Below are 57,671 nucleotides of genomic sequence, written 5' to 3'. Positions count from 1 at the left end.
AAGGTTGTTTTGCGGATTCATTCCATTCCAATTCTTCAATGGTGGTTGCTTCCCAAGTATCTGAATCAACAGGTGGAAAGTACATTGCTACTTCCTCTTCTTCCGTTTCCATGACATCATCGGATTCTTCGATTTGATCTTCATCGATTTGATTTTCTGTATTGGAATCTTTAGAACAGCTCGTAAATACACTAAAGAATAGTATGGCTAAAAAAACGATTTGGGCTTTCATGGTGTAGGGTTTTGGTATTGGACTTGATTGGCTAACAATGGTTTAACGTAAAAATTCAATAATTCGTGTAGAAGTCCTTTTGTTCATTGAGCTTGTTGTATTTTTGCAAACCAGAAAATTGTTATGCGCACGAAATCCATTAAAAAGAATAAAATCAACGTAGTTACCCTAGGTTGCTCTAAAAATGTATATGATTCAGAGGTACTCATGGGGCAGCTTCGCGCTAATGATAAGGAGGTCGTTCACGAAGAAGAAGGCAATGTAGTGGTTATAAATACCTGCGGATTTATCGCAAATGCAAAAGAGGAAAGTGTAAATACCATTTTGGAATACGTTCAAAAAAAGGAGGCCGGAGATGTCGACAAAGTTTTCGTAACCGGATGTTTAAGCGAGCGCTATAAACCAGATTTACAAAAGGAAATTCCTAATGTAGACGAGTATTTCGGTACTAGTGAGCTCCCCAATTTGTTAAAAGCACTAGGTGCGGATTACAAGCACGAGTTGATTGGTGAGCGATTGACAACAACTCCTAAGAACTATGCCTTTTTAAAAATAGCAGAAGGTTGTGACCGGCCTTGTTCTTTTTGTGCAATTCCGATTATGAGAGGAAAGCACCGCAGTAAGAAAATTGAGGATTTGGTTACAGAGTCCGAGAAATTAGCTGCTAAGGGAGTCAAAGAATTGATTCTAATCGCGCAAGATTTGACCTATTACGGATTAGACCTATACAAAAAGCGAAACCTTGCTGAACTTCTAGAAGCCTTAGTAAAAGTTGAAGGAATCGAATGGATTCGTTTGCACTATGCATTCCCAACGGGTTTCCCCTTAGACGTTTTGGACGTTATGAAACGCGAGTCTAAAATCTGTAATTACTTGGATATTCCGTTGCAGCACATCTCCGATTCCATCTTGAAAAGTATGCGTCGTGGAACTACTCAGGCTAAGACGACAAAACTCCTACAAGATTTTCGAGCTGCTGTTCCTGAAATGACGATTCGTACGACTTTAATTGTTGGATATCCCGGGGAAACAGAAGAAGACTTCCAAACCTTAAAGAAATGGGTTGAAGACATGCGTTTTGAACGTTTGGGCTGCTTTACGTATAGTCACGAAGAGAATACCCATGCCTATACTTTAGAGGATGATGTGCCCGAAGAAGTAAAACAAGACCGTGCCAATCAAATTATGGAGATTCAATCTCAAATATCATGGGAATTGAACCAACAAAAAATAGGACAAACTTTCCGCTGTATTATTGACCGAAAAGAGGGCAATTACTTTATTGGCAGAACAGAATTTGATTCTCCCGATGTGGATAATGAAGTCTTGGTTGATGCTACAAAGCATTATCTGAAACAAGGGGAGTTTGTAAATTTAAAGGTTACTGAAGCTGCGGACTTCGATTTATACGCTGAGCCTGCATAATATTCGGACCATAGTTTGAGGACGTTTATAAGCTCGTAAAGTATTAAGACATATGCTTTTGATAATTACTCATATGTAAAAGGATCGTGCTATATTAATTCTTAATTTTAGTGTTTAGACCAACCCTTCAAACTTAACACTATGATTTTTCTTATCGGATTACTGATTTCCATTGCTCTTATTGTAGTTGGTATTGTACGTTTTAAAATTCATCCTTTTTTCGTGCTGCTTTTTGCAGCCATGCTTTATGGATTCATTACTGGAATGAATGTTACTCAAATCATCTCAGCCGTCAACGACGGTTTTGGGAGTATTATGGGCAAAATCGGACTAATTATTTTCTTTGGTGTGGTCATCGGAACGATTTTGGAAAAATCAGGTGGCGCAATGGTCATCGCCACAAGACTAATCAAACTTATCGGGGAGAAGTCGATTCATTTGGCAATGATGTTGACTGGCTACCTCTTGTCTATTCCCGTTTTTGCTGATAGCGCGTTTATCATAATGAATTCTTTGAACAAGGCACTTTCTGACAAGGCCAAAGTTGCCTATGCCGGAACGACCGCGGCATTAGCTCTAGGATTAACCGCCACTCACGTCATGGTACCCCCGACTCCGGGCCCCATAGCTGCCGCCGGAATTTTAGGGGCTGAATTGGGTAATGTTATCATTTGGGGACTAATCATCAGTTCACTATCCCTTATACCCAGCTATTTTTTTGCCACAAAGATTGCGGCTAAGGTCAAAGTGCCAATCATTATGGAGACTTCAGGCGATTCGTTACACAAACCAAAACTTTCTTTGTCGCTGTTGGCGATATTGGTTCCGATAGTTTTGATTGTGGTAAAATCGGTTTTCGATTATCCGGAATTGAATTTATCAACCTCTTCGGTTTATCCAGTTATTCAGTTCTTTGGGAGTCCGGTAATTGCTCTTTTAGTCGGTGTATTATTAACCTTGTTTTTACCGAAGAAATTGGATGAAAACGTATTCTCTGCAACAGGATGGTTTGGCGATGCAGTCCGCATTGCCGCACCTATTATTCTAATTACGGGTGCTGGCGGAATTTTCGGGGCTATGCTCCAAAATTCAGGAATGGCTGATTTTATCAAAGACTATTTTTCAGGAATGTCCATCGGACTTTTCCTTCCTTTTCTTTTAGCAGCTTGCTTAAAAACAGCGCAAGGGTCATCAACAGTGGCTTTGATTACTACAGCTTCAATCGTGGCACCAATGATGCCTGCCCTAGGTTTAGAAGATGCATTTATGAAAACGATGACCGTATTGGCTATTGGTGCTGGTTCAACAGTAGTCTCTCATGCCAACGATAGTTTCTTTTGGGTGCTGACCCAACTCACAGGCATGGATGTCAAGCAAGGAAATCAAGTACAAACCATGGGAACATTGGTACTTGGGCTGTCGGCGATGTTGTTGATTTTTTTTACTACGCAGGTTTTGAGTTAACGTTTTTTTTAAAAGCCTTTGCCATGTAATAGCGCCTTTGCTGGTAAATAATTACTTCAAAATTAATTTATATGTTTTAGCTTCATTCGCTGTAAAGACTTTCACAAAATAAAGTCCCGAACTTTCATTTAACATGATTTTTTGTGATGTGGTATTAAAGCTCTGTTTCTCGTAAATAATTTTCCCTTTAGCATCAAAAATACGGATGCTTACATTTTCCGTTGTTTTTAAATCTATATTTAATAATCCTTCAGTAGGGTTCGGGTAAATCTCTATTAACCTATCTTCCTCACTTTCTATATCTTCAACTTCATCGATGTTTACATCTTCTTCTTCACTTTCTATGGTTTCACTTTCCTCCTCTACTTCCTCTTCCTCCTCAATTTCCTCTTCATTCACAACTTCTTCTTCCTCTTCGATTTCTTCTTCTTCTTCTTCTTCTTCTTCCTCCTCGATTTCTTCTTCTTCTTCTTCGACATCTGACAGATTCCCTACTGTTATAGTAATTTTCTCAGATGTAGCTAGATATTCTTCTGTTGCATAGGTATATGCCATTATTTCTGCCTCACCTTCATTTAAAATTTGAATGTTACCCGTCTTATCAACGCTTATGTTATTTCCTGAAACTAGTTTATAAACAATTTCTGAATCTGAGTTTGTGGTTGCAGTAAGTTGAAAATTAGTAATACCCGTCTCAATATTAGTATCTTCAAAATTATTGACAAGAGCAGTGTTACGTGTGTCATTTAACTCATCCTGAGTTTCCAGAAATTTAATTGTACTGTGGATTATGTCCCATTGAAAATCATAAATAAAATTCTTTTGTCTTCCTGTTCGCATAAGATTGAATAGGTCATTCGATGCTTCTATACCAAGTGCATTGTTAGATGAGTAGTGGGATAATCCGAAATTATGCCCCAATTCGTGTGCTAAAGTCCCTCCAAGACTTTTATTAGTTCTGAACAAGTGGAAGGCCACCCATCCATATCTTGGTGGTGTAGCTTCTTGTCCAAAACCGAAAGATGAACCTCCACCATTCGATCCTCCAAAATAGCTATCCGTTTTATTATGACGTAATATAAAAAGATTAGAAAAATAAGAATTGGAATTTATTACTTGATCCGCAGCAGACAAGTATTCCTCTCTATTTAAAGTATAACTCCCTCCATCCCCATTTAAATCCCATTCGTACTCAATAATTCCCTGATCTGTAAAGTTAAGAGATACATTGGCCAAGTTATACATGTCGCTTACACGCTCTGTAATTGGAGTAAATGCCGTTTGAAAATCATGAGTCGACTCTCCGGGATATTTAATGTATTGGTAAGAAATAGGTACTATTCTTTTAGTTGTAATAGTTGTATTTAGATGACTAATGGTATCATTTTCATGAACGATATATACTAATGCTTTACCATCATCTAGACCCATCAATTCAATTTTATCATTTACTCCACTTTCTTGCTCTATAATTTCCACGCGTAGTGTTGAATCATTTGAAGAGCGGTATTCTAAATTTCCAGCAAGGGAAGAGTTGATACGTACATTTTCAGGTTCGAATTTGTTCAATAATTTGGTTGAAAAAAAATTGGAATATGTATCCAAATAGTACTTAGAATTCTCATCGCTTGCTACCGTAATGGAAGTGTTCGTATTTGTAGTTACACTTCCGTAAAGTTTCATCCATATATCACGATTACCTAGATTGGACGAACCTATGTCAGACTGAGTAGTTTTGAAACCAAACCAAGGACTGTCATAGTCGACCGGAGCTTCTATTTCTAAAACATAGTCCATACCCGCATCCAATTCTAGGTTGCCTGTAATGGTATATATTTTGGTTCCCTCTGGGGGATAGGCAAAACCTATTTCAACATCAATAAATTCAAAAGTGTAAGGTTGGGTATAAATAAGTGGTCCTATATTACCAATGGTACCTTCGTAAAAATTAATACGAAGTTGCCCAAAGTTTACCCCAGGACTTTTATTATCAGTATTTAGAAGCAGGTATTGAATCGCCGCTGAAGTAGCATTTACATCATCCATATTCATTCGAAATGATTGCTGTATTTTATTTGAAGATTGAAAATTATAGAGCTCCCCAAGTTCATTGGGCATATTAACAATATATTGAGAGTTGTAGGTGGTTTGGCCGCAGACCAAATTTGAAAGCAAAACAAATTTTAAAAGTATACTGGTTTTAAAAAATGTTTTTATTCTATAATTTTTAATTCTAAATCTTTTATTGAAAATCATTTCGCTTTTTTGGTTGAATTTTGGCTAATTGAATTGCATAAAGCACTAGTTTTTAACGAAGAAATGAGCACTATAGTATTGATAGTGAGTAAACAAGGAAAGGAAACGGACAAATTAAGTAGGGAAGGGTAGAACTTGCAAAAGTGGAATTTTGCCAAGGAGAGAGCTACAATTAACAAGCATGGATGTCAAGCAAGGAAATCAATTACAAAACATTGGGGCATTGGTGCTTGGGGTATCGGCTATGACATTAATTTTCTGTGCCATAGGGCTGGCAATTCGGGTAATCAGACTATTTAGAAATCAAAAATGGAGCTAATCAAAGCCCAAAGTGCCCTAAATGTGATTTCTATAAAAACGTCGACCAAAAAGCTAGATTTCCACCTGTTAGTTCTTCGTTTAAATTTTTTACCCGATTCTGATGCGAATTTTTCTCCTCTCTTTTTTCCTTTTTTCGCAGAGAAATTTATACTCGATTCCCTAGAATTTTGTTTTCTAGCGTTTCTCTTATAGGCCTCTTTTTTGATTTTTTCGTTATCGAGAAGCCGGTTGTATTGTTTTCTCTTTATAGGATTTCGTAAAACCTGATAGGCTTCATTTAGGTCAACGAATTGTTGCTGTGCATTTGGTGCCTTATTAATATCAGGATGGAGCGTCAGTGCTAATTTTCGAAAAACCCTTTTGATAGTTGCGGAGCTGTCCGATCTTTCAACAGTAAGTATTTTGTAGTAGTCCTTCAATTCCTTATAATTTGCCAGCTATTTTTCTACCAAGCCATGCCATAGGAAGGTAAGCCAGAACTATGTCCGCTATAGCAAACCAAGTAGGACCTGGTAACATATAGTTGACTGCAATTCCACCTAAAAGGAATAAACCACCAATAGCCCAAGCAAATTTCATTTTGTGGTTGGCTGCTATTCTATAAGCAAGAGCCGCACCAACTAGTGTTCCTAATGCATGGGCTAAAAAAGGAAAAATAAAGTATTTGAAATCCAATGTGGGCATGGCTTCGGCAAGTGCGTTCAAATCATTCGTGTCAACACCTGGTATGGGCATTACACTGCTCCCAATTCGTACAAGACCCATATTGATAAGGCTACCGCCAAACCAACCCAAAATGACGGCTAAGACATTTCTAAGTATTGGATTCATAGTTTTAGTTTTAATTTGTTATGGCTTTATTAAAGGCTTCTATACCTCCCACTAACGGCAAGGTAAGATTCGTTGCATCTAAGTCGATCCTAAGTTCGGTGCCAGGTTCGGGCCAAAGCGTGAACTCCTTATCACTTGAAAATATCATAAGTCCGATTTGTTGTCCTTTAGCGATGATTTGATCATCAGGCATTAAATCAAAATAAACTTCATAGAACTTTCCAGGAACCAAGGGTTCACTTTCGGTAAGCGATTTATGATTTTGAGGATCTGCCCAACCACGCGTGATAATGTTATCTGTAATCTTTGTTTTTCTTCCTTCATTCCATGGTAATGAAACTAACCAAACCGAAAGATTTGCCGCTGGTTTACTGCTGGAAAGCGTAACGGTAACTTTTGGTGTGCCAGATATATGAACTGCCTCCGATAATTTGGGTGTTACATATAGCAATCTATGATTCGTAATTTCTGCTTGAACCAATGAGCCGCCGGTAAAAGAATAATTGTCAACCAATTTTTCAGTGCCCTGACCTTTGGATTTCTCAGTGCTTAAACTTCCTTTCTCAGGAGCGCCCGGTTTTAGATAAAGCACCACGTCTGATGCTTCCGGATTGGGATAATCCGCATAGGCAGTAGGCTTTTCTCGTTCGTCATTTTCGCGTACAATCCATGCGCTCGAATCATTTTCCACTCCATTTTCAACTCCGTGCAAATACCTTGTAAACCATCTGTTCATTATTTTCATAGGCGGAGGTCCACCATGCCCATTTTGGTGATAATAAATTTGACTAGGCAATCCCTTATCTTTCGCGGCCTTATAAATTCGATAGCTATGTTCTGGCATTACGTTCCAGTCGTTAAATCCGTGAGACATCAATAAAGCTGCCTTCATCGGTTTCATATCATTTAAATAATCCCGTCCAGCCCAGAAATCATTATAATCGCCTGTTATTCTGTCCATGCCTTTTTTCATTTCTGTATCCCGCACTGTTGCATTGTTATAAGCGCGTTTTGATTCATCACCACTATGAATAAAATCGTAAAGCACAGTAATATCCTCTCCCAAATATCCGCCGGGAGATCTCACTAAGCCATTCGATCGGTAATAGTGATAATAGGAAGTGTTTGGAGCAATGGGAATAATGGCTTCAAGCCCATCAACCCCTGTTGTCGCTGCAGCTAAGGGAATCGTTCCATTATAAGAGGTCCCGGTCATACCTACTTTGCCCGTAGACCAAAATGCTTCCACCTTTTCGGTTCCCTCTAGGGAACTGTAACCCGGTACGCGACCGCATAACCAATCGATAACTGCCTTAGGAGCCAATGATTCATTATCTCCACCAACGGTTGGTGCGCCTTGTGAAAGTCCGGTTCCGGGTGATGAGGAGTGTACTACTATGTATCCTCTGGGTACCCAAGTTTTAATATGGGAATTTGAAATGATAGGCCTCTGGCCGGTTCGAACAACATCTGGGTGGGCATGTTCCTCTGGAAGCGTTCCTAATTCATGCTTCACATTCCAAAAAGCACCTTCAACATCAGGTGCCACGCCTGCAAAATACGGACTAGAAACATACACAATAGGTAATTTAAGTCCTTCAGATTCTGTTTGATGTGGTCTGGTAACGGAAACATGCATTCTATCTAGCTTGCCATCACCATCCGTGTCAAATTCTGCTTCAACCCATAAATCATGTCGAATCCATTTTTCGGGGTCTTCAAATCCAGGGATAATTTGTGCTTCTCCATTTTCAAAAATGGGAATGGACTTTTCTACGTTTTGCCCGTTTACAGAGATTGCCACAGTTAGTAGCATGGATAAAAAGAGAGCTGGCTTGAAAAAATATTTCACAGTGTCTTTTGTTTAGGTCTTGATTTTTTAGCTAGGTTTTTCCTAAATACTTTGTCCGAAAGTCAATAAGTTACTATCGGGATCAAGTACGGAAAACTCCTTTTGTCCCCAAGGTTTGGTTTCCAATGGTCCGTTGGGGTGAATGGCCGTTTTAGCGTCTACCAAGGATTGGTAAAAACTATCAATATTATCAGTTCTAATGTAAACCTGCCCATAATTCTCTTTGGGGTCAAGTTCTTTGAATTCAAAGAAGTGAATTTGAATTTGGTCTTTTTCCAACATCAAATAACCCTCATAGTCAGCACTTCCAAACTGTTTGAACCCCAATTTATTGATATAATATTCCCTGGTAACATTTTTGTCACGCATTGGTAATTTTGGATTGATGGCTGTTAGCATAATTATCCTCTAATTTAGATTTAAAATTCTTCTTATCAAATATTTAGAAGTTTCGATACTGCGATTCGTCCGAAGCTCCTAAATCTCGCGACACAAGCAAGCAATTTTGGCTATAATTGCGCACAGTATTTTTAGTATACCCAGCTTTTTAAATCCGCAACTTCAGTCCATTTTTCGTCCTTTTTTTTATATAAAATAACCGCTCCGGTGCTCCCGCCATTAACAAGTCCAATTAGCGCATAGTTACCAGATTTAGAATAAACAGGTCTCGATAGATAAAGAGGAAAACTTGGCCACATCACCTTCATTCTATTGTATTTGCGAATTTCCTTTATAATGGCTTTTTTTTCTTCCTTAGTTGTCCATTTGATTTTTTCAAGTCCGATTTTTGGCTTCACAAATTTATCAGGTTCAACTAGGATTTTATTAGGTATTTCCTTTTCCGTCCATTTAGTCAAATCGGGTTCAGAATCCATTGCCTTAGTAATCAATTCTTTTAGTTCGGTTGTATCATTTTTAGAAAAATCCGTTTCCAGGAACCCTAAGTAGCCATAAAACTCCCTAGCTTTAAATTTGTAGTTGTCTAAGTAGATTTTAACAGGTTCTTTAGCCACCAGATTTGACCTGTTTTTTGTAGCTGCTTGAAGTAAAGACTGGGAGTAAATTACAGCCGAAAACAAAAAGAATAATAGTAGTAAAAATGCTCTTTTCATAATTTGTACAACACTTAAGATAAAATGAGTTTTAATGCATTTTCAGATAGGGTTGGCATTTTTTTAATTTTTTATCAGCACTTTCGAGATATCCTTCCTTTCATACCAATGTTGAAACACGGTAATTGTTTCAATTGGTGATTCATTAGAGTAATAACTCAAAGTACTGGTTACAAATATTTTATCAGATGATAAACTGTCAATAGTTGAATTCTGAAGGCGGGTAGATAACTGATTTTCACCCTTTAATCGAATCAAATATTGTTTATTAAACCAATTGTTAAATCCAGTATCTTCCCTATGTTCATAGAATTTCATTTGTTGACCTTTTACATTGATTTGAATTGTATCAATTGCTTGTCCTTGAAATGATTCATTCCCAAAGTCTACGTGACAAAATTTTCCAACTAATGTGCTATCAAGATTATTCGGCTCATAGTATTTAATGTTTGAACCGTCCTGAGCTATTGCGCAAGACAAAATTAAGGTTCCGATTAGGGTTGATAGAATTTTTCTCTTCATTCAATACCAATTAATGCTAACAGTTGGGCTAAGGTTCGTTGCTGTAATTCGTCCGAAGGACAATCCAGCCGGACCTAAAGATAGCCTTTTGTGCGTGATTTCCGTTTAGGAAATCCGCAAGCAATGAATTTTAGGATTTGATGTAAAACGTTTTTTACTTAACGTTATATGTGTAGGGTTCAAAAATTTTGCCGTCAGGACTTTTTGGTAATAGTCCAAATCTCTGTAAACTTTCTATAAAATGAGTTTTGCATAACACATCTTTTAAGATTGCTTTTTTATCGCATTCTTCTCTTTTACAATCATTTTCGGAATCGACTAATTTATTTTTTTCAAAATACGATTCCATGGAAGCTGAAAAAATAACCAAGTCAGCAGGGGAGATAAAGGGTTCTAGGTTCCAATCTTCAATTTCTATTTCAGGAATTTTGAATAAATAATCCTTTCCTCCCCAATTCCAAGCGCTACTTAATTGCCACAATTGCTGACAAATTTCGCACACATATAAATGATGTCCCTTATCAGATTTGCTTTTAATTATAAGATGTTTTTTTATTTTTCTACTATCCTTAATTCGGATAGAAATTTCATCGCGAGTTAGTTTTAATGCTGAATATTTTTTACAAGTACACGATTTACTCATTTTCTATTAAGGACTATTTAAATGTTTTATAACAATTTGATAGCATCATTGATGCTATCAAATTTATTGGAGCCAAGATAATCAAACCTTTTGTTTGAATACATTTTACTAAATAAGCTGCATGTATTTTTTAAATCAGTATTATTTAATTCACCATAAAAAGAGCATTGGCGAAGAGTAGCTTTCCGTTTTCCCAAAAACCTCTGAATAAAGGGTTGTCGACCATATAGATGACACTTCCCCTGCCATGATTTTCAACACCGTAAACCAAGGTCTTGGCAATTTTTGCCTGGGCCTTGCTGCCGGCAAAACCTGAAACGGGCTTGTTTTGGCCTTCTTCTAAATACACCACATTACCATTGGTCAAATACTCGTAGGAATCATCACCAAGCTTTAGGGTGAAGTAACTACTGTCATAACCATAGGCAAGGGGGTGGGTATTGTCTACTTTTGTTTTGAAAATTGCGCCTGTAATGGCACTTTTGATACGCTCACGTTCTGAACCATCGAACGGGCGGACCGATTTAGTACTGTCTTTTTCTTGTTCTTTATAATCCACTGAAAAACCATCCTTGCCCGCAAGGGCTTTTATGGAACCATTCATGGCGATTAGTTTACCACCATTGCTGACCCATTCTTTTAGGTCCCTTAGTTTGTCTTTGGTCAGAAAGCCTTTGTAGCCCCATCCACCGGGTAAAATCAAAACGTCATATTCCGAGAAATCAACCCGATTCATATAATCGGCGTCGATTACAGCTACGGGATAATGCAATTGCTGTTCGAAAAAGTGCCAGATTTCCCCAAAACGGAGTGTTGATGCCGGTCCGCCTGAGAGTATGGCAACCTTGACATCATCGATTACCTGCACAAAACCTGAACCGAAATCTTTTCCACTATCTACAAAACCAGTCTGTGTTGCGGTTAAGATTTTTCCATGTTTTTTGGTAACCGCACTGAGTGTTTTTACAAAATCGGTGTTATTCTTATTATCTGATTTGGTAATGATGAGACTCCCTCGTTCGTGGCTTTTACCATTTATAGAAAAGGGCTTGTGTGAAAAGCGCACCCGAATTTTTTCTTGTAACAATTCCGCTAGAAAACGGGCATCGTTCATGCTGTTCCAATCGGTTATGTAGGCATAGGTATCCTCATCTATGGTCGCTCCAGGTGCTTTAGCCGACAAACTTGATGTCGTATTTACTTTTGCTTCCGAGGCGACTGCATCCAATCCATATGCATACGGTAAGGACCATGCGGTAATATCGTAGGTGACAGAGTCACTCAGTTTGGCACGGGGTTCAAACAAAACCTTTACCAAGGTACCTTTTGGCTGATCGGTATGCACGACCAGACTCTTTTCACTCATGCGTATACTTTTTGTTCTTCCTGTCGTATAGGAAAAACCTTTTGCGCTTCCCGATTTTCCCCAATTGTATTCGATATTGTGTTGTTGCAACAAGGCAGTTAATGCGTCTATTTTATCTTCATCGCCGTTCAATGCATAACTTTTGTATTTAAAAGTTTTATTGGTGTAAAACTTCTTAAACTCATCATTCAGTTTTTTTGCATTTTTCGAAGCGACTTCAACAGTGGAAAGTCCGGTTGTATGATGGTGGGCGATTCTATCTTTTAAAGTAAGCGTGTCACCAATGCCGGTTTTTATGCCAAGGCCAGCACGTCCGCTTCCGCCTTGCTCGTAGGTCATACCAATACCTCCGTTCATGGTTGGATAGGTATCTCCGTAGCTAGGATACAACAAATCAAAACGTTCTTTGGTAAAATAGAACCATCCATTTGCGTCGAAGTACTTCGCGTGGTTTTTCCCGATAGTTACTTGAAAATCTCTTTGAAAATCGGTGATAACTTCATGAAAAGGTTCCGCTGCAGGTGCAAAATAATACGGATTGTCAACACCCTGCTCATGAAAATCTACATGAACATGGGGCAACCACTTATTGAAAAATTTTAAACGCTGCTGACTTTCTATTTGAGTCAACCAGGCCCAATCACGATTCAAATCAAACATATAGTGATTAGCTCGGCCATTTAACCATCCTTCATGATGCTCTTTACTATTCGGGTCGACATTGTAAGGTGAATTTTTATTTTCATTGTACCAGTTTACATACCGGTCACGACCATCTGGATTGATACAGGGGTCTATCAATACGACAGTGTTTTCTAAATAGTCTGATTTGCTGGTCAGCAATTCATAAATGGTCTGCATTGAAGCTTCTGTACTTACACTTTCATTGCCATGTACATTGTAACTTAACCAAACAATAGCTTTTGATGTGTCGCCACCTCCATTCATATCTTTTAAATGTTCTTCACGTATGCTTTCTATATTCTGAATATTTTCCGCAGAACTAACATATGCAAGTAAAAGAGGCCGACGCTCATTGGTTTTGCCATATTCTTGTAATTGTACACGATCACTGGCAACTGATGCCAAATACTGGTAGTAATCGACAACCTCATGGTGACGTGTGAATTGGGTTCCAAGTTGGTATCCTAAGAACTCAGAAGGAGATTTCAGCTCTTGAGCGAAGGTGAGAACTGAACATAGGGCAATGCCTAGCAGTAGTAATTTTTTCATGAACAATAGTTTGATAGTGAGAAGAGAGAAAGATAAGGAATATTGGTTGCAACGGCATTCAAAAATCTTTGATTTGCATGCTTTTTAGGATGACTTACCATTGGTAATTAACGTATTTTTAGGAACTCTAAAATCAAGGAGTTTTATATTTACACGGAATTTTTAGTTTTCATATGGATATTGACTGTTTACCCTTTAAGAATACCGGTTATTTTTCAGAACTGATTTGTGATTATTTAGATCAAAAAGAAGAATTGCAATCGTTCTACAACCGTTTTCCGACACTGGAAAATTTCAAGGGTCAAATCGAGGAAAAAGGGAATAATTTTCCGGATGAGAATCGCGAGATTTTATACAATTCACTTCAAAATCAATATGCGAATACCAAGACTTCCAAGAAGACGCAAGAGCATATAAAACAACTCAAAGAGCCTATAACTTTTACCATTGTTACAGGACATCAATTGAATTTGTTTACTGGTCCGCTATACTTTTTGTACAAGATAGTTTCTACGATTAACCTAACTACGCAGCTCAAGAAAAAATACCCCAAATTTAATTTTGTGCCCATCTACTGGATGGCCACCGAAGATCATGATTTTGATGAAATCAATTACTTCAATTTCAAGGGAAAGAAATTACAATGGAATCGAGAAGCTTCGGGAGCGGTTGGCCAGCTAAAAACTGATGGACTTCAAGATGTTTTTGATGCTTTTTCAAATGCAATGGGAAGCACTAAAAATGCCGAAACCTTAAAGCGTTTATTCAAGAGCGCTTATCTCGAACACGAAACCCTAACGGAAGCTACCCGTTTCTTAGCAAACGAACTTTTTGGGGAAACCGGTTTAGTCATAGTGGATGGCGATGATAGGCACCTAAAGCGCTTAATGATTCCATATGCCAAGCAAGATATTTTTGAACAGATTTCTTTTCAAAAAGTATCGGAATCTGTTGAAAATTTAGCTTCTGTTTCTGATGCCTATGGAATTCAAGTGAATCCCCGTGAAATCAATTACTTCTATCTCATTGATGGTATACGTGAACGGATTATTGCCAGCGGAGACACTTTTACCTTGGCAGATTCTGAAAAATCATGGACGAAGAATGAATTGCTAAAAGAAATCGATGATTTCCCAGAGCGATTTTCTCCCAATGTCATTGCAAGGCCATTGTATCAAGAAGTTATTCTACCCAACCTCTGTTATATCGGTGGAGGGGGGGAGCTGGCCTATTGGCTCGAACTGAAAACCATGTTCGAAACGATGAAGGTTCCTTTTCCGGTTTTGTTACTTCGGAATTCTGTCTTGGCGATTACCAAAAAACAGCATGGCAAATTAGATAAAATGAATATTCCGGTTGCCGACTTATTTCTAAAGCAACACAGTTTTATCAACAAGAAAATACGGAATATTTCAAATATTGATATTGACTTTTCTCCGCAAAAACAAGTACTGGAAGAGCATTTTAAAGCCCTCTACGAAGTTGCGGAACGAACGGATGCTTCCTTCTTAGGCGCGGTAAAAGCTCAAGAAATTAAACAGAAAAAAGGACTCGATAATTTGGAGAAACGGCTTTTAAAAGCGCAAAAACGCAAATTGAAGGACCATGTCGTACGGATGACCGAAATTCAAAACGAACTTTTCCCTGGGCAATCGCTACAAGAACGTAATCTCAATTTTTCAGAATTGTACTTGGAGCTCGGAGAGGATTTGATTCCGTCATTGATAAAGGCTTTGAAACCCCTAGAACTGGAGTTTACAATTATTAAAACAGCTTAATAGTTCCCCAATAAGATATTGTTTCATTTAAATAATACTACGATGAAAAAAGTATTGGGGATAATTTGTGTTTTGACATTTTTAATCCTTGGTTGTGTTCAGAAGTCTACTGAACAATCAAAGGATTTTCGTTCTGGTTGGGAGTTGGTGTTTCGCAGTGGTAAAAAGGGAGAAACATTGTTCGGAAGTAAAGCAAAATTAATAGAAGCCGTTCGTTCGGGGTATTCCGTTAGGGTAGGTTGGGGAGGAAGAAGACAATCGGATACCACAAAATCAGTGGAGCATGTTGCGGACGCACAATTCTTGACCATTGCGAATAGCAACGAGGTATTCGCTCAAATTCAACCTATTATTGGTCAAAACCCAGGTTTGGAAAAAGATACTTTGGACATGGTTTTTAGGGAAAACCTGCAATGGACATTGATGGTTGGAACAAACGGCTTTTCCGATAGGCTTACAACAGAAAGACTTCAAGATACGATACAAGGGCATCGTTCACGACCAACCGAGGTAAGTTGGTTTGTAGAGTACCCCGTGAAATCTAAAACTAAAGGCCCGATTCCACTTTGGGCCAAATAGCAAACTTTAAGATTTTTCAAAAAAAATCAAAATTCAAGTAGGGTTTTTTATTCCACAGCTGTTATATAACCAAATTGCTATGATTATTTACTTGAGTTAGTTAAATAATCAATCAGTTTAATGTGTTTAGGTTGGTTTTTGATTTTGATGAAAAGCTCGGGGTGGTTCCCGAGCTTTTACTTTTTAGAAGTCTAGCTCGACAACTTTTTCGGTTAGCTGATACCCTGCAAAAACGCCGACTGCCCCTTCCTCTTGAATATTATTTGGTGCGATAGCGTATTCCACAAAGGGATTCCCATCTGCATCAACATTGGTAGAAGCCGTTTTTAGATTTTGAAATAGGGCTTCTTCAACATGTGCAACCTGTAGCGTAACCCGGTTTTCTATAACATTTACATCATTACCTACGTTAAAGAAAGCGCTTCCGTCTAAAGTGCCTCCATCTTCTAAATTATCAGATAGAAACTCGTCAGACTCAAAGAATAAATCAAATACAAAAGAAACTGGTTCCTCGTTTTCAATTTGATAGGTGGTGGAAACAAATCCACCTATAACGTAAAAACTCCTTCCTTCTTCGGCGTCTTGAAAAGCAAGATTGATGTCAACCTCTTGTCCACCAAAACTGTTTTCTCTTAGATTGATACGTTCATTTAGTTCAGCAACTTTCGTGGGAATTGTGCAAGAAGCGGTATAGGTATCTCCATCCGCTACAACGTTCAAAAAATAGCTTTGATTTGCTACAATGGCCAAGGTACTGGCATCCACGAAGTAGGTTCTTTCTTCTTCAGAATACGATAAATTCGTACTATTACCGGCTTCATCCGAAATGGTAACCTGCGCATCTTTGATTAAGAATTTATCTTGGTTCGCTTCTTGGTCTCGAACGCTCAAAGGGGTTCCAAAAACGGGAAGTGCCCTTGATACATGAACACGAAGAAGGGTATCCTGTGGAGAAATATAACCCGTAATAAATACTTTCGCCTCTATATCTAACAATCCATTTGCATCAACCACTTTTTGGCAGGATGTGAATATAACTAGTGTCGCAGCAAAAAATAGGATATACTTTTTCATGGCTTAAAATTTAAAAGTGTAATTAAAGGAAGGAATCAACATCAGCACAGAGGTTCGGGTGAGTTCATTCTCAACCGTGGCATTGGGGTCGTCAAAATTATAAAATGAATCCCCGGTCGTATAGATAAACGGATTTTGCCTAGCGTAACTGTTATATAAAGAAAACCCCCAAGTACGTTCGCGTCCTTTTTTTAGCTTCTTATGCAGCTGTATGCCTAAGTCCAAACGATGACTTGATTCGCCTCTAAAATTATTTCGTTGTGTGGAAAACTGTTGGGTTTGACCACCGAAGAAATTGCTCGAATTTTGAATTGGGAACCCATCGGGAGTATCTAAACGCTGCAAATTTGGCAAAGTGTAATTATTACCAGTTGCAAAAACCCAAGTAGCGGAAAGCGTGATACGGTCGCGCGGTTTATAAATACCTACCAAAGAAATATCATGTCGACGATCATAGCGGTCAAAGAATTTCTTCCCTAAATTCAATTCATCAAATTGCCGTTCAGACCATGAAAGGGTATAGCCTAACCATCCCGTGAGTTTTCCTGTTTGTTTTCTTAACAGGATTTCCCCTCCATAGGCCCAACCTTTACCAGCGGTAATATTATCTTCCCAGTTGGTTGTTTTTCCACTTTCCAAATCCTCAATAGCTAGAAAAGAAGCTCCCTCTTTATAGGCTATAACATCATCCATGGTTTTGTAATATCCTTCTACGGTAATCGAATAATCCTTGTCAAAAAAATCTTTGGCCACTCCAACGGCAAATTGCTGAGAAGTTTGTGGTTTAACCCTATCTGTGGAAGAAACCCAAAGGTCAGTGGGGAGTCCGATGCCAGAACTAGACAACAAATGAATGTATTGGTTCATTCGCGTATAGGAAGCCTTAAATGCCAAATCGGGTTTATAGTTATAGGCCAGTGCCAGACGTGGTTCGGGGTTTACATATTGTTTATCCCCTTGTTTGAAATAACTTAATCTGAAACCAGGAGATATGCGTAATTTATCAGTAAGCTTCCAATCATCTTCTGCATAAACGGCGCCCTCAAAGGAATTGAGTTCTTGGGTAGCATCCACGTTTCCAGCGAAATCGTCTTTGATTAAAATCCGTTGGGGCTTAAAATTATGATTGGTAGCCAAGGCTCCAAACTTAATACTGTGTTTGCTATTCGGGAAATAGTCAAAATCGGTTTTTAGCGTAAAATCATTTATTCCTGAACTGGTTCTAAAGAAGGATTCTTCTACCTCGCCATCTTGAAAGGTCTCTTTAAAATCACCGGTCACCTTAAACTCGTAATTGCTAAAAATAAGTGAGGTATTCGAGAAGAGTTTATTGTTGTATTGGTGGTTCCAGCGCAGGGTGGAGGTGATATTACCCCAACCAAGTCGGACTTTATCTTCATAATTTTGCTCATTGGTTTCACCATAGAATTTATCCCTTCCGTAGTAATTGCTCCAATAGATTTTGTCTTTGGGACTGAAAATATGATGGATTTTAAAATTGAGGTCAGCGAAATAATAGCCACCATTGCCTTCTCCTTCAGTTTCTGCTTTGATAAAAGGACGTGCCAAAACATCGGCATAGGTGCGGCGCCCACTTACAATAAAAGAAGTCTTTCCTTTGTTGATTGGACCTTCCAGTAATACCGAAGAAGAAATTAGACCGATATTGAATTTTCCGGATAGCTTTTCTTTGTTTCCGTCTTTCATGTCTATTTTAATAACAGAGGATAATCTCCCACCAAAACGAGCGGGAAAACCTCCTTTGAAAGCCTCAACTGATTTAATGGCATCCCCATTGAAAACAGAAAAGAACCCGAAGAGATGATTGGAATTATAGACCACAGCATCATCAAGAACGATGAGGTTTTGGTCGGGAGTTCCCCCGCGAACAAAGAAACCCGAACTGCCTTCAGACCCTGCCTGAATACCAGGAAGTAATTGCAAAGTCTTTAAAACATCTTTTTCACCCAAAAGAGCAGGTACATCTTGAATGACCGATGGATTAATCTTCACCGTACTCATTTGGGTGACCTTGCTTTCCTTGACTTTTTCGTCTGCGGTAACAACTACTTCTTCTAATGATTCCGCGGAAGTAGTTAGTTCAATAGCCCAGACGGTATCTTTGTTGAGTTCTATTTTTTTAATCTCAGTACCATATCCGATGTACGAAATATAAACCTCGTGGTTTCCTTCTGGAAGGGTTAACGAAAAGAAGCCATAGTCGTTTGAAGTTGTTCCTAGTTTTAGTTTAGGAACATAGATGGAAACGCCTAAAAGGTTTTCACCACTGCCGGTTTCTGTGATATATCCACTAACGGTATACTCAGCGGATTGATAGAGCGGCTTTGAAATGGAAGGGGAGTCGGAGTTGTCTTTTGCATATCCTTGAAAAAGCAGGATTAGAAAAAAAGTTGTGAGATAGTAGTTTTTTGTCAAACTGGTTCGGGTTTTTGATTCGTAAAAATTGCTATTTACTATCAACTAAAACTTTTGAATTTGAGGTTGATAGTATCGCAAATGGTTTGGTCTTTTACGCGCAGTTTTCCAGTTGTACTCAATTCGTCGGTTGGTTGGATTATGATTGCAAGAAAGAATTATTTCAAGTGCGGTGTTGTTAACAAAACGATAAAAGTGAGTCCCCATCTACCCTAAAAACGGACATTTTATTTTCTTATTGTAGCAGTGATGCAATAGCTCCCAGATAGTTGGATACTTGATGGTCTGCTGTTTTTTCTTTCCTAAGTTCCAAGGTTTGACCACATATATTTTCATAACAAATTGCGACTTTCCATTTTAACAAAGTTTAACGTATTTGAGTGCAAGCAAGTGGGTTAAACTACGTCTAAAGATTCAAATAGGACATAAAGTTTTATTGGTTTGTTAGTTTGGTTTAATGATTTCCGGCTGGTTACCGGAAAGAAATAACAAAGCTCGGAGCGACTGTTCCGAGCTTTTGTTTTTTACCAATTAATACTATCAAATACTGTTGTATTCTATCTTCTAGCTTTTTCAATTAGTCTCTTTAAGGCATCATCCGGATTGCAACCGTTTATTTCAGGTCGGGCAACGGCAATCAGTTCATTTTTTTTGAATATGTCGAACCCATCTACCTCTATTTCTTCACCATTGACAATTATAAAGAAGCTATATTCTTTACTGTCATGGTTATAAATGAAACCGGCTTCGCTCAGTCCATCGGTAAGCTCCGCCACGCATTGTGTAACCTCACCTTTTAACTTTTCCAATTCTTCGACTGTTGGCAATTGATTCACAATAAGCTGTGCATCAATTCGAATCCCGTCTGCTTCAGGAATATGTTTGACATTGTCTGCTGCTTCTAAAAGCATAGCTTTCTGACTTGCTGTTAGAATCCTTTCATTGACAGTTACGCTTTTGGTATCAGTTCGAGTAAACCGTGAACATTTAAAAACTGTCCCTCCATGTATAATTGTTACCGAAAAGGTTTTATTAATTTTGTCCATACTTGCCAGATCGCGTAAAGCTGCTTCTAATTCTGCTCTAGTTTGCGCATTGTCATTTTCATCTGCCACTGCATTTTTTAATCGGGTCAGTGCATCTCTATGTCCTCTCGTAATAGATGTTATTTGACCAGAGAGGTTATGACTACAGAGCACACGATCATTGTCGTTTAAGAATTTGTTTATTATAGCATTACCGCTATCGATTCCTGCCTGCGCTGCATCATCAATTGCTTTCTCTCCTTCAGTTATTATTCCTGGTAACACTTCTCGTAGACCTCTCAAACTAAGTTCCAACTCATATTGTTCTTCGGCTTTATTGAGTTCTTCTATAGCCTTTTCAGTAATGGCAATAGCATTGTCGATTTGGTCAGTAACTGTTTCGGCGATACCATCGCTAAAATTATCTGGAGGAGTTGATATACAGCGTGTTTCGTCTTTGGTGAAAATAGCCCTGGCAGCCCATTCGTCTTCTCCGTCTATTACTTTACCATTCATCGTAAAGGCCTCTGGGGTAAGTTGCATTTCACCTTCGATACTTTTCGTTTTTGTTGGCATTTCCAAAGAAAGATCACCTGAAAGTCCCATATCAAAGAATCCGGTTTCTTCAACATAGCCATAGGCATTTAAACTGCCATCTGGGGTAACAGGTATGAAAGTCGGCCACCAAGAAAGATCGGGATCTACCAATCCGTTTACGAAGGCTTGCGCTCCAATCTCGCCCTTGGTATTTGCCTCGGCCACTATCGCTGCACTACCTTTTCCCATGGGAAAACTAAAGGATACAATGTTCTTGATATTCGCAGAAAAATTCATGGTACCGTTGATGCCGGCCCTGTAACCAGCGGTAATTGTTGAATTCATAGGTTCCTTCAGATTGAAATCCGTGTCGAAACCACTGTTTTTATAATACATGCCATTGGTCTTTAAAACTCCCCAGAAGGAAAAAGAGCCTCCAGTTACCGATTTTGCGTCAAAGCTGACCACATTATCTACAGGTAATATGGGTTCATAGAACAATTGCCCTTTTTTAGACAAGCCAAAACTAACCCCCGAAAGCTCGTCATCATCATCTGTGTTTCCATCACCGCTATTATTTCCTGTGGAGCCATCGATTCCTAAGGAGTAGAAATACATGGGGTCATTATAATCGGCGATTAAGGTAATATGCCCCCCACTTATAGGCGGACTTATACTAATGGGTTTCGTAGCATTAGGATCATCATTGACACCAACTTTCAATTCGATAGCTACTGAAATGGCAAATACAAAATAGGAAATGGTATCCTTTAGTTTAATTTCAAAATTTCGGTTTTCATTTAAGTATTTACCGGTAAAGAAGCCAATATCAGCTTTTACGGGATTTTCAAATTCAAAATAATTGGAAGGGGAAGGTATCTCAACCGTTCCACTGATGTTTTTCAACGATCCATCTTCGTTAAATTCTAGTTCTGCATCCGCATCGATGAAGGATATGGTTTCTCCCGACTCTGTTTTCATATCTAATTTACCGTCGATGGTAAAACCGTTGTCCGTATCAACACGATTTCCCTCCGTTGAAAAATCATCTTTGGTGATACTTCCTTCAGGTGCAACCGGAGTTGGGCATGCATCTGGACAAATATCTGGGTTGCCGCAGGGGTCGGTTTTACATACGTCTTGGGCGATCACTTCATCTGCGAGATTATCTTTACTACAGCCTAGTATAATGACAGTTAGTATCACTACCATCGCTCTTGTTATTAATTTGTTTTGCGTTTTCATAATCCGTTTGTTTTGTGGTTATCTTTTTATTTTAGGTTCATACTTCTATTCCCATTGTAGTTTTGTGGTACTCAGGCCTTGGTAGGCATATGTGTGACCTTGACGGGGATCACCAGCAAAATCTGTGGCATCACGGCTACTTTCGTATCGAAACCCGTTTGACACCTTACGACCTCCTCCATTCTTGGGAGCATAATAAAAGGCTAGATGGGCACTATTTGTAGTCGCGGTAAGATTTCCCTTGAGTATAAAAAAGACCTCTCTTTCCGTACTCGTTTTCTCTGGTAAGGGGTTTCCAATGTCGAAATATTCCCCAGTGATACTAGTTTCAGAAAGTTTTATCTTATTGCCTTCGCTTACTTCGAAAATACCTGTACCGGCGTAGAAACGAATACCGAATAAGTAACTACCTATAGGAAGGGTGGCATCTGAAACATGGGCAACGGTCCGTCCCCTTGTATCGTTATTACCTCCACTAAAACCTACGGCAGTATTTATATCAAAATCATAGTCTTCTTGCGAAATTCCGCTATGGCTTATTTCTTCAAGCTGGTTCTCCAAGGCTTCAAATTCATCCTTGGTGACCTCTATCCACTCTCCTGATGATGCGGATGCATACGCATCTTTAGAAATAGTAAGATGGGCTTCAATAGCATCGACAAAATCTGTAAGGGTTATCGTAATGCTTGAGGTAACCGAGTCTTCTCCATTGGTAATGGTAATGGTACCGGTAAGGTTAGTATTCAACTCATAATCGAAGGCAGCTTTATCTGCAACAGTTACCTCGAGTGAGGCAATATCAAAACCCAAGGCAGGGTTACTGCTAGTAAAAGTTAAAGATCCCGGTAAATCGGTGGTCAAGGTTCCTAGGATGGTACCGTCTTCTGGATTTTCCTCTATTGTAGCATCAAGGTCATTTACCGTATATACAGGATCAGGTTCTGGCATCAAGTCCACTTCATCAGCGTCATCAGAGCTACAGCTAAGAAAGAATTGTAAGCAAAAGATAAGGGGCAAGAGTACATACTTGTTTTGCGTTTTCATAATCCGTTTTGTTTGTGGTTAAACTTAAATACTGTTTTGTGTGACTTACTCAGTCTTAGTCTGCAGTACCTAACTGAGCAAGACCACAAAACGGTTGTCATTGTCTAGATTGATTTCAATGACACCACAAACCTATAGCCTTGGTTTCAGGAAGTAAAAAAACAAGGGTGGACAAGAGGTGGACACCTCAAAATTAACTTAAGGACAAAAGGTAGACAGGCCTTTCAGGGCCTTATTTTAAAGGGATAAGACTAAATCCTGCAGAGAGTCTTCAGTAGTTAAATCCAACTTTTTACGCAGGCGATAACGGGCTTTTTTTATCCCTTCAGGGGAAATATTCAAGATGTTGGCAATTTCTTTAGAAGAAAGATTCATCTTTAAAAGTGCCAAAAGGCGAAGCTCGTTTGAGGTCAGACTTGGGTATTTTGACTTTACATTACTATTGAAATCTTTATGCACTTCTTCAAAGTACCGTGAAAAGTTTTGCCAATTATTATCGTCTTGCAAATCGAAATTGATGGAGCGTATCAACTGATTGTATCCAGTTCCTGTATTTTCCTTTTGCTTCAATTCCTGCGCTTTCAGTTTTAGATTTTCAAGCGTTTCATTCTTTCGTGCCAGATTCAGGGCATGCGTGGTCAATTCTTTCTTTTTGAATTCGAGTTCGGCATCTACTTTTTCCTTTTCAAGTTTGTTTCGTTTCATTTTTTGGCGAATTGCATAGAAACCTATAAATGAGAGAAGGAGGCCAATACCTAGCAGTAATTTTTGAAGATTACTTATTGATGCTTTTTGTTCCAATACCGTTATCTCTTTTTCTTGTAAAGCAATTTGTTGTTCTTTTTTTTCGGTTTCAAATAGAGCTCGCATTGATTCTATTTGTTGGGTTTTTGAAGTATCAAATAAGCTGTCCTTATATTGTTTGAATTTTTTATAGTCCTCCAATGCCAATACAGGTTTATTAATGTCTTCGTTAAGGTTAGAACGGAATTCGTAGGCCAAGGCTAGAAGTTTATTCAGATTATTTGGTCCAGCTTCTCGAATAACCAAATCGAGATAGTATTTTGAGTCATTGTATCTATTGGTCTTTCTATATAAATTTCCAAGATTCACATAAGGATGGAGTATACTCATTTTATTGTCTAGCTCAGTATATAATTCAATCGATTTCTTCTGACTGATTATGGCACTATCAAGCTGATTTAATTTTTCAAATGTATTTCCATAATTTCCCCAAAGTAAAGCTGCATAACCTTTGTTTTCAAGTTCCTGCGCAAGCTTCAAACCTTTTCTGTGTATCTCTTGCGTTTTGTGATAATTCTTTAGGCCATAATACGAATTGCCAAGGTTGACAAGGGTAATTAATTCAAAAAAATGATCTTCATGTTTAGCAAAAATTGTGTTAGCTTCTTTTAGATGAATAAGTGCCTGCTCATAATTATTTAGGCTGTTTTCTACGTGCCCTAAAGAATTCAAAGCATCTGCCTGATAAATTTCGTCATCAACTAATTCTTTATATAGTCTATGCGCCTTTAGTTCAGATTTCAAGGCCATATTGTACCTGCCTTGTTTTACATAGGCATTGGTAAAGGTGTGATAAGTGGATCCAATGAATTTAAAGTCATCTGTTCGTTTTAAACTGTCGCGATTTTCATATAGTTGAATATTTCGATTTAAGTGCTCGTAGGTTAAATCAAATTTATTTTGATACATGTATACTAAGGCAATTTGGACATTATTATTTAAAATGCCTTTAGTGTTTTTGATATCGGTATGTATTTTAAGTGATTTACTATGATAATATTCTGCGGAATCTAAAATACCTTTATTTAGGAAATACCCTCCTTTTCTATAATAGCCGTTAGCTTCACCTTTCTTATAATCAATCTTTTGAGAAAGTTTAATTAGTTCATTAATACGGGTTTTTACTTCTACTGGATGACTATATAATTCAATTTGAATGATTTCATTCAAAATATCGGCCTTTTCTTCACTTTCTTTTGATTTTTCCAATAGGTTTATCAGACTATCTAATTTCTGATTTTGCTGGCCTTGAATTACGGTATTGATAGCGACTAAGAATAGGAAAAGAAGTAGTTGATTTTTTTTCATTTTTTCACCTGTTTATAGAGGGTCTAGAATCCCTTCATAAAGTCAATACCAAATCTTGCAGAGAGTCTTCCGTAGTAAGATCTAATTTCTTTCGAAGCCGATAGCGGGCTTTTTTTATCCCCTCAGGGGAAATATTGAGGATGTTGGCAATCTCCTTAGAAGACAAGTTCATCTTCAAAAGTGCCAACAACCGAAGTTCATTTGAGGTAACGCTGGGATATTTGGTTTTCACATTACTATTGAAATCTTTATGCACTTCTTCAAAATAACGCGAAAAGTTCTCCCAATTATTATCGTCTTGCAGGTCAAAATTGATGGAGCGAATCAATTGATTGTAGCCCGTGCTCGTATTTTCTTTTTCTTTCAATTCCTGTGCCTTCAGTTTTAGGTTTTCAAGCGTTTCATTCTTTCGTGCAAGATTTAAGGCATGGGTGGTCAATTCTTTCTTCTTAAACTCGAGTTCGGCGTCGACTTTTTCTTTTTCAAGTTTGTTGCGCTTCATTTTTTGGCGAAGTGCGTAAAATCCTAATAGTGATAATAAAAGCCCAAGCGCCATTAGAAGTTTTTGTAAGGCACTAATTGATGCTTCTTGTTCTAAAACTGTGATTTCCTGCTCCTGCAAAGCGATTTGTTGTTCTTTTTTTTCAGTATCGTAGATGGCACGAAGTTCCTCGATCTGCCTTGATTTCGAAGTGTTGAACATACTATCCTTGAAAGCCTTAAACTTCTTATAATCGTTTAAGGCAAGGTCATATTGCTTCATTTTAGAAAATAAAACTGATCTGCGTTGGTAACCTAAAGATGCATCTTTTATGAGGTTGTTACTTTCAGCTTGCTCGATTACTTTGTCTAAAAAGTATTTTGATTTTTCAAAATCATTTATTTGAGCATAGAGGTTGCCTATTGATGAATAGGGTGATAAAATATCGTTAGTAAAACCTAATTCAGAGTTCAATTCAATTGCCTTTTTTTGGCATTCTATTGCTTCGGTCAGCTTATTCAACTTTTCATAAGTATTTCCAAGACCCGACCATAAAACTGCTTCTCTGGGCTTATGATTTGTTTTTTTTACTGCCTCAATTCCCTCCTTTTGATACTGGGCCGCCTTATCATAATCTCCCATGTCGAAATAAACACTTCCCAAATTAATTAGGGAAACCACTTGATTCGCAACATCGTTGTGCTTTTCATAAGATTCACTCGCCTCTTTAAGATAGGTGTAGGCATTTTGATAATTTTTTAATTCTCCTTCAATACAGCCTAATGTATTTAAGGCATCGGCAGTATATAATTCATTCTCAGTTAGTTCATATAATTTCAAGGCTTTCAATTCATTTTTAAGCGCTAAATTATACATGCCTTGCTCCAAATAGGCATTTGCTAATACGTGGTAGGTTGTGCCAATAAACTTGAACCCTTTATTTCCATTGGCCAGACTGTCTCTATTCTCGTATAAGTCAATATTGTGATTTAGACGTTCATAGGCAAAATCTAACTTGTTTTGCTCCGTATAGACTAAGGCAGATTCAACGTTGGCATTTAATACTCCTCCAATATTGTTGAGAGGTTCATATATTTGTCTTGACTTCTGGTAGAAGTGCAGGGCTGAATCTAAAACACCTTTATATCTGTAATAACCTGCTTTTCTATAATATGCCTGACCCTCTCCTTTTTTGTAGTTGATTTTTTTACACAACGAAATATACTCGTCTATCCTATTTTTGACATGTACTGGATTACTGTAGAGTTCAATTTGAATTATTTCATTTATTAAATCAGCTTTCGCTTGATTGTCAGAATGATTTTCATATATCTGCAGTAAACTGTCCAGTTTTTGATTTTGCTGGGCACAGAGCGGGGGAGATATGACACAAACAAACAAAAACCAAAAGATGATTTTGGGTTTCATACGGGTTTGGTTTGTTTTAAAGATACATTTTCTTTCTAAAATCACCTGTATGCTTAATAAAAAACAGGCCCGAAGGCCTGTTTAATAATGAACTCAAATCATAAAATTTAACTTCCGCAATTGGGCTCGACATTATCCGCTGAAGTACGGGTATCAATTAGGCGATCTATTGTATTGGTACCTCTAATCGTTACTTCAATAAAGTCAGACCCTATTTCGGTGACTACTCCAGAAAAACTATTAAAGTTGAATTGAGTAAGGATTTCCTCGCCGCTTAAAGGGCTACCATCTTCTTGGAAATCTCCTCTAACTCTAAATCGTTGAACAAAAGGTACCTTGATGTTTCTGTAGGTTTGGTAAAGATCGGAAACCTGTGTGGCACGTTGCGAAGGTACAGTAATGCTTCGTTCAGTCGAAATGGTTACGCTTCGGCTATTTTCCAGTCCACCAGATCTTGTATTTGTTTCGGTTTCGGTCTTGGAAAATTGGTAGCCTCCGGTTACTTGTAACCCTACGGTGGCTTTCTTCCCAAAGAATTTGCCTTCTACTTCTGCACTTACGGTTGCCGATATCGAATAAGTATCGGTGGTACTTACAGAAAAAGTATCTTCCCAAGCGGTAAAAGTTGTGGATGTTAAGGTTTCCGCTTGGCCTACCGTTTGTACTAGTTCTCCACTACTGCAGTTACGTAACGTACTATTAAAAGCGGCGTCTGTATTTGCGGGGGGTAAAATAGGTTGTGTAAAACGGGTTTCCAATTCCTGCACATCCCAATCTACGGCAAGTGAAATAATTCTGAAGTATGCTGGCTCAGTCCTAGTACTCGACATTCCAAATCTACCACCGTGTTCACCTGCTCTTTTTAAAGTACCTTTATCAAATGAAGGGAGTTCAGTAGAAAAAGTATACATGCCTTGACCTACTTTTTCAATATGAAATTGGTAATTAGGAAAATCTGAAGTATTCGTATTAACCCCATTTTTTTTTCTATTTGCACGGGTCTGAATTTGTAATTCGCCAGATCTATCGACAGTAATATAAGCATATAACTTATCTTCCGGTCCATCTTTAATGCCAAATGAGAATACACCTGGTTTTCCTGGGATTTCTTCAAAGAAATACGCTGTAGAGGTGTCAAAGGTATAATCAATTTCAGCAGAATGTCGGAAGTATATATTTTGAGATAAGCTAGTATTATGGTTAAATGTTCTATTATCTGGCCCGCCTATAATTTCTTTTCCGTCATCACTATACACCTGAATATAGTAGGGGATACCACTTTTAAACTTCACCACATCGGTAAGGTCTTCCAATTCCTCTCCTGGCATTATTAATTCATCTGGGCTATCACTAAAAGAAGTTTTAGTAAAATTTAAAACCTCTAATACATTTTTAGAGTCATCTTTTACGGTAACCACCAAATCAACGCCATCTCTAAGTTCAGCTTCTTGTTCTTCTGTAAGGTCGTCAATTTCTAAACGCAGTACAGCCATATTAGTAAATTCGTCTATTGGGAGATCAATTTGACTAAAATTTCCAGTGGTTGCCTCCACCAAAATATCTGCGAATGCGGTGTTGTATCCTTTTTTGGTAATTTCACGGGCATTGACCATAAGGCCTACTTCGCCATTGTCCTTTTCAACTTCGTCAATATCAATACCTGGTGCGGTTTCTATTTTACCATCTCCAGGATTTATGGGCTCCCCAATTTCTTCTATTGGCGGTGTAACTGGATCCTTACTGCAGCTCGTACTTGTTAACAGCAAGGCGGTCAAAAAAATACTTAAAATTCGTCGTACACTTTTAAAATTTGTTTTCATCACTTTTTGTTTTGCGGATTAAATTTGATTGTTTGTTTTGTGTGACCTACTCGGTTTAGATCTGCAGTATCGAACCGAGCAAGACCACAAAACGGTTGTTGATGTCTAGATGGTTTCTTTCCATCAACACCACAAACCTAGGGCGCTCTTCTTAGCGTAGAAAAAAACTAGGGGTGACAAAAGGGTTACAACGAAAATTGGAGGGGTGACAAAAGGGTGACAACAAAAAAAAGCCCTATAAATAGGGCGTTACAAGAGGTTTTAAAATATGCGCTAAATCGACATTATCATGGTCTCTAAAGAATCTTCAGGTGTTAACTGCATTTTTTTACGCAATCTATTCCGTGCTTTTTTAACACCTACAGCCGAAATATTCAAAATATTCGCAATCTCTTTTGAGGAAAGATTCATTTTTAAGAGGGCCATTAACCGGATTTCATTTTTTGAGATATCAGGATATCTTGAAACGGCTACTTTCTCAAAATCTTTGTGCACCGCTTCAAAATATCGGGTAAAATTTTCCCAGGCCTTATCATCTTGTTGGTCAAAATTGATGGTTCGTATCAATTCTTGATAGGCCTGTCCACCACCTTCGGTATTCTTGAGTTCGGCGGCTTTTTGCTTGAGACCTTCAAGCACCTCGTTCTTTTTGGCCAGGTGAAGGGCATGCGCGGTCAGCTCTTTCTTTTTAAATTCAAGCTCGGCCTCTACCTTATCTTTTTCGAGTTTATTTCGTTTGGTTCTTTGGCGAAAACCGTAAAATCCAAAACCAAGGGCTACTAAAGAAAGGCCCATACCCCCACCCAAAAGCCATTTTTGTTGATCGCTGATTTTTGCTTCTTGCTCCAAAACCACAATTTCTTTTTCTTTTATTTTAACCTCCTGTTCGCTTTTTTCGGTCTTATATTTGATTTCTAGATCCGTCAGTTTCTGTTTGCTTTCTAGACTAAAGACGGAGTCGTACATGGCGAAGTATAATTTGTGGTTTTCATAGGCCTTGGGCAGATTACCCAATTTTTCATAGGTTTCTGAAAGGTGAAGGTAGTCATTGACAATCTCGATATTATTTGCAGTTTGTTTTGAGATTTCTAGACTTTTCTGAAATTCTGCCAAGGCGGATCTATATGCACCCTCTTTAAAATGGACTTCACCCATTTTACCTTGGGCCATGCCCAGCATGGCCGTTTCACCGGTCTCATTGCTCAGCTTCATAGATTTGTCTAGATGTACAACGGCCTTTTGCAGCGAATCCATTTCAAGATAGAGGGCCCCTATTAAGCAGTGCTGTTCACCCAAAAATAATTTTCGATCATATTTTTCAAAATAGGGAATAGCATTCAAATAGAATTCCAAGGCTTCTTTGTAATTTTTGCTCTCGACCAAATTAGTGGCTCGATTAGACCTTGCTAAATGAAACATAAAATCACTTTCTACTTCTTGAGCGATAGATTCAATCTTTTCATAGTATTCGTTTGAAACTTTCAGATTCCCCATTTTGGCATAGATAACGCCAAGATTGTTGTAAAGAGACATTAAATTCTTTTCGTCGGTATTTAGTGCTTTATACAGTTCAAGGGCTTTTAGGTATGCATCAATGGCCTGACTAGTCTCCCCTAAATTTTTATGCGCAACACCCAAGTTTGCATGAACTGCAGCTACTTGTGAGTAATTTTTTGCCAACTTATAATATTCAAGGGCCTTAAAGAATGGTTCTTTGGATTCTTTGAATTCCGAAATACTCCAGTGATAATTACCTTCAATAATTGCTAAAATTGCATTGATCTTTACATTATTAAAGGTTTTGGCAAGCTCTTTGGCCTTGTCTAAATACAATTTTACTTTTACGGGGTCTTTTCTATCATAGAGTTCTAATAATTTAATATAGCTTTTCATTAATGCGGAGTCTTTTTGGTAGGGCAACAGCTTTACGATACTATCAGCCCTTTTTTCCTTCGTATCACTAAATTCTTGGGTATAGGAAAGGTTCAAGAATAGTATACAAAAAGAAGATAGTAGAAATACGCGTGTTGTTTTCATCGTGGGTTTGGTTTGGTGGGGGGAAGTTTTTAAAGATACTGTTTTTTTTAAAATGTTAAATTACATCCAACTCCCAATAAAAAACAGGCCCGAAGGCCTGTTTTAACTAGCTAACTCAAATTTAAATCTTTTTTAATTCGAACACATAGGGTCTACTTCTTCTACTTTACTAAACGATTCGTAAATTTCATCCATTGTTGCTACTCCTCTAAGGGTAATTTCAATATAGTCGGCTCCTATTTCAGTAATATGACCTTGAAAGCCATTAACGCTAAATTGAGTACTGATTTGTTCTCCTGTTAAAGACGCACCAGTATCGTGTTCATTTCCTTTGACTCTTAAACGTTTGACAATATTTACTTTTACATCTTTATAGCTGTGCCAGGCGTTTACTACCAAAACAGCGCTTTTGGGAGGGACAACAACGGTTTTTGTAGAGAAATAAGTCTCCGTATGTGAACCGGTTGATTCGCCCCACTCCGTATTTTCCACAGCACTGCTCACGGTAGCGCTATTCGTATAATCTGCGCTGGCAGAATAGGTTGCTCCATTGCCGAAAAATTTGCCTTCGACTTCCAATGAAACACCCATAGTTACCTCTGAAGTGAAACTTGAAGCCATGGAAAGCGTCTCTTGCCATCCTACCGTATTTTGTGTTACTTTTTCTTCGCCTTTTCCTACCTCATCGGTTAGTGTACCAGGCCCGCAATTGATCAAGGTGCCATTATAATTAAATCCAGTAGATGCCGCAGGTAAAACTGGCGGTAAGTACTCTGTTCCTCCAGAGATATTTTCAACTTTCCAGTCAATGTTCATCGGTACAAAACGAAAAGTGATATCCGAAGTGGGTCCAAATACATTGGCATCAGTATAGTTTAAAGTTAATCCTATCCCAGTAGTTACTTGGATTGGTGCGCCAAAGGCATCGGTCATTCTATATTCACCGCTATTCACTTTTTTGATAATAAATTGATGGTTGAGTAAATGCGGACTGTTATGCCCAGCTTCCACAACATCCACTAGTCTATTTGCATTAGTATTCCTAACTCGGAGAATCCTTCTGTCTCTTTGTTTTAGATAGCTATTTGTGCCAATATGCTTTATGTTGTAATGATTGGGCTTATTGGGAACTTCCTCAAAATAGAAAAGGGCATTATCTTCATCGCCGTTCAAATCAAGGGTCGAAGTCGTACTAATAATCCTATTATGATTTCCGAACCCACCTAGGACCATTCTTTGGAAAAGGGCGGTGCCGGTAGGAACCCCATCAACAACCTTTTGTATGTAATAAGGCGTGTTCGGTATCAAATTTACATCGGTATTCAAATCTGCTAATTCGTTACCCTGAATGGTGTTTGGCAAGGGATTCGACAAAAAAGAAAGTTTGCTCAAACTTTCGGTCAAAATGGTAGCACCGTTGGCATCAAGCAATGTTGCAACAACCTGAACCCCATCTTGCAGTTCTTGCAATGCCATGGCACTAAGATCCGCAACAGAAAACCTTATTTGCCCCATCAAGGCATATTCGTTTAATTCAATGGTCTGGGAATAATCGCCGCTAGTGGCTTCAATATCGAGCACCACTTTGACAGGTTTGTAGCCCTTTTTAGCTACCTTTCTAGCATCGACCACAATACCGATATCACCTTGATATGGATCAAGATCTTCTGGATCTAAACCTTCACCTAGTTCCAGCTCTCCTCCATCGATATTGAGGGGGCAACCATCTGAAGTTCCGGGAGCGGCCTCATTGGGGCATTTATCTAAACTGTCTATAATACCATCTTTGTCGGTATCGATAACCTCCACTGGAGGTATCACTTCATCTTTGGTACAGCTGACACTGCCGAGACTAATAGTTAAAAATAAAATTACAAGTTTGAATAATCTGTTTTGCGTTTTCATCACTTTTTGTTTTGCGGGTTAAAATTGATCGTTTGCTTTGTGTGACCTACTCGGTTTTGATCTGCAGTACCGAACCGAGCAAGACCACAAAACTTGATTGTTGAACTAACAACACCACAAACCTAGAGTGCTTCCTGTGAGATTTAAAAAAGGGAAGGGGTACGAAAGGGGTACGCCTTTTTTTTATGGGGGTACAAAAGGGGTACCCCTTGTAAAGCGTTGATTTTATTGATGTTTCAAAGGGTTGAAAAAAGAGGGCTAAATCGCCATTACGGTGGTTTCCAGTGAATCTTGGGGCGAAAGTTGCATTTTTTTACGCAAGCGCTGCCGTGCTTTTTTCACCCCGTCAGCAGAAATGTTCAAGATACTCCCAATCTCTTTTGAAGACATGTTCATTTTTAAAAGCGCCATCAAACGCAATTCGTTTTTTGAGATTGCAGGGTACCTCTCTACGCTGTGCTTGGCAAAATCTTTGTGCACCGCCTCAAAATATTGTGTAAAATTCTCCCAGGCCCTGTCATCTTGTTGGTCAAAATTAATGGTCTGTACCAAGGTTTGATAGCCTTTTTCTATGTTTTCAACAGATTTCAGCTCTTTGGCCTTTTGTTTTACCTGTTCCAATACCTCGTTCTTTTTGGCCAAGTGCAGGGCGTGGGTGGTGAGTTCTTTCTTTTTAAATTCCAGTTCAGTCTCTATCTTTTCCCTTTCAAGTTTGTTGCTTTTCATTTTTTGGCGAAACCCATAAAACCCGAAACCGGCCAACAAAACCGAAAGTCCTAGACCACCGCCTAGCGCTATTTTTTGAAGTCGGCTTACTTTTTCTTTTTCTTCCAAGAGGGATATTTCTGTTTCTTGTTGGGCGATTTGCTGTTCTTTTTTTTCGGTGTCGTAAATGGCCCGCAATTCTTCTATTTGTTCGGACTTACTTTCGTTAAAAATAGAATCATTGTAAATTTTAAACTTTTTAAAATCTCGAAGAGCCAAAGCGGGTAGTTGCATTCCTTCATAGGCAATCGCTCGTTCTTTAAAGCTGTCTTTTAAATAATCAAGAGCACCGGGGTTTTCTAACAATGGAATGGCTTCGTCTAGAAATGGAATGGCTTCGGTGTAGTTTTCTAACTTATTATGTGCGCTGGCCAAACCGGTTAAAGCAATAGCATAATTAATAGGACTGATTTTTTTAAATAGTTGCGCTGATTCTTTATATTTCAATTGTGCCACTTTAAATTGGTTTTCTGATATTGCAAGTTCTCCTTGATAACCAAGAGCTGCCGCTAATTGTACAGCATGCCCTTTTTCTCTTGCAATTTTCTCTGCATATTGGAATGATTCTTTTGCTTTTGCATAATCTTTCATTTGCAAATAGGTATCTCCTAAATTGTTTGAAATCTGTGCTATTTGAAAAGTCCTTGAAATTCTTTTTGCCAGCCTAAGTGCCTCTTGGTCGAATTCTAAACTTTGCTTGTAATTACCACGTGCGCTTTCAATTTTACCTAGGTTGCCTAATGTTCCTATTTTGCTATAATCATCTTCTGCGTATTTAAGAGAAGCTATTCCATTTTTAAGGGCTAGAACGTTTTTACCTTGGTTGGCGTAAACGATTGACTTTACCTTTAATACATAACTCCAATTTGATGTTGTATCTTTTTCTTCACTTGACAGAAGTGATATTTGTTCATCGCAATAAAAGAGTACAGAATCGTATTGCGATATGGTATAGAATCTTTGTAACAAGTCTGAGTAAGCGGCTTTAAGATTATTTGTGTTATTTGCCTTCTTAAATTGATCTCTTGCTTTGCGCGCATAATCTAGAGCTTCTTGGACTTTTGAAATACGACTATTGTAATTACCAAGATTTCGATAGGCAATACCTAGAAAATTTGGATTTTTTGTTTTTTGTGCTAAAGTGAGCATTTCTTCGGCATATTTTTCTGCCTGTTTATAATCATCTTTCAGGTAATAATTGAAGATATTATGAGCGGTCCTTATCCTTACCGTGTCAATTACTTGGGTTTCATAGCTTTTAAGCAAACTATCTATTTCATGTGTATTCTGAGCCCAAAAGGCAACTGGAATACATAATAAAAGAATGATGGAATTAATTTTTTTTGCAGTATTCATACGAGTTTGGTTTTGTGGTAGAAGGTACCGCCTAAACTAGTTTTTAAGACATCCAAGTTATTAAAGGATGTCTTTTATGCACTAGCTAGGGCACTTCCATAAATAGTAATCTGATAACAAGATAATTGTTACGAAACCCGATGAGGTAAAAAAGAGGGGGTACAAATGGTGTACTCCATAAAAATAGTTCTATAAGCCTAATATTTACTGGGGTTCTGCTAAATGCTCAAAACGGCACTCTCAAGGGATTCGGTTGTAGAAAGATGCATTTTCTTGCGCAATCGTTGCCGCGCCTTTTTGATGCCATTCGAAGAAATATTCAAGATATTCGCGATTTCTTTTGAGGAAAGGTTCATTTTTAAGAGGGCCATTAATCGCAGTTCGTTTGGCGTAATATCGGAATACTTTTTGGCAACATTACTATTAAAATCTTTATGCACTTCTTCAAAATAGCGCGAGAAATTTTCCCAATTGTTATCGTCTTGCAAATCAAAATTAATGGCGGTTATCAATTGTTGATATCCGTTATGCACTTCTGAAGATTTCAATTCGTTGGCTTTTTGCTTTAGGTTTTCGAGGGTTTCGTTCTTTTTGGCTAGTTGCAGGGCATGGGTGGTCAATTCTTTCTTTTTAAATTCCAGTTCGGCCTCTACCTTTTCTTTCTCAAGTTTGTTTCTTTTTGTTTTTTGCCGAAAACCATAAAATCCAAAACCCAGCGCAAGTGCCGAAAGGCCTAAACCACTGCCAAGTGCAATCTTTTGAAGGCGACTCGTTTTTTCTTTTTCTTCTAAAAGCGATATTTCAGTCTCTTGCTGGGCAATTTGTTGTTCTTTTTTTTCAGTGTCGAAAGTGGCTCGCATTTTTTCTATTTGTTCCGATTTTTTTTCATTGTATATAGAATCTTGCATCGTGGTGAGTATTACATGGTCTTCATAGGCTTCCTTATAATGATTTAGTTTAGCATTCACATTTGTAAGAGTTTCGTATATTGAAATCGTACGAGGTCTATAATTTTCTTTTTTAGCAAGCGGTAGTGCTTTATCTAAATACGTTTTGGCTTCTTCTAATCGGTTTAGGTTCGCTAATACGCTACCCATAAGCTGAAGGCCACGAGAAGATTCAATGTCATTAGGATTATTTTTTTCAATCTCTATATAGGTCTCTGCCTTTTTTAAGGCGTTAACGTAATCGTTTCGATCTAGGTAACTCTCACAATGATTACCGAGTATTAATTTTTGTAAATAGGTCCATTTTATTTCAGTGGCTAGTGTATATCCTATATTGTATAAACTATCTGCCTTTTTATAATCCTTTAGTTTTAGGTAAATATTGCCCAAGCCATTATATGACGAAGCAAAAGGCCTCTTGTTTTTTTTATTGAGATAGCGGAGGTTTTTAAGTTTGTATTCTAAAGCTTTCTCATAATTATCTGAATAAAGTTCAATATTAGAAAGGTTAAAGTATAGTGGTGCATGGTAACTTGTATCTTTTATCTGCTCAAAGAGTCTTAGGGCTTTGAGATTTTTCTCTAGAGCCAATTTATAGTTACTATGCTTAAAATGCAGTGAAGCTTCGTCATAATAGGAGCTAGCTATGTTTTTTGTATCCTTAACTTTTTTAAAATAGTCAATATTATCTGAAACTACATCAAGGGCTGTGTCGTAATCATCATAATATCTAGCTGTTCTAGCAAGAAGAGATCTAGCAAAGTCTACGCCCTTTGCATAATCCATGTCTTTAAACACTTTTAGGGCTCTGGAATAATAGAATTTTGCCGAATCTGATTCCTCTCTATGATAGAAATAATTTCCATAATTAAACAAGCCTTGCCCAATTCCTTTTTTAAAATTTAGTTTTTTAGCTAGCTCGTATTGTTGTTTGGCATACTCCTTAAACTCCGGACTCAAATTTGAAGAATAATACCTAAATACACCATTCATGAATTTCACTTTTAGCGTATCGTCGGGTAATTCCCTATATATCGTTATTAAACTATCTACTTTTTTCGAATTTTGCCCAAATGAAGAAAAAGAAAAGCAAAGAAAGAGCGAGACAAGTGAAAAAAAGGTTTTGGTTTTCATATGGGCTTGGTTTTGTGGGTGGTGCAGCTAAAATACTGATTTTTTGAAGCATTTTAACGGTTGTTAAAAACCTCTTGTAAATATCCTGAAAGAACCCTTTCCCAAATTTTCGATTTTGCTATTTTTGCCCATGCAAAATAAAGTCCTGATTCTAGACTTCGGTTCTCAGTATACCCAATTGATTGGTAGACGCGTTCGAGAGCTGAATATTTTCTCTGAAATAAAACCTTTTAACAAGCCCCCCGAAGACCTTTCAGAATATAAGGCGGTGATACTTTCGGGTTCTCCGTTTTCGGTGAGGGCCGATGATGCGCCGCATCCAGATTTATCAGAAATTCGAGGAAAGAAGCCATTGTTGGGTGTTTGCTACGGAGCACAATATTTGGCCCATTTTAACGGGGGTAATGTTGAAAAATCGAATACTAGGGAATATGGTAGGGCAAATTTATCGCATGTAGAAACAGGAAACCCCTTTTTAGAAAAGGTCAATACCGGAAGCCAAGTTTGGATGAGTCATGCAGATACGATTAAACAACTTCCTGAAAATACCCAGCTTTTGGCTAGTACGCATGATGTTGAAAATGCTGCGTTTAAATTTGATGGGGAAGAAACATATGGTATTCAATTCCACCCTGAAGTATATCATTCCACCGACGGGAAACAGTTATTAGAGAATTTTTTAGTCAACATTGCCGGAATAGAACAAACGTGGACGCCCGATGCTTTTGTTGAAACTACGGTAGCCGAACTCAAAGAAAAGCTTGGTGATGAAAAAGTAATTTTAGGATTATCTGGTGGCGTAGATTCATCGGTAGCTGCTGTTCTATTGCATAAAGCGATAGGTTCTAACCTTCACTGCATCTTTGTCAATAACGGATTACTTCGTAAAAATGAATTCGACGGAGTCCTAAAACAATACGAGGGAATGGGCCTAAATGTAAAAGGCGTAGATGCTTCGGCACGCTTTTTGGATGAATTGGCTGGTGAGAGTGATCCTGAAACAAAACGCAAAATAATAGGGCGTGTTTTTGTCGAGGTATTTGATGATGAATCGAAATTGGTTAAAGGTGCGAATTGGTTGGCGCAAGGTACGATTTACCCTGATGTGATTGAATCGGTTTCTGCGACTGGCGGTCCGTCAGCGACCATAAAGAGTCACCATAATGTAGGCGGATTGCCCGATTATATGAAATTGAAAGTAGTAGAGCCTTTGAAAATGTTGTTTAAAGACGAGGTACGTAGAGTAGGCGCCAGTATGGGATTGGATAAAGAACTGTTAGGAAGACACCCTTTCCCAGGTCCCGGTTTGGCAATACGCATCTTAGGAGATATTACAAGAGATAAAGTGGCCATTTTGCAAGAAGTAGATCATATATTCATCAACGGACTACGCGAATGGGGCTTGTATGACAAAGTCTGGCAAGCGGGTGCTATGTTGCTGCCCGTCAATAGTGTAGGGGTCATGGGCGATGAACGGACTTATGAAAAATGTGTAGCTTTACGTGCGGTGGAAAGTACTGATGGTATGACCGCCGATTGGGTGAATTTACCCTATGAGTTTTTACAGAAAACATCAAATGATATCATTAATAAAGTCCCTGGAGTGAATCGTGTCGTATATGATATAAGTTCCAAACCGCCAGCAACGATAGAATGGGAGTAAGGGAGGTTAGAAGTACGAAGTTTGAAGTACGAAGTATGAAACTAGAAATAAGAGTTATTTTATCCTAAAAACCATCCACCTCCTTGGGAGGGGTTAGGGGAGGACTTTAAGTAAGAAGTAAAATTTAAAAATTTAACCAAACCTTTGACCAAAGAATTTCAACTAGGAATAAAACACATGAATCAAGTTTATAAAAATATAGTCGTATTGCTTTTGTTTGTATTTGTAGGATGCAAAGCAACAGCGCAAAAGTTTCTAACACATCCTGTCAAGAAAGGAGAAACCTTAGAGAGTGTAGCCAAGAAATATAAGGTTACCCCGGCGAATATATTAAAGTATAATAAGGAGATTCGTGCAGGTCAAGATTTAAGGCCAAGTACTATTTTGGTAATTCCTGCTGAAGGTACGGTCGACCAAGCTGCTGCAAGTACACCTACTAATCCAAGAACTCCGGCGGCAAAAGACCCTAAAGCTGAACAAGAAGAACCTATTGGGTTTACTTCGCACAAAGTCCGAAAGCGGGAAACTTTGTATGGTATTGCACAACGCTATAATATTACAGAGGAGGATATCAAACGTTATAACCGCGATTTATATTCCACACAGTTGAAAAAGAAGATGGTGTTGAAAATTCCGAAGTATAGAAGAGTAAAGCCTTCTGAAAATACCATCGAAGAAGGCGATTACGAAACCTATACCGTTGCAGCCAAGGAAACCCGATGGAGTATTGCCCATAAATACGGAATTACCATCGATAGTATGGAAACTTTGAATCCGTCTTTGGCGAAGAACACGAGCTATTTGGCGGAAGGCGCGGAGTTGAAGATGCCTAAGAAAGCTGGTTCTAGTGTACAGAACCAAGTTACGGAGCTTTTTTTATCCTATTCCGTTCCTGCAAAAATGAACTTTTATCAATTGGAGAAAAAGTTCAATGTAAAGTCGGATGAGATTGTACGTTTGAATCCTGAGATTTCAGAACGAGGAGGCTTGAAGGAGGGCATGGTCATTCGAATTCCAGAACGGAAAGTTGAGACGGGTGAAGTCAATACAGACAACTATATTTTTTATGAGGTAAAACCAAAACAGACCGAATTTTCGCTGACACGTAAGCTGGGAATATCGTATACAGAATTATTGGCTTTAAATCCTGATTTGAAGAATGGTTTGAAAGCGGGAATGGTGTTAAAGCTCCCAAAGGAACAAACGGGTGATTTCGAAGTTAGAAATGCCTTGGTCTTAGACAAGATTAATTTGTTGGATAGTATCAATGTGGCCAATACTCCTAAGTTGATGTTCATGTTGCCTTTCCGTACCGATAGAATGGACGCTGACAATAGAGCAAACACCGTGAGTATGATTCAAAAACGCAGAGATGCCAATATAAGTTTAGGCTTGTATTCTGGGGCTTTGATTGCACTTGACTCCCTTGCCGAGTTGGGTATTTCAGTAGATGTGAAATCCCTTGACAACCAATTGAGTCCGTTGAAAACGAAATCCATTTTAATTAGTGAAGACCTTTCCAAATACAGTGCGGTTATTGGTCCACTTGATGTTCCATCTTTACAGGAAGTAGCAGTTAGGGCATCGCAACATCGTGTACCGGTTATTGCGCCAATTCCGGCGGATACCAAATTGAGTATGAGCAATGTTTTCTTTTCCTATACTTCAGATAAAATTCTAAGGAAACGAATGTTGGCGCACTTGAAATCCATAGTAAAAGAGGAAAACATCCTTATCATTGCAGATAGTACGAATGCCGTCGTACGGGATTCGATATTGGCACATTTTCCCGAGGCAAAAGTAGTTGAGGTCATTGAGGAAGAAAAGAACATTGGTATTGATAGGGAAAAGGTGGCGGAGCTTTTATCCGAAGAACAAGAAAATTGGGTAATCGTTGAAACGGATAATTTTAGATTGGCTTCAAGCGTCACCTCGATATTAAACTCTTTTCACAACTCGGTAATCGACCCGGAAATAAGCACTAAAAAGGTTTTTGTGCGAATGTTCACCACCTACAAAGGCAAGGCTTTTGAAAATGAAGTACTATCAAACTCGCACTTGTCTAATTTGAATTTCACCTATCCTTCTGTGTATCGCGAGGTTGGTAATAATGCTTTTGTAAAACGCTATCGCAAGAGATTTGGAGAAACCCCGGATATGTATGCCGTACGTGGATTTGACCTTACCTATGACTTAGTGCTCAAATTAGCTTACAAAAACAATTTGATGGAGGTTTCTAAGGTCATCGGAGAAACGGAGTATACGGGCAACAAATTCTCATATGAGAAAGACTTCGCATCGGGTTATTACAATCAGGCTTCGTATATCATGTCTTACGAAAAGATGCGAATCAAACAAGTGAACTAGTATAAACGAAAAAGTAATCTTGCTGACTTGGGTATTTTAAAGTTTGGTTTCGGACTTGTAATTCTGTTATTGCTATCTTTTCAGCAGTCGCTACAGGGTTACGATACCATTACTTGGAGCGCCGAAAAACGTCTTTCTTGGAAGGATTTTAAAGGCAAGATTCCACCAAACAATAGAGCCGCGGCGACAACGGCAAGTGGTATAACCTACCGATTTTCTACCTCTGGCACCAAAGATAATATCGAGGTTGATTTTAAAATCGACACCTATTTCTATCCCACAAAATCTTGGTATCAACCCGAATTATGTGATGAGGTCATATTAAGTCATGAACAACTTCATTTTGATATTTCAGAGTTGTATGCTCGTAAACTTCGAAAACGTTTGGGTGAAGCTACCTTTACGCACGGTAATGTTAAGGCAAAGGTTCGCTCGATCTATCGTAAAATCAATATTGAGTTAAATGATTTTCAGAACAAATATGATGACGAAACCAACTTTTCAAGAGATAGAGAGCAGCAATTGATTTGGAATGAAGAGATTGCAAAAGCACTTTTGAAGTGATAGAACTAACTAGTTATCGGTACAGTTGTCTTTGGCAAAATTCAAATCATCTTTTTCTTCCTGAGACAAAAATTCGCCACAATCCCTTAAAATAGCATCGATTTCTGACCTTATTTGCGAACAGGTTTTGTCGCCACTTTCGGTAGTGTATTCGGCTAATCGTTCAACACACTGTGTTCTTAATTCGATGTCATCAACCAAGTCTTTGGCGGCTTTTACGCAACTTGAAAGTAGAAACACGCTCAAAGCTGTAAAAAACAATATTCTGATTTTACGCATGGTCTAAAGCAGGTTTGATAAATTAATTAGACATCGCAAATCGTAACCCCTTCTTTTAAGGCAGCTATGGGGTCTTCCCAAGTGGGAATAAACTCTTGAGCAACATATCCCTTGAACCCTGTATCCACAATAGCTTTCATAATGGCCGGATAATACAACTCTTGGGTTTCATTAATTTCGTGTCGCCCTGGGTTGCCACCCGTATGATAATGTCCGAAGTATTGATGATAATCTTGAATATTTCGAATGACATCACCTTCCATAATCTGCATATGATAAATATCGTAGAGCAGTTTAAAGTTATCTGAACCCACTGCTTTACAAAGTTCAACACCCCATGAAGTGTGGTCGCACATATAATCAGCATGGTCTACCTTTGAATTGAGCAGTTCCATTTGAATGACTACACCGTGTTTTTCAGCAGCTGGCATAATTTTTTTCAAGCCTTCAGCGCAATTTTTCAAGCCTACAGAATCATCCATTCCATTTCGGTTTCCACTAAAGCAAATCAAATTCGTATAACCGGCTTCCGCTACCAGGGGAATCACACGAAGATAATCGGCGATCAATTCGTCATGTAATTTTGGGTCGTTCCAACCTTCGGGAATTCCTTTGCCTGCTCCCCAGCACATTGAAGCATGAATATTATATTTCTTCATTAAAGGCCAATCTTCAGGTCCGGTCAAGTCCATTGCTTTGATTCCTAAATCATTGAGATTCTTGAGGAAGTCTTCCATAGGAATTTTACTGTAGCACCATCGGCAGGCGCTATGATTGATATTTCCTTTGAGTTCGTTCGTTTCTGATTGTACTTTGGAAGACATTGCAGAACTGGTTTTAGTGGCTAGAAGTCCGACGGAAGCTGCGGCAGATGTACCTATGAAGTTTCTTCTTTTCATAATCACGCTATTGAGTTGATACGTAATGCAATATAACAAATGCAACAATACCAATGGAGATATTGTCAAATAGAGTTACTTTTAAATCCATTTGATTTATTCTTATCCTATGAACCTAAACCCTGACAAGGAAAAACTTATAGAGCTAGCCCATTATCGAATGCCATTTGGTAAGTTCAAAGGGCGCTATCTGGTAGATTTACCGGAGCCGTATTTGGTTTGGTTCAATCAAAAAGGTTTCCCAGATGGAAAGCTTGGTATGCTCCTAAAATCGATGCATGAAATCAAAGTAAACGGACTTGAACCCCTGATACGTAGGGTGCAAAAAGATTTTCCGCCCAAGAAGTACTGATTTCCTATTGCAATTTGTATCTTTGAATCCCGTAACACAGAAGTCGATTCATGTCAAAGACCAAGTATATATTCGTTACGGGAGGCGTTACTTCATCTCTTGGAAAAGGTATCATTGCAGCCTCTTTAGCAAAATTGCTACAAGCACGCGGATATCGAACAACAATTCAAAAATTAGATCCTTACATTAATGTAGATCCCGGTACATTGAACCCTTATGAACATGGTGAGTGCTATGTGACACATGATGGTGCCGAAACGGATTTGGATCTAGGTCACTACGAACGATTTTTGAATGTAAAGACTTCACAGGCAAATAATGTTACCACGGGAAGAATCTACCAAAGCGTAATTGAAAAAGAGCGTCGCGGTGAGTTCTTAGGAAAGACTGTTCAAGTCGTACCCCATATTACCAACGAAATAAAAGAGCGGGTTCAACTACTGGGAAATAGTGGTGATTATGATATTATCATAACTGAAATTGGCGGAACCGTAGGTGATATAGAATCCCTTCCGTACATAGAGGCAGTGCGACAATTGCTTTGGGAGTTAGGCGATAACAATGCCATTGTAGTTCATTTGACCCTAGTTCCATACCTGTCTGCCGCTGGAGAATTGAAGACAAAACCAACGCAGCACTCCGTCAAAACTTTGATGGAAAGCGGAATCAAAGCGGATATTCTGGTTTGTAGGACGGAGCATGAAATTTCAGATGAAAAGAAGGAAAAACTGGCGCTATTCTGTAATGTGAAGCGTGAAGCGGTAATTCAATCTATAGATGCATCAACGATTTATGATGTTCCGATTTTGATGCAAGAGGAAGGTCTTGATACAGTTGCATTACAACGATTAGCTTTGTCGGATAAAAAAGCGCCGGATTTAGAGCAGTGGAAAAAGTTTTTGAAGCGCCATAAAAACCCAAGACATGAAGTTGAAATTGGCCTGATAGGAAAGTATGTTGAACTGCAAGATTCGTATAAGTCCATTTTAGAATCCTTCATTCATGCGGGTGCTGCTAATCAGGTAAAGGTTAATGTGCGATTTATCCATTCAGAGCATTTGAATATGGGTAATATCGAGAAAAAACTAGCTGGACTTAACGGAATACTTGTAGCGCCCGGTTTTGGAGAGCGCGGCATTGAAGGCAAAATCAAAGCGGTACGCTACACTAGGGAAAACAAGATCCCATTTTTAGGAATATGTTTAGGAATGCAAATGGCGGTAATTGAATATTCAAGAACGGTACTCGGACTCTCAAAAGCAAATTCTACCGAGATGAACGAAAAGACAACCGCTCCTGTCATTAATTTAATGGAAGAACAAAAGTCTGTCACCAATAAGGGAGGGACAATGCGACTGGGAGCTTGGGATTGTACTTTGAAAAAAGGAAGTCTTGCTTCAAAAACCTATCAAGGCGCTTCTGATATTTCTGAAAGACACCGTCACCGTTATGAGTTCAACAATGACTACAAAGAACAATTGGAAGATGCTGGAATGCTTGCCACCGGCATTAACAAAGAAACCGGACTTGTAGAGATTGTTGAGGTGCCCGAACATCCTTGGTTTGTTGGGGTGCAATACCATCCGGAGTATAAAAGTACTGTGGCTAATCCACATCCACTTTTTGTTGGGTTTATAAAAGCTGCTTTAAAACACAAGAAATCAACAAACTAGTGCCAGTTTGGCATAAAATGCACAATTGGGCATATATTTGCTTCTACTGGATTTGTTTAAGAACAGGAAATCAAACATTTACCAAATCACATTTTATTTAGATGGAAGACAAGAAACTCGATATAAATTCTATCATCGGCTTTGTGCTGATTTTTGGCCTTATCATGCTGATGCTTTATCAGAATCGGCCTTCACCTGAGGAGGTAGCGGCTGAAAAAGCAAAGCAGGAGCAAGTAGAAGCGCAAAAGGCTGAGAAGAATACCATTCAAGAGAACGCCGTAACGGAAGCTGCTCCGATAAACCTTCAAGATTCTACAGCAGTAGCCAATTATAGAAGTAACAACGGTGCATTTGGTTTTACCCCTCCATCTGATAAAACTACTAAATTGGAAAATGATTTGGTTTATTTCGAAATCAGTAACAAAGGTGGTCAGATTATCGAGGCGCGATTGAAACAGTTTCATACCTATGATTCTATTCCGGTATATCTAATTAAAGATGGAAATGCTTCCTTTGGATTGAATTTTTCTACCTCCGATAATAGAGTTCTTAATACTAAGGATTTGTACTTTGAACCGTCGCTGACGCAAAGTGGAGACAATCAAGTATTGTCGATGAAGGCCAAAGTTGCTGCCGATAAATTTTTGGAGTACCGCTACGAAATGAAACCGGATGACTATTTGGTTGATTTCACTGTTCGGTCACAAGGATTGAATGGGGTGATAAATTCCGGTCAACCGATTCAGCTCGAATGGAAGTTGAAAGGTATTCGTCATAATAAGAGCGTAGAGTATGAAAACCGATACACGGAGGTCATGCGTAATTTTGACGATGGAAAAATAGATTATATGTCAGCCAGAGGGGATGACGAAGAGACCGATGAAGATGTAAAATGGATTTCCTACAAACAGCATTTTTTCACTTCTATTTTAGCTACAAAAAGGAACTTTAAAACAGCTGAGCTGGTTTCTAAAGACTTGGTTGAAGAAGAAAGCAAGGAAGTAGTATTTACCAAAAATTTTGAAGCGTCAATTCCAATAGCTATGGAAGGCGGTGAAATTTCAGAAAGTTTAGACTGGTATTATGGGCCTGCCGATGTTGCAGTACTAAAGAAGTACGAAGAGTACGGACTAGACGATACGATTTATTTCGGCTGGGGTATTTTCGGATGGATTAACAGATATGTTTTTACTCCTTTCTATACTTTTCTCAGTTCATTTTTACCTTACGGAATTGCCATCGTTATTATGACCATTTTAGTGCGATTGGCCATGTCGCCCGTTACGTATAAATCGTATTTGTCGCAGGCGAAGATGAAAGTATTGAAGCCAGAGATTACAGAGCTTGGCGAGAAGTACAAGGATAATGCCATGAAAAAGCAACAGGAAACTATGAAGCTTTATGGAAAGGCTGGAGTCAGCCCAATGAGCGGCTGCGTTCCTGCATTCCTGCAGATGCCGATTTTCTATGCGCTTTTCATGTTTTTTCCAACTTCATTTGCCTTACGTCAAAAGTCCTTCCTATGGGCTGATGATCTATCTTCTTATGATAGTATAGCACAGCTACCTTTTGAAATTCCTTTTTATGGTGATCATGTGAGCTTGTTCCCAATATTGGCATCAATTGCTATTTTCTTTTATATGATGATGACCACTGGGCAGAATATGCCTTCGCAACCAGGCATGCCTAACATGAAATTTATCATGTACTTGATGCCCTTAATGATGTTGTTCTTTTTCAACAACTATGCAAGTGGATTGAGTTTGTATTATTTCGTATCTAACTTAATTACCATTGGAATTATGTTAGTGATCAAGAATTTCATTTTGGACAACGATAAGATTCATGCCCAAATTCAAGAGAATAAAAAGAAACCTAAGAAAGAGAACAAGTTCCAAAAGAAGATGCGTGAAATGATGGAACAGGCTGAAGAGCAGAAAAAAGCAGGGAAGCGATAAATTTCACCCCCTACACTTATCGAAAAAGCTCCTGCAATTTGTAGGGGCCTTTTGATTTTACCCAACTTTTGTGCATTTCAACGATAATAATAAGACTTTCAGTACGTTAGGTATAAAGATTATTAGCTTTATGTATCACAAAACCTTTAACTAAAGTTACATTTTAAACAAAATTCGTTTTTATGATTTAGAAAATTACTTGTAAAATTCTCTTCCCCCGTATAGTATATCAAACGCAACGAATACGTTTTATTTTTTCTTTAAGAGGTTGTTGATTCGTAAGGTGCCCACAGTCTTACCGATTCGATGAGTCGTCCTATTGTTGTTATGGTAAAGTTTGACCTAACCAAAAAACTTTACCCATGAGAAGATTTTTACATGTTCCATTTTCAAAAATTCTATTACTTCTAATTTTTCTTTCGTTCTCCGTTGCTGGTTTTGCCCAACAAATGGATCTGAGAGGCAATTCTGAATATACTGAAGGTCAATGCCCGGCCAATGATATTGAGATATTAAGTGCAATGGTCGAACTGGGGACTCCATGTAATGACTGTACTCCGGGAAGTACAATAACAGGAGACCTCATTATTACTGTAAGACACGGTACCAATAGTCAGAATAGATATCTCGCGGTAATGGGTGATTTAACTGAAACATTGCCTAGTGGTGCAAGTACAATGAGCACGTTTGCCGAATGTTCTGGCCCGCTTGCAACCCAAAATAGTGGAAACAATGGGGTTCAAGAATTAAACTACGGACAGGTTACATTTATGTGTGGTAGCGAGCTTGTTCTAGACAATATTTTATTGGTTTGGACTGCTGCAATGGGAGAATGCCCGGTAACACCGGCGAACAACCCGAATGGTAAATATTGCTACGCTAATCCAACCATTAATATTACGCCACCTTTGAATGCAATGGCCTCTGCGTCTTGTACAACAGGTAACAATGTAGATGTAGATTTAACTGTACAAGGCGGAGTTATGCCTTTTACCTATGCGTGGTCCAATGGAGCGACAACAGAAGATTTGAGTAATGTTGCGCCTGGTACATACACCGTAGTAGCTACAGGAGCCGATGGGTGTACAGCAACAACTAGTATTACAGTAGGCCCTTCTTTATCTGCTTTCACGATACAGAAAGATGTTCTTTGCTTTGGGGAGGCTACAGGTGAAATTGATTTAACGTTTGCTGGAGGTGTTTCTCCATATACGTTATTATGGTCTACGACTGATGGAAGTGGTCTTATACAGAATAACGGAACCCAAACCAATTTGACAGCGGGTACCTATACGATAACGGTTACTGATGGTAGAGGTTGTGAGGTCACAGAAAATGTAATTATCAGCCAACCTTCCGAAGAATTAACTTGTAATGTAGTAGAAGATAATCCTGCAAGCAGTGGCAATAGTGATGGAGAGGCTACTGTTACGCCTTCAGGTGGAACTGCACCATATACTTATTTATGGGACAATGGTGAGACTACGCAGACTGCTACAACTTTGAATGGAGGTGTACATACCGTTACCGTGACCGATGACAACGGTTGCGAAACAACTTGTGAGGTTACTATTCAAGAACTTGATCCATTAGAATGTACCGTCGCCCTAGTCCAAGACGAGCAATGTTTTGGGGATGAAGATGGCAGTGCAACGGCGAACCCCGTAGGAGGCGTAGCACCTTATACCTATTTATGGGACAATGGAGAGACAGATCAAACAGCAACAAGCTTGGCCCAAGGCCTTCATACCGTTACGGTAACGGATGCCAATGGTGCAACAAGTGATTGCGAGATCACCATCGGCGGCCCATCCGCTGCATTGGCAGCATCCACGACTCAAGTAGATGTTCTATGTTTTGGAGAATCCACAGGTTCTGTTGATTTAACGGTAACCGGTGGAACAACGGCATACACATATTCATGGAGCAACGGAGCGACTACGGAAGATCTAACAGATGTAGCAGCGGGAACTTATGATGTAACGATAACGGATGCCAACGGTTGTGAGACCACGGCGAGCGCAACGGTGAACGAACCGGCAGCGGCATTATCGGGAAGTGCAGTAGCAACCGATGTATTATGTTTTGGGGAATCCACAGGTTCGGTTGACTTAACGGTAACAGGAGGAACAACGGCATATAGTTATTTATGGAGCAACGGAGCGACTACGGAAGATCTAACCGATGTAGCCGCGGGTACGTACGATGTAACGATAACGGATGCCAACGGTTGTGAGACCACGGCGAGCGCTACGGTTAGCGAACCGACAGCGGTATTGACCTGTAGTGTCATGTTGGATAACGGTGTATCCGTTAATGGTGCCAGCGATGGTTCGGCCACGGTAACCGAAGTAGGCGGTACATCAGGTTATACCTATTCATGGGACAATGGCGAAAACACACAAACAGCAATTGCATTGAACGCAGGTGTACATGTGGTAACGGTAACGGATGCGAATGGATGTGAAACTACTTGCGAGGTTACAATTCCGCAACCCGATGAGTTGGTATGTAGTGTTGCCCTGGTCCAAGACGAGCAATGTTTTGGAGATGCTGATGGTAGTGCAACGGCTAACCCCGTAGGTGGGGTAGCACCTTATACTTATTTATGGGACAATGGAGAGACAGATCAAACAGCAACAGGATTAGCCCAAGGCCTTCATACCGTTACGGTAACGGATGCCAATGGTGCAACTAGTGATTGCGAGGTCACTATCGGCGGTCCATCCGCTGCATTGGCAGCAAGCACTACTCAAGTAGATGTTCCATGTTTTGGAGAATCCACAGGTTCGGTTGATTTAACGGTAACCGGTGGAACAACGGCATATAGTTATTTATGGAGCAATGGAGCGACCACGGAAGATCTAACCGATGTAGCCGCGGGTACGTACGATGTAACGATAACGGATGCCAACGGTTGTGAGACCACGGCGAGCGCTACGGTTAGCGAACCGGCAGCGGTATTGACCTGTAGTGTCATGTTGGATAACGGTGTATCCGTTAATGGTGCCAGCGATGGTTCGGCCACGGTAACCGCAGTAGGCGGTACATCAGGTTATACCTATTCATGGGACAATGGCGAAAACACACAAACAGCAATTGCATTGAACGCAGGTGTACATGTGGTAACGGTAACGGATGCGAATGGATGTGAAACTACTTGCGAGGTTACAATTCCGCAACCCGATGAGTTGGTATGTAGTGTTGCCCTGGTCCAAGACGAGCAATGTTTTGGAGATGCTGATGGTAGTGCAACGGCTAACCCCGTAGGTGGGGTAGCACCTTATACTTATTTATGGGACAATGGAGAGACAGATCAAACAGCAACAGGATTAGCCCAAGGCCTTCATACCGTTACGGTAACGGATGCCAATGGTGCAACTAGTGATTGCGAGGTCACTATCGGCGGTCCATCCGCTGCATTGGCAGCAAGCACTACTCAAGTAGATGTTCCATGTTTTGGAGAATCCACAGGTTCGGTTGATTTAACGGTAACAGGAGGAACGACGGCGTACACTTATGCATGGAGCAATGGAGCGACCACGGAAGATTTAACCGATGTAGCCGCGGGTACCTATACGGTACTTGTAATAGATGCGAATGGCTGTGAGATTACAAATAGTGTTACAATAATTGAGCCAATAGCTCCCCTAAGTTCATCGTCCACTCAGGTAGATGTACTTTGCTTTGGAGATGCAACAGGTTCAATAGATTTAACTGTAAATGGAGGAACCCCTGATTACACCTTCTTATGGAGTAATGGAGCGACCACCGAAGATATTAGCGACTTGGTCGCAGGCACCTATGATGTAACAATCACGGATGCCAATGGTTGTGAGACTACGGATAGTGTTACGATTTCTGAACCAGCAATTGAGCTTATGTGCAGTATCGCTCTCGACATGGGTGTATCTGTAAATGGTGCCAGTGATGGGGCGGCCACGGTCACGCCAACAGGAGGTACATCCGGATATATCTATTTATGGGACAATAACGAGACCACGCAAACAGCAACTGCTTTAAGTGCAGGAATACACACAGTAACGGTAACGGATGCCAACAATTGTGAAACGACCTGTGAGGTCATGGTCCCAGAACCGGATCAGTTGGTATGTAATGTAACATTGGATAGCAACGTTCTGTGTAACGGAGATAGTGATGGGGTCGCCACAGTTACCCCAATGGGAGGAGTAGCACCCTACACCTATTTATGGGATAATGGGGAAACTACGGAAACCGCAACTTCATTAAATGCCGGCTTGCATAGCGTAACCGTAACCGACGCCAATGGTGCAGAAACTTCTTGCGAGGTGACGATTTCAGAACCGGCAGATTTGACATGCACGATCATGTTAGACAATGGTGTGAGTATTAACGGTGGAAGTGATGGAGCCGCGACGGTAAATCCCGTTGGAGGTACAACTGCGTACACCTATTTATGGGACAACGGCGAAACTACGCAGCAAGCGGTTGCTTTAGACGCGGGAGTACATATGGTAACAGTTACCGATGCAAATGGTTGTGAAACTACCTGTGAGGTTACAGTAACAGAACCAGATACCTTGAGCTGTAGTATTGATTTGGTAGGCGATGTAACCTGTAATGCCGGAAATGATGGGTCAGCCACTGCAAATCCAATAGGCGGAGTCGCTCCTTTTATGTACGCCTGGGACAATGGGGAAACAGGTATGACAGCAACGACTTTAACCGCTGGATTACATACCGTAATGGTAACCGATGCTAACGGAGCGCAGACAACTTGTGAGATAACCATAACAGAACCTGAGCCACCAAATGCTGGTGATGATAATATGACACGCGTTTGTGATGGAACACAAGTAGATCTTACACTGCTCGTATCGGAAATGGGCGGGACATTTACAGATGATGGAATGTCGGGCGGACTAAGTGGTTCCAGTTTCGATACTACCGGTTTAGGATCAGGAACGTATGATATTACATATTCAGTTGAAGGAGCGACACCTAATTGTCCTGTTGATACTGCTACAATAACGATTATAGTAGACACCCTTGCTGATGCTGGTGACGATAATGAAACCACAGTTTGCGATGGAGAGATGGTCGATTTGACCTCTTTAGTTAGTGTGATGGGAGGATCATTTTCTGATCCTGGTCTAACAGGTGGTTTGAGTGGAACGGACTTTGACACTTCAGGATTATCGCCTGGAAGTTATGATTTGATTTATACCGTTGGAAGCGGAAATCAAAACTGTCCAGATGATTCCGCGACGATAACCATCAATGTAGATGTACCTAATGATGCTGGTGCAGATAATAGTACGGAAGTATGTGAAAGTACTGTTGTAGATCTTGGTGCACTTGTGAGCGAAGCTGGAGGAACATTCTCGGATCCAGGAATGACAGGAGGATTAAATGGAAATGATTTTAACACTTCAGGACTTACTCCTGGAAATTATGATATCACATACACAGTGAGTAGTGGTAATACTTGTCCTGATGATACCGCAACAATAACCGTAAAGGTATTGGAAGATATTATTACACAATCTTGTGAGGTACTTGATATTGATTTCTGTAATCCTAATGAAGAACCTTACTATAACTTATTCTGGTTTGAAATGCCACCCGAATCGAGATTCTTCTCTCAGAGCGGCATGAACAGTTTGAGTTTTACAGAGTTTACAAATGGTACAGCTTTGATTAAAGGGTCTACTCAAGTAGGTACTTGTACAGCTGAAGTATACATTGTATTGAAGGACCTAAAAGATTGGGCACAATGGAGTGCAGACGGTGGTATGTTTAAACCACAGGGATGTGATCCGGGTGCGGTTGTAAAGGAAAATTTGAGATACTATGTAATAGACGAGACGCAAAGTACGATAACCACTACTGGTGGGGATTGTGTGGAAGAGGGAACCTTTACTGTTTCCCAACGTCCAGATCCTAATGATCCAAACACACCAAACCTGGGCGTGCATATTGGTCCTGGTGGCGCACTCTATGATTCTGATACCTCGGCAGAAGGACTTGCCGGATGGGGTTGGATGGGCCCACAAGGCGACGAACAACGCTATAGAATAGATTTTAATTTCCATATAGATTGTGAAGATGGTACAGGTTGTGAACCTCAAAGTGATCTGGAATGTATCATTAACCCTAGTGTAGAAGACGTTAGTTGTTTTGATGGCAACGACGGTTCGGCGACGGTCTCGGCAAGCGGTGGAGTAGGACCGTATACGTATCTATGGGATAATGGTGAAACTACGGCAACAGCAACGATGCTAGCAGCAGGATCGCATACAGTTGTGATATTTGATGCCGACGGAAATAAAACAGATTGTAGTGTAGAAATTGAGCAGCCCGAAGAATTGGCTTGTGAAACTATACTAGTGGCAGGTGTTAGCGCGGATGGTGCAAACGACGGCTCAGCAACAGTTACCCCTGATGGAGGCACAACTCCGTACACGTATTTGTGGGATAATGGCGAAACTGTGCAAACAGCAATTATGCTTTCTGCTGGTACCCATAGTGTTAAAGTAATTGACACCAATGGGTGTGAAACTGTTTGTTATGTAGACATTCCAGAAGCGGGACAATTTACCTGTTTTATTAAACCTGATAGTGATATAGGTTGTTTTGGGGAAGCAACGGGTAGTGCTACGGTAGAGGTGATAGGAGGAATGTCTCCATATACGTTTTTATGGGATAATGGTGAAACATCCCAAATGGCGACTATGCTACCCGCAGGAATGCGGACTGTAACTGTTTCAGATGCTAATGGCAGAGAATCGACATGTACTATCCTAGTTGATGTGCCCGATGAACTTACGTGTATGGCGACCGTTTTCAGTAATGTTAGTTCAAACGGTGGAGATGATGGCTCGGCTACGGTAACACCAAATGGTGGTACAGCCCCATTTACCTATCTCTGGGATAATGGTGAAACTACTGCAATGGCAGTTGCACTAGATGCAGGTTTACATACGGTAACCGTTACCGACTCTAATGGCTGTGAAACTAGTTGTGAAGTCACCCTAATGGAACCTGATTCTATTTCGTGTGAAGCGTTAAAAATAAGCGATACGCTTTGTCATGATAGTGAAGACGGATCCGCTCAAGTGATGGTTAATGGTGGTATGCCGCCTTACAGCTATAGTTGGGACAATGGAGAAGATACACAGACGGCTATTATGTTAAGTGCTGGATTGCATACCGTAATGGTAACCGACAATGATGGCGTAGAGACAAGTTGTGAGGTATTAATTGAGGCTCCTTCCCAAATTATGCCAACCGCCTCTCTAGTTTCAGGAGTAACCATTAGTGGTGGAAAGGATGGTTCTGCTAGTGTAGATGCAGCAGGAGGAACTCCTCCGTACACGTATCTGTGGGATAATGGTGAAATGACCGAGACAGCTGTAATGTTGACTGCGGGGCTTCATACAGTGAAAGTAACGGATGCAAACGGTTGTGAAGCAATGGCTGAAGTGAGAATTGCTTCACCAGATGCTTTAATCTGCTCTGTGATGTTGGAAAGTGATGTTATTTGTAATGGTGAAAGTAATGGTAGCGCTACCGTAATGCCTACTGGAGGAGTGATGCCTTATAGTTATTTATGGGATAATGGTGAAACCGTGGAGACTGCAATAGAACTCAATGCCGGAATGCACACAGTAACTGTTACCGATGCAAACGGAGCTCAAACTAGTTGTGAGATTGAAATTGAAGAGCCCATGGAGTCAATAAGTGCAACCGCAACCCAGTTAAGTGCTGTGAGCGCCGTGGGAGAAGAAGATGGGGTAGCAACGGTATCAGCTGATGGTGGTACACCACCTTACACCTATTTATGGGATAACGGTGAAACTACTCAGATGGCTAGCATGCTCTCTGCAGGAATGCATACGGTTACTGTAACTGACGCTAACGGTTGTGAGGCAGAAGCAAGTGTGACAATCACTGAACCCAATGCTTTTACCTGCGAAATTACATTGGTAAATCATGTATCGTGTAACGGAGGTACGGATGGAAGTGCCACGGCAACGCCAACGGGCGGTGTGGCCCCTTATACCTATTTCTGGTTTAATTTTGAAACAGGGCAGACCGCAACGGCTTTATCGGCAAGAGATACTCATTGGGTAATAATTACCGATGCCACCGGTCGGGAGGCATATTGTGAAATAACAATTGAGGAACCACCTGTTCTAATGGCAGAAGCTACGCATGATAGTGCTGTAAGTGCTGTAGGAGAAGAAGATGGGGTTGCCACTGTATCCGTAGACGGCGGTACCTCTCCATACACTTATTTATGGGATAATGGTGAAACCACTCAAACTGCAACCATGCTCTCTGCCGGAATGCATACGGTTACTGTAACTGATGCAAACGGCTGTGAGGTGGAAGCCAGTGTGACAATAAGAGAAGCCTTATTTAGCTGTGAAATTACCTTGGTAAATCATGTATCGTGTAACGGAGGCACAGATGGAAGTGCCACGGCAACTGCAATTGGCGGTGTGGCTCCCTATACGTATTTCTGGTTTAATTCTGAAACAGGGCAGACCGCAACGGCTTTATCGGCAAGAGATACTCATTGGGTAATAATTACCGATGCCACCGGTCGAGAGGCGTATTGCGAAATAACGATTGAGGAACCATCACAATTAACTTGTGAGATTACCGATATGGTTGATAGTGATGAAGGAGAGGATAATGGCGAAGCCACGGTGTTGGCAGATGGTGGTATTGCTCCATATACGTATTTATGGAACGATGTCTCAGGGCAAACCACAGCCACTGCAACTGACTTGTCACCTGGTACTTACGAAGTGATAGTTACGGATGCAAATGGTTGTGAAACACAATGTGAGGTTACCATTGCCGAAATTCCGGATGCAACGCCAACGGGATGTGAAACCGCATTTGCTAGATATGAGGTAGATAACACCTGCTTTATTGATGACGGATTTAACCGTTGGGGATGGACGAACTTCTTTGATTCGGAAGGTACCTATACGATGGATTTGTATGCCGGTGCTGGTCAGTGTGATCTAAGCAAAGGAGAGAAAACAGGAGAGGTTACCGTAGAATATAATAATGGATCGGTTAGCGTGAGCGTCGATATTTTATCAGGATTTATAATGCAAGAAACGCAACTCTATGTTGGTGCAGATAAATATCCTACCAAAGGTAATGGTATGCCTACAGTGGCTCCGGGTCAATATCCTCAAAACTCTGGTTCATTAAATAATGTAACCACATATGAGTTCGATGACGTTGACGTAAGTGGAATCAACGGTGGTGTATATGTTATTGTACATGCCAATACATGTAAAAGTGGAAATACGACAAAGAAAATCACCCAAACTGTTGTTACACCGTACCCGATGACATTTAAGGATAAACTAAGCCTTAGCATCGATATTCCTTATTCGGCAGACTTGAAAATTGAAATGTTTGATGTTAATGGAAGATGTGTAATGACTAAGGAAAGCATGAATGTAAAGGAGGGTACAAATGATGTGGAACTTAATGTTTCTAGCATCGCACCTGACATGTATTTCCTGGTAATAAATACCGGTAGGGAGAAGATTGTTAAAAAGGTGATGTCCATAAAATAATTATTTGAACGATATCTAATAAAAAAGCCCCAACATTTATGTTGGGGCTTTTAGCACTAAGTAGGTTAAGTTTGGTAAGATTTGGGATGTCAAAGATGCAGCATAACTTCAGTTAAAAAAAAACTTAGTTGTCAAGTGTTCTTTTTTGTATGCTAATGTGTGCTATGTTGATGTTTGAAATTTTACTACTTTAAAAACATCGATGAACTGCATGAAAAAGCTTCCCAATAAGAGGCTTTCAAAAATGAAACTTCTTAAAGGGAAGCTTAGAACAACTAACCTAACCTATCTTAATGATTTAAGATATCCAATACTTCCTTGGGCAGCATTACTTTGTCTATAAGGTGAACAACACCATTGCTAGCAAAGTTATCCGCTGCAATGACCTTAGCTTTGGTAAAGGTCTTATCCTTGATTTTTATGCTGTTTCCAACAAAGGCGACTATACTTTCCCCTTGTACCGTATGTATTCTTTGGTGATCCTTGAGGTCGGCGGAAGCAACTGTGGCGCCGCTAACAACATGGTAGGTAAGAATCTTGGCCAAGAGTGCTTTTTCTTCATGTGTATTGAAGTCGGCAATACTATTGTACTGACTCCCTAAAGCATGAAAAAGATTTGTGAAAGCTTCATTGGTGGGTGCAAATACAGTGAATTCATTGCTGCTCAAAGCTTCTACTAATCCAGCATCGGCTTGTATCAAAGCTTCTACCAAAATACTTAAGTCATCAACCGATTGCGCAAGTTCAACAATATTTGGAGTTGGTGGATTTAAAATGTCAAGCACTTCTTGGGGAAGTAGTACTTTGTTGATTACATGAACCACTCCATTGCTTGCTTTAACATCAGCCAGAACTACAGAGGCATTGGTATCTGTGGCATCATCAATATGAACTCCGCCATTTAGACGAATGCCAACTTTTTCGCCTTGCAGTGTTTCTATCATTTGGCCATCTTTCAAATCTGTTGAGAAAGCAGCTACTCCTGCCACTACGTGATAAGTAAGTACTTTTACCAATAGTGCTTTTTCTTCTTCCGTATCAAAATCAGCTAAGCTATGGTAGTCATCACCCAGTGCTTTGAGTAAATCAACAAAAGCGTGATTTGTTGGAGCAAAAACTGTAAACGGACCTTCACTGCCAAGCGCTTCTACAAGTCCGGCATTGGCTTGGACCAAAGCGTCTACCAACAAACTCAAGTCATCTGTTTCCACTGCTATTTCAACTATTGTTTTAAGCCTAAGTGAAGTCACAAAATCAACAGCCGATTGCGGTAAAAGAACCTTGTCGATAATATGGGCAACGCCATTTGACGCCATGATATCGACAGCTGTAATTGCAGCGTTCGTATCTGTTGCATCACCAA

Annotated in this window: 35 protein-coding genes (2 of these 35 only partly in view); 11 read left to right on the top strand and 24 right to left on the bottom strand. The window is 39.5% G+C overall.

Annotation, left to right across the window (positions count from 1 at the left end):
* On the bottom strand, positions 1 to 232 hold the beginning of the coding sequence (locus FEE95_RS15165; RefSeq protein WP_138658846.1) for a serine hydrolase domain-containing protein. It extends 893 nt beyond the left edge of the window; the window shows 232 of its 1,125 coding nt (coding positions 1-232); its start codon is at positions 230 to 232; its stop codon lies beyond the left edge, outside the window.
* Positions 233 to 355: 123 nt separating this feature from the next.
* Between FEE95_RS15165 and rimO the strand changes: the two genes are divergently transcribed.
* Positions 356 to 1,657 (top strand): 30S ribosomal protein S12 methylthiotransferase RimO, encoded by a 1,302-nt coding sequence (rimO, locus tag FEE95_RS15160; RefSeq protein ID WP_138658845.1) that lies wholly within the window; start codon positions 356 to 358, stop codon positions 1,655 to 1,657.
* Between the two features lie 141 nt (positions 1,658 to 1,798).
* Complete coding sequence (locus FEE95_RS15155) at positions 1,799 to 3,121, top strand: GntP family permease (protein ID WP_138658844.1); 1,323 nt, start codon at positions 1,799 to 1,801, stop codon at positions 3,119 to 3,121.
* A gap of 51 nt (positions 3,122 to 3,172) precedes the next feature.
* On the opposite strand, the gene FEE95_RS15150 is transcribed toward FEE95_RS15155, so the two are convergent.
* The 9 genes from FEE95_RS15150 to FEE95_RS15110 all read right to left on the bottom strand — a co-directional run bounded on the left by FEE95_RS15150 (position 3,173) and on the right by FEE95_RS15110 (position 13,257).
* Entirely contained in the window at positions 3,173 to 5,239 is a 2,067-nt protein-coding gene (locus FEE95_RS15150) for a T9SS type A sorting domain-containing protein (protein WP_171037059.1), read from the bottom strand.
* A gap of 434 nt (positions 5,240 to 5,673) precedes the next feature.
* Positions 5,674 to 6,117 (bottom strand): J domain-containing protein, encoded by a 444-nt coding sequence (locus FEE95_RS15145; RefSeq protein WP_171037058.1) that lies wholly within the window; start codon positions 6,115 to 6,117, stop codon positions 5,674 to 5,676.
* Between the two features lie 4 nt (positions 6,118 to 6,121).
* Positions 6,122 to 6,529 (bottom strand): hypothetical protein, encoded by a 408-nt coding sequence (locus FEE95_RS15140; protein WP_138658841.1) that lies wholly within the window; start codon positions 6,527 to 6,529, stop codon positions 6,122 to 6,124.
* Positions 6,530 to 6,539: 10 nt separating this feature from the next.
* On the bottom strand, positions 6,540 to 8,345 hold the full coding sequence (locus FEE95_RS15135) for a Xaa-Pro dipeptidyl-peptidase (protein ID WP_138659203.1): 1,806 nt from the start codon (positions 8,343 to 8,345) through the stop codon (positions 6,540 to 6,542).
* A gap of 78 nt (positions 8,346 to 8,423) precedes the next feature.
* Positions 8,424 to 8,780, bottom strand: coding sequence for a bleomycin resistance protein (locus FEE95_RS15130; RefSeq protein WP_138658840.1), 357 nt, complete (start codon positions 8,778 to 8,780; stop codon positions 8,424 to 8,426).
* A 131-nt stretch (positions 8,781 to 8,911) separates the two neighbouring features.
* Positions 8,912 to 9,493: a hypothetical protein gene (locus tag FEE95_RS15125; RefSeq protein ID WP_138658839.1), complete on the bottom strand. Its 582-nt coding sequence runs from the start codon at positions 9,491 to 9,493 to the stop codon at positions 8,912 to 8,914.
* Positions 9,494 to 9,556: 63 nt separating this feature from the next.
* Positions 9,557 to 10,015, bottom strand: a complete 459-nt coding sequence (locus FEE95_RS15120) for a hypothetical protein (RefSeq protein ID WP_138658838.1) — start codon at positions 10,013 to 10,015, stop codon at positions 9,557 to 9,559.
* Between the two features lie 154 nt (positions 10,016 to 10,169).
* On the bottom strand, positions 10,170 to 10,658 hold the full coding sequence (locus FEE95_RS15115) for a hypothetical protein (protein ID WP_138658837.1): 489 nt from the start codon (positions 10,656 to 10,658) through the stop codon (positions 10,170 to 10,172).
* Positions 10,659 to 10,803: 145 nt separating this feature from the next.
* Entirely contained in the window at positions 10,804 to 13,257 is a 2,454-nt protein-coding gene (locus tag FEE95_RS15110) for a M14 family metallopeptidase (protein WP_138658836.1), read from the bottom strand.
* Between the two features lie 173 nt (positions 13,258 to 13,430).
* Here FEE95_RS15110 and bshC point away from each other — a divergent pair, with 173 nt between their 5' ends.
* Complete coding sequence (gene bshC / locus FEE95_RS15105; protein WP_138658835.1) at positions 13,431 to 15,035, top strand: bacillithiol biosynthesis cysteine-adding enzyme BshC; 1,605 nt, start codon at positions 13,431 to 13,433, stop codon at positions 15,033 to 15,035.
* 42 nt (positions 15,036 to 15,077) lie between these two features.
* A complete protein-coding gene (locus tag FEE95_RS15100; RefSeq protein ID WP_138658834.1) occupies positions 15,078 to 15,614 on the top strand; it encodes a hypothetical protein in 537 nt (178 codons plus the stop codon).
* A gap of 183 nt (positions 15,615 to 15,797) precedes the next feature.
* On the opposite strand, the gene FEE95_RS15095 is transcribed toward FEE95_RS15100, so the two are convergent.
* The 11 genes from FEE95_RS15095 to FEE95_RS15045 all read right to left on the bottom strand — a co-directional run bounded on the left by FEE95_RS15095 (position 15,798) and on the right by FEE95_RS15045 (position 36,960).
* The gene (locus FEE95_RS15095) at positions 15,798 to 16,688 is read right to left on the bottom strand and encodes a DUF4249 family protein (RefSeq protein WP_138658833.1); all 891 of its coding nucleotides are present in this window, start codon (positions 16,686 to 16,688) and stop codon (positions 15,798 to 15,800) included.
* A gap of 3 nt (positions 16,689 to 16,691) precedes the next feature.
* The gene (locus tag FEE95_RS15090; protein WP_138658832.1) at positions 16,692 to 19,124 is read right to left on the bottom strand and encodes a TonB-dependent receptor; all 2,433 of its coding nucleotides are present in this window, start codon (positions 19,122 to 19,124) and stop codon (positions 16,692 to 16,694) included.
* A gap of 557 nt (positions 19,125 to 19,681) precedes the next feature.
* The gene (locus FEE95_RS15085; RefSeq protein WP_138658831.1) at positions 19,682 to 21,931 is read right to left on the bottom strand and encodes a TrbJ/VirB5 family protein; all 2,250 of its coding nucleotides are present in this window, start codon (positions 21,929 to 21,931) and stop codon (positions 19,682 to 19,684) included.
* 45 nt (positions 21,932 to 21,976) lie between these two features.
* Positions 21,977 to 22,975: a cadherin repeat domain-containing protein gene (locus tag FEE95_RS15080; RefSeq protein WP_138658830.1), complete on the bottom strand. Its 999-nt coding sequence runs from the start codon at positions 22,973 to 22,975 to the stop codon at positions 21,977 to 21,979.
* A 237-nt stretch (positions 22,976 to 23,212) separates the two neighbouring features.
* Entirely contained in the window at positions 23,213 to 25,087 is a 1,875-nt protein-coding gene (locus FEE95_RS15075) for a tetratricopeptide repeat protein (protein ID WP_138658829.1), read from the bottom strand.
* A gap of 34 nt (positions 25,088 to 25,121) precedes the next feature.
* Positions 25,122 to 26,996, bottom strand: a complete 1,875-nt coding sequence (locus FEE95_RS15070; protein WP_138658828.1) for a tetratricopeptide repeat protein — start codon at positions 26,994 to 26,996, stop codon at positions 25,122 to 25,124.
* A 107-nt stretch (positions 26,997 to 27,103) separates the two neighbouring features.
* Positions 27,104 to 28,816 (bottom strand): hypothetical protein, encoded by a 1,713-nt coding sequence (locus tag FEE95_RS15065; protein WP_138658827.1) that lies wholly within the window; start codon positions 28,814 to 28,816, stop codon positions 27,104 to 27,106.
* A 273-nt stretch (positions 28,817 to 29,089) separates the two neighbouring features.
* Complete coding sequence (locus FEE95_RS15060; RefSeq protein ID WP_138658826.1) at positions 29,090 to 30,853, bottom strand: tetratricopeptide repeat protein; 1,764 nt, start codon at positions 30,851 to 30,853, stop codon at positions 29,090 to 29,092.
* A gap of 132 nt (positions 30,854 to 30,985) precedes the next feature.
* The gene (locus FEE95_RS15055) at positions 30,986 to 32,758 is read right to left on the bottom strand and encodes a hypothetical protein (protein ID WP_138658825.1); all 1,773 of its coding nucleotides are present in this window, start codon (positions 32,756 to 32,758) and stop codon (positions 30,986 to 30,988) included.
* Between the two features lie 258 nt (positions 32,759 to 33,016).
* Positions 33,017 to 34,879, bottom strand: coding sequence for a tetratricopeptide repeat protein (locus FEE95_RS15050; protein WP_138658824.1), 1,863 nt, complete (start codon positions 34,877 to 34,879; stop codon positions 33,017 to 33,019).
* A gap of 218 nt (positions 34,880 to 35,097) precedes the next feature.
* Positions 35,098 to 36,960 (bottom strand): tetratricopeptide repeat protein, encoded by a 1,863-nt coding sequence (locus tag FEE95_RS15045; RefSeq protein ID WP_138658823.1) that lies wholly within the window; start codon positions 36,958 to 36,960, stop codon positions 35,098 to 35,100.
* 130 nt (positions 36,961 to 37,090) lie between these two features.
* Between FEE95_RS15045 and guaA the strand changes: the two genes are divergently transcribed.
* From guaA to FEE95_RS15030, 3 genes are all read left to right on the top strand, one after another.
* Positions 37,091 to 38,623: a glutamine-hydrolyzing GMP synthase gene (gene guaA / locus FEE95_RS15040; protein ID WP_138658822.1), complete on the top strand. Its 1,533-nt coding sequence runs from the start codon at positions 37,091 to 37,093 to the stop codon at positions 38,621 to 38,623.
* A gap of 177 nt (positions 38,624 to 38,800) precedes the next feature.
* The gene (locus FEE95_RS15035; RefSeq protein WP_138659202.1) at positions 38,801 to 40,990 is read left to right on the top strand and encodes a PBP1 and LysM peptidoglycan-binding domain-containing protein; all 2,190 of its coding nucleotides are present in this window, start codon (positions 38,801 to 38,803) and stop codon (positions 40,988 to 40,990) included.
* A gap of 27 nt (positions 40,991 to 41,017) precedes the next feature.
* Positions 41,018 to 41,554, top strand: coding sequence for a DUF922 domain-containing protein (locus FEE95_RS15030; RefSeq protein WP_238474593.1), 537 nt, complete (start codon positions 41,018 to 41,020; stop codon positions 41,552 to 41,554).
* A gap of 9 nt (positions 41,555 to 41,563) precedes the next feature.
* Here FEE95_RS15030 and FEE95_RS15025 read toward each other — a convergent pair whose 3' ends face one another.
* Both FEE95_RS15025 and FEE95_RS15020 read right to left on the bottom strand, forming a co-directional pair.
* Entirely contained in the window at positions 41,564 to 41,833 is a 270-nt protein-coding gene (locus FEE95_RS15025) for a hypothetical protein (protein WP_138658821.1), read from the bottom strand.
* Between the two features lie 26 nt (positions 41,834 to 41,859).
* Positions 41,860 to 42,732, bottom strand: coding sequence for a hydroxypyruvate isomerase family protein (locus FEE95_RS15020; RefSeq protein WP_138658820.1), 873 nt, complete (start codon positions 42,730 to 42,732; stop codon positions 41,860 to 41,862).
* Positions 42,733 to 42,841: 109 nt separating this feature from the next.
* Here FEE95_RS15020 and FEE95_RS15015 point away from each other — a divergent pair, with 109 nt between their 5' ends.
* From FEE95_RS15015 to FEE95_RS15000, 4 genes are all read left to right on the top strand, one after another.
* Complete coding sequence (locus FEE95_RS15015) at positions 42,842 to 43,084, top strand: DUF3820 family protein (protein ID WP_138658819.1); 243 nt, start codon at positions 42,842 to 42,844, stop codon at positions 43,082 to 43,084.
* A 50-nt stretch (positions 43,085 to 43,134) separates the two neighbouring features.
* Positions 43,135 to 44,757 carry a CTP synthase gene (locus tag FEE95_RS15010; protein WP_138658818.1) on the top strand — a complete coding sequence of 541 codons (1,623 nt, stop codon included), beginning with the start codon at positions 43,135 to 43,137 and terminating at the stop codon, positions 44,755 to 44,757.
* 101 nt (positions 44,758 to 44,858) lie between these two features.
* Positions 44,859 to 46,715, top strand: coding sequence for a membrane protein insertase YidC (yidC, locus tag FEE95_RS15005; protein WP_138658817.1), 1,857 nt, complete (start codon positions 44,859 to 44,861; stop codon positions 46,713 to 46,715).
* Positions 46,716 to 47,077: 362 nt separating this feature from the next.
* Entirely contained in the window at positions 47,078 to 56,308 is a 9,231-nt protein-coding gene (locus tag FEE95_RS15000; RefSeq protein ID WP_138658816.1) for a T9SS type A sorting domain-containing protein, read from the top strand.
* 290 nt (positions 56,309 to 56,598) lie between these two features.
* Here the strand turns inward: FEE95_RS15000 and FEE95_RS14995 are convergent, their stop codons facing one another.
* On the bottom strand, positions 56,599 to 57,671 hold the 3' portion of the coding sequence (locus FEE95_RS14995) for a fasciclin domain-containing protein (protein ID WP_138658815.1). The gene runs 952 nt beyond the window's last position; the window shows 1,073 of its 2,025 coding nt (coding positions 953-2,025); its start codon lies off the right edge, out of view; it ends in the stop codon at positions 56,599 to 56,601.

The sequence above is a fragment of the Maribacter algarum (ex Zhang et al. 2020) genome, assembly GCF_005885635.1.
Classification (GTDB): domain Bacteria; phylum Bacteroidota; class Bacteroidia; order Flavobacteriales; family Flavobacteriaceae; genus Maribacter_C; species Maribacter_C algarum.
The sequence above is the reverse complement of the archived record's forward strand: the minus strand, read 5'-3'. Positions and strand labels throughout refer to the sequence as shown.

Excerpts from the sequence above, each read along its gene's own strand:
- rimO (WP_138658845.1), top strand. The coding sequence starts at position 356 with ATGCGCACGAAATCCATTAAAAAGAATAAAATCAACGTAGTTACCCTA.
- FEE95_RS15155 (WP_138658844.1), top strand. The coding sequence starts at position 1,799 with ATGATTTTTCTTATCGGATTACTGATTTCCATTGCTCTTATTGTAGTT.
- FEE95_RS15150 (WP_171037059.1), bottom strand. The coding sequence starts at position 5,239 with ATGCCCAATGAACTTGGGGAGCTCTATAATTTTCAATCTTCAAATAAA.
- FEE95_RS15140 (WP_138658841.1), bottom strand. The coding sequence starts at position 6,529 with ATGAATCCAATACTTAGAAATGTCTTAGCCGTCATTTTGGGTTGGTTT.
- FEE95_RS15135 (WP_138659203.1), bottom strand. The coding sequence starts at position 8,345 with ATGCTACTAACTGTGGCAATCTCTGTAAACGGGCAAAACGTAGAAAAG.
- FEE95_RS15130 (WP_138658840.1), bottom strand. The coding sequence starts at position 8,780 with ATGCTAACAGCCATCAATCCAAAATTACCAATGCGTGACAAAAATGTT.
- FEE95_RS15125 (WP_138658839.1), bottom strand. The coding sequence starts at position 9,493 with ATGAAAAGAGCATTTTTACTACTATTATTCTTTTTGTTTTCGGCTGTA.
- FEE95_RS15120 (WP_138658838.1), bottom strand. The coding sequence starts at position 10,015 with ATGAAGAGAAAAATTCTATCAACCCTAATCGGAACCTTAATTTTGTCT.
- FEE95_RS15115 (WP_138658837.1), bottom strand. The coding sequence starts at position 10,658 with ATGAGTAAATCGTGTACTTGTAAAAAATATTCAGCATTAAAACTAACT.
- FEE95_RS15110 (WP_138658836.1), bottom strand. The coding sequence starts at position 13,257 with ATGAAAAAATTACTACTGCTAGGCATTGCCCTATGTTCAGTTCTCACC.
- bshC (WP_138658835.1), top strand. The coding sequence starts at position 13,431 with ATGGATATTGACTGTTTACCCTTTAAGAATACCGGTTATTTTTCAGAA.
- FEE95_RS15100 (WP_138658834.1), top strand. The coding sequence starts at position 15,078 with ATGAAAAAAGTATTGGGGATAATTTGTGTTTTGACATTTTTAATCCTT.
- FEE95_RS15095 (WP_138658833.1), bottom strand. The coding sequence starts at position 16,688 with ATGAAAAAGTATATCCTATTTTTTGCTGCGACACTAGTTATATTCACA.
- FEE95_RS15085 (WP_138658831.1), bottom strand. The coding sequence starts at position 21,931 with ATGAAAACGCAAAACAAATTAATAACAAGAGCGATGGTAGTGATACTA.
- FEE95_RS15080 (WP_138658830.1), bottom strand. The coding sequence starts at position 22,975 with ATGAAAACGCAAAACAAGTATGTACTCTTGCCCCTTATCTTTTGCTTA.
- FEE95_RS15075 (WP_138658829.1), bottom strand. The coding sequence starts at position 25,087 with ATGAAAAAAAATCAACTACTTCTTTTCCTATTCTTAGTCGCTATCAAT.
- FEE95_RS15070 (WP_138658828.1), bottom strand. The coding sequence starts at position 26,996 with ATGAAACCCAAAATCATCTTTTGGTTTTTGTTTGTTTGTGTCATATCT.
- FEE95_RS15065 (WP_138658827.1), bottom strand. The coding sequence starts at position 28,816 with ATGAAAACAAATTTTAAAAGTGTACGACGAATTTTAAGTATTTTTTTG.
- FEE95_RS15060 (WP_138658826.1), bottom strand. The coding sequence starts at position 30,853 with ATGAAAACAACACGCGTATTTCTACTATCTTCTTTTTGTATACTATTC.
- FEE95_RS15055 (WP_138658825.1), bottom strand. The coding sequence starts at position 32,758 with ATGAAAACGCAAAACAGATTATTCAAACTTGTAATTTTATTTTTAACT.
- FEE95_RS15050 (WP_138658824.1), bottom strand. The coding sequence starts at position 34,879 with ATGAATACTGCAAAAAAAATTAATTCCATCATTCTTTTATTATGTATT.
- FEE95_RS15045 (WP_138658823.1), bottom strand. The coding sequence starts at position 36,960 with ATGAAAACCAAAACCTTTTTTTCACTTGTCTCGCTCTTTCTTTGCTTT.
- guaA (WP_138658822.1), top strand. The coding sequence starts at position 37,091 with ATGCAAAATAAAGTCCTGATTCTAGACTTCGGTTCTCAGTATACCCAA.
- FEE95_RS15035 (WP_138659202.1), top strand. The coding sequence starts at position 38,801 with ATGAATCAAGTTTATAAAAATATAGTCGTATTGCTTTTGTTTGTATTT.
- FEE95_RS15025 (WP_138658821.1), bottom strand. The coding sequence starts at position 41,833 with ATGCGTAAAATCAGAATATTGTTTTTTACAGCTTTGAGCGTGTTTCTA.
- FEE95_RS15020 (WP_138658820.1), bottom strand. The coding sequence starts at position 42,732 with ATGAAAAGAAGAAACTTCATAGGTACATCTGCCGCAGCTTCCGTCGGA.
- FEE95_RS15015 (WP_138658819.1), top strand. The coding sequence starts at position 42,842 with ATGAACCTAAACCCTGACAAGGAAAAACTTATAGAGCTAGCCCATTAT.
- FEE95_RS15010 (WP_138658818.1), top strand. The coding sequence starts at position 43,135 with ATGTCAAAGACCAAGTATATATTCGTTACGGGAGGCGTTACTTCATCT.
- yidC (WP_138658817.1), top strand. The coding sequence starts at position 44,859 with ATGGAAGACAAGAAACTCGATATAAATTCTATCATCGGCTTTGTGCTG.
- FEE95_RS15000 (WP_138658816.1), top strand. The coding sequence starts at position 47,078 with ATGAGAAGATTTTTACATGTTCCATTTTCAAAAATTCTATTACTTCTA.